Here is a 57671-nt window from a genome sequence, read left to right as displayed (position 1 = left end):
CGTCGGAGGCAGAGCCGCCAGCGTTCATTCAAGGCAGCTCTCCGCAGGACAAAACAACCATCGTTAGCCCGTTTGAAGGCATCGATTACCTGAAAGGCTGGGAGATGGTAGGCATCTACCCTAATGACGTCGTCAATCAAAGCCTATTTGATTCACGCAAGTTTATTATTTATTTGACCTGTGTGAATCTGCTATTTCCAAGCATTATTATTTTACTTATTGCCAGATCGCTTAATCTGAGGCTGGGCATGCTGCTGGGCGGTATTAAACGGGTGAAAAATCAGCGCTTTGAAGTGCTGCGGACTGAACCGGCATCCGATGAAATCGGGCAGCTGACTGAGGAATTTAACCGCATGACACAGCAGATCAACGGCCTCATTCAAGATGTGTACGTGGCAGAGCTGGATCGTCGGCAGGCGCAGTTTAATGCCCTGCTAAGCCAAATTAACCCTCATTATTTGTTTAACACGCTGGATGCCATTCGAATGAATTGCGTCATTAAAGGCGAAGAGGAAACGGCATCGGTCATTAAGCTTCTCGGCCGCGGCTTCCGCAGATCGCTAAGCTGGGGCGAGGATATGATTCCGCTTCAAGAGGAGTTGGCGTTCGTCACCGACTATCTGGACATTCAGCATTTCCGCTTCGGCCATCGCCTCTCCTACCAGCTGGAAATGGATGAAGAAGTGCTTGAGCTGCAATTGCCGAAAATGAGCATCCTGCCGCTTGTCGAAAATGCCTGCATTCATGGCATTGAGCATTCCGAGCAGCCGGGCAATATTATCGTATCAGCCAAGCTGCATAGCGCTCGCATTGTCATTCGCGTGTCAGACAATGGCATTGGAATGGAAGAAGAGAAGCTGCAGCAAAGGCTTGCAAGTCTGGAGCAAGCAGGAGCGCAGCATCAGCAGGGCAACCATGTCGGACTGAAAAATGTTTATGACCGGCTCAAGTGGCATTTTGGGAAGGAGTTCAGCTTTAGTCTGGATTCCCGTTATGGGGAAGGCACAACGATTGAGCTGCAAATTCCCGCCGCCTTCGCTAAGGATGAATCTGTATTTGAAAGGAGAATCATCGATGTTGAAAACATTGATCGTGGAAGATGAGCCGCGAATGCGTGAAGGACTGAAAAGAATCATTTATTGGGAGAAGTACGGCTTTAACCTATGCGGCGATGCGGAAAATGGACGGCAGGCGCTAGAATTGATTGAACGCGAGCAGCCCGCACTTGTCATTACCGACATCCGTCTTCCCGGCATTACGGGGCTTGAACTTATGAAGGACGTAACGGGACGTATGGATACCTGCTTTATCGTCATTTCTGGCTATGATGAATTTGAATATGTGAAGACGGCCCTCATCTGCGGTGCTGTTGATTATATTTTGAAGCCAGTGGAGGAGGAGCAGTTGATTGGCGCTCTGCTGCGGGTGAAACATCGGCTGCTCAAAGCTTCGGCCAGCACAAATGCCAGCTCGGAGGATGCTGTGCTACCGGATGCGGGAATGCCTTCGGATGATCCCATCGCTTTTGTCAAAGAGTATGTGGCCTCGCATTTTCAGGAGCAGGTGACGATGAAAGAAATTGCCGGCAAAACGTTTCTCCATCCCTTCTATCTCGGGCAATTGTTCCGCAAATCAACCGGTATCTACTTCAATGATTACGTCCATCAGATTCGGGTGGATAAAGCGCAGCTGCTGCTCGCCACTACAAGCAGCAAAATAGCCGACATCGCTGCTGGCGTCGGCTATCCGGACCCGGACTATTTTGTGCAGCAGTTCAAGAAATTTACCGGCTGCACCCCTTCCCATTTTCGTAAAAATCAGCTGTAACGATTCAGAGGATTTTATTTTTCATCCATACAAAAAAGCCAGCATCCCTCATTCGGTTTGCTGGTTTTCTCTGCAATAAGCGTTAATGTTGTTCTTTCTCATGTGCGGCCTGCTCAATCACCTTGCCTCTGCCGGTTATCAGCTTGAGCTGGTCGTTCTCATAGCCAACCTCGTAAATCACCTGATATTTGCTCAGCTTGTTTTTGCCGCTTACTCTCTCATCTACTGAAATAATCGCCGTCACAGTCGCTTGCTGATCGTTGTTGACCGTTACATGCATATCGTCGATGACGACATTGCGCGTTGGCATATAGCCTTCCCGAAATTCGTCATAGCTTTTGCCCTCTTTCCAGCTGCCGCCCAGCAAGGAATAGGCATATACATAATCGGCATTGTTCAGGCTGTCGTAAAAATGAGTAACCAAGTAGCTGGCATATTCACTCATCGTCGCCTCCTGCTTTTCCATGCCCGCGCTATTCGTGCCTGCCTGCTCAGGGAGCACCTCCATAGGCTTCGTCGACCATGCCTCCACCGTTGCCAGCACATTTACAATTGGAATGCTGAACCCAATAGATCCTTGCTCAATCCCTGCTGAATTAATGCCAAGCACTTCACCTGTCTCTCTTCTAACCAGAGGGCCGCCGCTGTTTCCTGGCGCAATGGGCGCAGAAATTTGATACAAATCCTTATACGAATACGGTTCGATTGTAAAATTACGGCCCAAGCCGCTAATGATGCCTGTCGTTACTGTATTCTGAAAACCAAGCGGACTGCCGATCGCCATCACTTCATCGCCAATTTCCGCTTTTTTATTGCGAACCATCTTAAGCGGCTTCTCGCCAACCAGTCCAGGGACGCGTACGACCGCGATATCTGTCTCCTTGCTGATGCCAATGACTTCGCCATCTAGCTCCCTTGCATCAGACGTATGAATTTTCACTTTATGAACGCCGGATACGACATGCGCATTGGTGATCAAGTCACCTTGATTATTGTATAAAAAGCCTGATCCCTGCTTGCCATTGCCGCTTTCAATCATCACGACCAGCTTCTGGGTTTCATATATGACGTCTTTAAGCGGCTTGCCGGTTTTCTCCGAGCGCGTTTCTGACACAGCGAGCAGCGGCTTGCCACTGAGCTGCTTGGGAATTTCGGAACGGATAAATACGACCGCTCCCGCTCCGAAAAGCAGAAAAGCAACGGACAATATAAGGCTAAGCCAAGTTCCTTTTCTCATGAATATCTTCTCCTAGTCCAAATACCATGTGACATGATCGATGACGACAGTAGCATCGGTCTCTTCAATGCCTTCCACAGCTGCGTCGAAAGTAAAGGATTCGTTAGGCTCTATATAGTTAGGCATGGCGATAGACGTACCCTTCTTCAAAATCTGTTTATCCTTGCCGCGCACCGAATATTGGATTTCAACGGAATAAATCGGCCGGGTGGCGGCATTTTTGAGCAAGGCATGGATTTTGAAGCTGCCCGTTTCATCAAAGCTCGTATCCACCTTAACCACCTGGGCGGCTGCCGTCTGGTTAAGCAAATCCTCTTCGGCCGCTTTCTGCATGGCACGCTCAATTCTTTCCTGCTCCGCCTTCTCAAAAGCCTGCTTCTCCGCATGAATGCTTTCAAGCAGCTTCGTCAAGTTCGTATCCTCCGGGGCGTAGGCCATTCCCTTCTGTACGGTGGCGATCGCCTCGGAGAAGCTTTTTTTCTGAATCAGCTCCTTCGTCTGCTGTTGGCATACAATCGCAATTTTGTCCACGATCTGCTTGCGTACAGCTACCGCTTCTTCGCCGCCTAAACCATTAACGGTATTAAGCTTTACCGCCAAAGCATCCAACGAGTTAATCTGGTCCAGCTCATTTTGCACCTGTACAACGACCACTCTAACATTTAAATCGGCAAACGCCTCGCGCAGCGGTGAAAAAATCTGCTCTTCCCGGCCTGCAAGCAGCGTATTCAGCTGCTTCACTAGCGGTCTTGCCTCCGTCAAAGCTCCATTGTCCAGCTCGCTGGCAAGGCTGTTAATTTTATTTTCAATTGCAACCGCCTCGTTGACAATATCCATATCCTCTTGAAGAGCACCATAGGCTGGACGCACCTTCGCTGCCTTCTCAAGCTGGATCATCGCTTCGTGATATTTGCCTCCCCAAGCTTTCTGCTTCGCTTGCTCATGCCATTCGGCGACATGATCATTCAAATCGCTTTCATATATGTAATAAGAAAAAACCCCGGCAGACGTTGTAATGAACACAACAACCGGCACGAGCGCAATAATAAACTTACGCCCAGCCCCGGCACGGTTTCTTCTGTTTCGTACTGGCGCTTGCTCTGGCACTAATGAGGCACTTGCCTCCCGAATGAATAATTCATGCTCTTGAATGACAATGGCCTGCGTCTGCTCATTTGCTTGCGCGTCCTGAAGCAGCGGTTTCCCGCATTTGCTGCAGTAAACGGCACTAGGCTCATATTTATTTCCGCAATGTTGGCAATGCACCTGTGCTCATCTCCTGACGCAATCAAACTTTAATCGTCCTTGCCTCTATTCTATATGAAATAGTAAATGATCTCCATTTTTAAATGATGGGAATTAAAAAATATATTAAGCTTATCATAACACTCCTTTTGAATTAGCGCGCTGCTTCCTTAATTTCCTTCAGTCTTTTCATGACATCGTTTCATTGAATATGCCTCCTGTTTGAATGGGATCAGTAGGGCAGGTCGCTGCTGCGCGGAAAGACTGGTCCTCCGATCGCCGTTGCTGCCGGATTTCTGGATTTGAACCGCTGATGCGGTAGAAATCCGGCAGCAAAAGCGAACGCTAACACTTCTCCAGACCAATCTTTCCTCTCCGCAGCTCCCCTCACTGATATTTTTCAAAAAATGAGAACCTGCCATACTGCCGCTCACGGCAGCTTAAAAGATGAAACCCAAAAGGATGAAACATTAAAAGACGAAATGATAATCTACTCTCCTAAAAACAACAACTTATACGGATATTTCATAATAATCCTCAACTCAAATATAAGTTGTACGAACAAGTGCATAGCTTAATTTTCAGACAAAAGGTTCCGCCGTCGACTCCCGAATAATCAGCTTCGGCTTATACACCGTATCAGCCATCCGAACATGGCCGGAAGGTGCTCCCTGCTGAATCATCTGCAGCAGCTTGTCCACTGAATCTTCGCCCAGCCGCGTCTTTGGATGCTCCATCGTCGTCAGCTTCACTTCGGTTGCCGTCGCCAAATTCGCATCATCAAAACCGATTAAAGACAAATGCTCAGGGACATTAAGCTCATGTCGCCGCACAACATCCAGCATGCGAACAGCCAGCTCATCGTTATAGCAAACGACCGCGGTAGGACGAAGCTCAGGCGCCCGGCCGAGCATTAGGTCAAGCGACTGCTGCGGCTTTGTTGCCTTTTCCTCTGTGCTATAGCGTACGAGATGCTCTGGCTGCACAGCAATGCCGCGCTCACGGCAAGCCCGCAGAAAACCGCGCATGCGGTGCACGCCCTGGAAATCATCCGTCTTGAAAAAGCCTGCTATACGGCGATGTCCAAGGTCGAGCAAATGCTCGGCAGCCAAGTAGCCGCCCAGCTCATCATCGAGCCTCAAGCATGGCGCATCTACATCCGAATAGCGTTCATTAAGCATAATATAAGGAATTTGCAGCGCATCCAGCGCCAAAAAACAATTAAAGTTCGGATTTCCCTCCGCGCTTCTCGTCGGCTCAATGATTAGTCCGCTGAGCGGCTCTCGCAGCATAGACTCCAGGCTTTCCCGCTCTTTCTCCTTCTCATTGTCCGTGCTGGCAAGCACCAGCCTTCCGCCGTTCGATCGCAAGCTGGATTCTACACCGCGAACGATCGTCGGAAATATGTAATCGGAAATATGTGTCGTAATCAATCCGACGGTCAATCCTGCAGAGACGCTTCTGCGCTCCTCCACGCTTTGATCCGAGACGAAGGTGCCTTTGCCCTGCTCGCGATAAAGCCACCCCTCTTTCTCTAAATCGCCAAGGGCTTGTCTAACCGTCTGCCGGCTCATGCCAAACTGCTTGCCGATTTCATTTTCCGATGGCAGCCGGTCATGCGGGAGAAATTGCGCCGCTGCAATCCAGCTCGTAATCTCTTGCTTCAACTGCATATATTTAGGAGAACGTTGCATATTTTGCACTGCACCTCAATTATAAAATCCTATTATTTGCATAAGTATAGCATATCGCCAACTTGTACGTACCTATTTCCATATCATTCCCAATAATGGACTTGACCATTTTCTGCGTTTTCCCTTTCTCCCATAAAAAAAGCAAGAACAAGGCCTAAGCCCTGCTCTTGCTTTAAAAAAACTGATTTGCGGCTCGCCAATCGCATATTAGGCGTTTTGCGATAGAGTAAGGCGCAGCTGCACGGTAACGTTATTTTCAGTATCCATCACGACATTATGCGGATTCTGCATGCCAAACTCCTCAAACGTGACGACCGTCTCGCTCTCCACATTCAGCTTGCCGCCGCTGTATGCCGCTTGTCCTGTAAAGGTAACTTCCTTCGTAATCCCTTTAATCGTCAAGTCGCCAGTCATGATAAGCGGGAACGTTTCTCCGTCCTTCACTTCCGCTGGCAGCGCCTCAAACTTTGTAGCTTTGAACGTGGAGCTTGGGAAGTTGGTCACATCGAGAAAATCCGCTCCTTTCACATGTCCGTCGCGCTGACCATTGCCAGAATCGAGAACGTTCATATCCAGGCTCGCATCCGCCGCATTAGCTGCCGCATTAGCCGTATCTACATTCCATGTTCCCGTTACGCCATTTACTTCAAAGTTCACCGTCTCACGGGAAGTCGTAACCGAGAAATACACATTGGAGGTGGAATCAATCGTCCACGCCCCGTTTACATCTGCTACAGCTCCAGCAGCAGCTGTCTCCGTACCACTTGTACTATTTGTAGAACCAGAACCTGAGCTATTCGTGCCTGCTGCACTATTCGTAGCTGTCGAATCCGTGCCAATGACACTTTGGATTTCCTTGTTGTTGCCCGTAAACGAATCATACATCGCATATGCACCCGCTCCACCTAGCAAAACCACCGCAACAACAGCACCTATAACCACATTTTTCTTCTTCATCTTAATATCCTCCTTTGTTTTCAAAACTACATCGCGTAGTGTTGTAAGTTATATAAAGGCGAAGCGCGCCTTCCCTTGAGGGATCTGTGCGCTTCGCATAAAACCGGTATTTCGAAATTGTAGAAGGGCATCAAGCTGCAAATTCTATAGCATAATAGAAAGATACATGACGGAGATCGATCCGAAGGTCAGTATCGATAATACAAGTGCCAGCACCGGACAACGCATGCTTAGCTCCTGCGACTCGGGATTGAGCAGCCTCATTAACCGATAATTAATCGAATGGTCGGCGAAAGAAGCATGGACAAAGGTCCGGACACTGCGCTCTCCACGGCTATATTTCACCAGCTTGAGCAGTGCGCTGCCGAGACTATGCTCGCTCACCCGCCGCTGCAAAGCGAAATGGTCCGCTAACAGCTCACGGGTTGTTTTATACTGCTCGACTCCCCAGCGAAGAATCGGCATATACCACAGCACCGTTGCCCCTACCTGCAATATCAAAATCATCAGCGGGTCGCGATTGCGATAATGAAAGTGCTCATGCTCGATGACCGCCTCAAGCTCTTCCTTATCAAGCAGATTGAGAAGCCCAGTGGATAAAATGATTTTGGGACGTAGAAAACCAAGCGTCAGCGCAATCGGTTCTGGATGTGATACGACCATGATCGCCTTGCTGCCTGCAAAATAACGCGCATTCAGCTCATCCGATATGGTGTCATGCTGTAAAACACTCATTTTACGGTTTGCGGCCCGTACACCAAGCCACTGCTTCACCGTTACGTACATCAGATGAACGAACGTTCCAAAGACAGCAAGCTTCATAATGTAGCTAAGGAGCAGCAAGCTGTACCGCTTGATCAGGCTCTCGCATAATTCAAATACATTAAACGCTGCCTTCTCCCAGCCGAACAGCGTATGCGCCGCATACATACCCATTTGCAGCAGCGTAAATCCAATCAGCATCAGGCAAAAGCCAAACATCCATTTCGACCTAAGACTCCAGCTCATGGCGTCTGCCCTCTTTAAGCGATTTGATTTTTTGCTCCAGCTTGTCCAGCAGCTCTTCATCAACCTCTTCCATCGCATCGAACATATAGTTGACGACGAGCGGACCAAGATCTTCAAGAAGCTCCCGAGACTGAATGCTCAGAAATTGCTCTTGCGTGTGCACAGGCGCATATTTCGATGGCTTGCCTGATGACTTCACCAGCAGCCCCTTGTCCACAAGACGATTCATGACGGTCATAACGGTGTTGAAATTTAATGGCTTGTCCTGATCGAGCTTATGCTGCACATCCTTGATGTAGCTATCAGGCTGCGACCACAGGATGGTCATAATCCTTGCCTCCAGCGGGCCAAAAAACCGCTCCAGCCCTTTTGTCTGAATGTCACTTGTTCCCATGACTGCCTCACACCTTGCTATAACTACTTAATGTAGTGTAATTATAAAACCGGTTTATGAAAATAACCTTAAAAAAAGATGAGCAGAAAATTAATTTACTGATCTGACACAAAAATACATAAACGCCTCATGCGGACTAGCTGTGTGTATAGGCAGCAAGGCGCTCCAGCACATAGCGCCGAACGTCCTCCCGCAAGTCTTCACGCTCCAGCGCAAAATCAATCGTTGCCTGAACAAAGCCCAGCTTATCCCCCACATCATGGCGCTTGCCTGTAAAACGATGCCCAATAATCGGCGACAGCTCGTTCAACCGCTGCAGGCTGTCCGTTAATTGAATCTCCCCCGCTTTGCCTGGCTCCGCCTTAGACAAAAGATCGAAGATAGCCGGCTCCAGCACATAGCGTCCCACAACAGCCCAATTCGAAGGCGCTTGTCCAGGCAGCGGCTTCTCGATCAGCTCACGGATATGTCCCGCTTCGTCGCGAATATCGGCAATGCCATACTTGTGCGTCTGATTCCATGGCACTTCCATAAGAGCAACGACTGAGGAGGCATGCTGCTCATAACGATCGATCATTTGCTTCAGGCATGGCGGCTCGGACGTCAGAATGTCGTCCCCTAGCAGCACCGCGAATGGCTCGTCGCCAATAAAACGCTGCGCGCACAGCACCGCATGACCGAGACCGAGCGGCTCCTTCTGCCGAACATAATAAATGTCGGCCAGCTGCGAAATTTCTTTTACAACCTTGAGCATTTCCTCATTGCCGCGCTCCTCTAGTTCTCCTTCAAGCTCAACCGACTTGTCAAAATGGTCCTCGATCGCCCGTTTATGACGGCCGCTCACAATAACGATGCTGTCGATGCCTGACTGCACCGCTTCTTCCACAATATATTGAATCGCCGGCTTATCTATAATCGGCAGCATTTCTTTAGGCTGCGCCTTCGTTGCGGGCAAAAATCTTGTGCCAAGTCCGCCTGCCGGGATAATTGCCTTGCGTACCTTTTGTCCCATACGTTTCCGCCTCCATCTTCTACATTTTGTTCGTGTAAAGCTCTCCCCATCATACCTTGTCTTGGCTTCTGTTTCCAGCTAGCCCATGTCTTTTTCACCGCTGCCAGCCGGAGCTGCCTGCAGCTGCGCCGATCGAAGCGGCAGCATGACCCGAATCGTCGTGCCGGATGGCGCCCCATTGCCTCTGCCTGCTAAGATGCTGGATTCGATTTCAATCAAACCTTCGTGAATATCGACGATTTTCTTCACAATAGACAGCCCTAGCCCGCTGCCGCCTTTCACCCGGTCACGCGCCGCATCCGCTTTATAAAAGCGCTCGAATACCCGCTCCTGATCAGCGGGGGAAATGCCGCTGCCGTTATCGGCAATACGCACGGTTGCGCAGCCACTTTCCTCAGACAGCGTAATGCGGATATGCCCATTATCCGGCGTAAACTTCATGCTGTTCGCCAGCAGATTGTTCCAAACCTGGCTCAGCTGATCCTCATCCGCGACGATGACCGTCTCCTCCATCAGCAGCTCAACCGTGAGCCGCTTCGCCATCCACTGCGGCTCACATGAAAGCACGACGTCGCGCAGCTGGCGGTCCAGCCTGATCGCGCGCGGCTCAAAGGGATGCTGCTTCGAGTCCAGCGAAGCGAGCTTAAGCAAATTCTCGCTCAGCCGGGACAACCGGCTGCTCTCCTGCTTAATAATGCCGACGTATCGATTGCGTTCCTCATCGGTCAGCTGCTCGCTGCGCAGCACCTCGGCGAAGCCGCCAATCGATGTCAGCGGCGATTGAATTTCGTGGGAGACATTCGATACAAAATCCTGCCGCATCGTCTCCAGCTGCGACAAGCCTAATGTCATGCGATTGATGCTGTCCGCCAAATTGCCGAGCTCATCCCGGCGATGCACCGGCAGCTGCACAGAGAAATCTCCGGTGGCGATGCGCTTCGTCGCTTCGGTCATCATTTTGAGCGGCTTGACCAAATAACGGGCGGCAATCGGAATTAGAATGCAGCCTACGACAAGCAGCGTGATCAATATGGTGTAGGTGTTGCGCTGGAAGCTGCGAATTTCCGGGACGCGATCAGGCCGAACGAAGATCGCCCAGTCCCTTTCGCCAAGCACAGCTTTGCGCCCTAATGCTGGAGGCGAGGACGGCCCGCTGGTCTCGCCCTCAGCTTGGCTTGGCAGCATTTGCAGCTGACCGGCGAAAACATTTTCAATCACCTCTGGAGTTAGAAGATGTGTGATTTCCGCGCTGGTCTTGCCCGCCTCAATGACTTCTCCACCACGGCCTATGGCTACAATCGCTATATTTTGCATTTCTGCAACCTGTTTAATGAAAATACTTAAGGACTTTGGCGAGGAAGCGGCATACAGCTGTTCCATTCGTACAATCGAGCGATCCAGCTGGTTAGGAAATTGTCCGCTTAAATCCCTTGTGAAAATTTGATCCGCCATCCAATAAGCGATGCCCATGCTGATGACCACAATGACCAGAAACGTCATGGTCACGCGAACATACAGGCTGCGAATCATTCAAGCTCCTCCATTCGATAGCCGAGCCCGCGAATCGTGACGATCCGGATGCCCGCTTCTTCCTCGGTAAAGCGCTCGCGCAGCCGTTTGATATGCACATCCACCGTCCGCTCATCCCCTTCATAGTTCATGCCCCATATTTGCTCGATCAACTGTTCCCTTGAAAACGTTTTATCCGGGTAGCTCGCCAGTTTGAACAACAGCTCAAACTCTTTAGGCGGCAGCAGTATCCGCTTGCCAGCCATCGTGACATGAAATTCACTCAAATTGAGCGTCAGCTGCCCCAGCTCCACGGTCTGTGAAGCCGCGATACGGTAGCGCTTGAGCAAAGCTTTAATGCGTACTGCAAGCTCCAGCGGCTCAAATGGCTTAACCATATAATCATCGGCCCCAAGGCCGAAGCCTTTTACTTTATTCGCCGTTTCGCCTTTAGCGGTCAGCAGCAGCAGCGGCATATCATACGAGGCGCGCAGCGTTTCGCATAAGGTCCAGCCGTCCATACGCGGCATCATGACATCAATAACGGCCAAATCCGGCAGTACCGTCTCCAGCAGCTCCAGCGCATCCTGTCCATCCTGTGCTTCTATAATTTGAAAACCTTCGCGGCGCAGCAAAATGCTGACAAGCTCACGAATGTTTGGATCGTCATCTACGACTAATATTTTTGGCAAGCGGATCACCCCTGTTGTTCGACTTTACCCTACCATAATACATATAGATGAATTTAAGATGAACATGTTTGACAGTACCCGTTAATTGTAATAATTTTAAACTAGAATTTATTATCAGAGGCTATCGAATGGAGGCAATCATTTATGCATAAAACAATCATTATCGGTACTGGACCTGCGGGACTAACCGCTGCTATTTATTTGGCTCGCGCCAACATGGAGCCGCTCGTTATTGAAGGCTGGCAGCCAGGCGGTCAACTGACGACGACGACCGAAATCGAAAATTTCCCCGGCTTCCCTGACGGCATTCTCGGCAGCGAGCTGATGTCCAATATGCGCAAGCAAGCACAGCGCTTCGGTGCTACGTTCCGCACTGGCTCTGTGAAAAGCGTAGATTTCAGCAAACGCCCTTATACGCTCGATGTGGAAGGAATCGGCGAGCTGCAGGCTGAATCGGTCATTATTTCAACCGGCGCTTCGGCGAAATATCTCGGTATTCCGGGCGAGCAGGAGAACATTGGACGCGGCGTCAGCACATGCGCAACCTGCGATGGTTTCTTTTTCCGGGGCAAAAAAATTCTCGTTGTCGGCGGAGGCGACTCCGCTATGGAGGAATCGGTGTTCCTGACTCGCTTCGCGTCGGAAGTAACGGTCGTTAACCGCCGTTCCGAGCTGCGCGCTTCGAAAATCATGCAGGACCGCGCTCGCGACAATGACAAAATCTCCTGGAGCCTCGACCGCACCCCGCTTGAGGTAGCAGCCGGAGATACAGGACTTCAAGGCCTTAAAGTGCGCAACAATGAAACCGGTGAGGAAGAGCTGATTGAGGCGGACGGCGTATTCATTACGATCGGGCATACGCCGAACACGGGCTTTCTTGGCGGTCAAATCGACACCGACGATCAAGGCTATATTATTGTGAAGCCCGGAACTGCCGAGACGAACATCCCAGGCGTCTTCGCCTGTGGCGACGTTCAGGATCGCCAGTATCGCCAAGCGATTACTGCTGCTGGCAGCGGCTGTATGGCAGCGCTCGACGCCGAGCGTTTCCTAGAAGCCCAGGCTCATGTGGCTTCGGTCCATGCTTAAGCTCATTTTCCCTAAATAAATGATGGCATGATTTTCCTTCACGGTGTATAATCAGAGCTGAAGATAAAGGCAATGCTACCGAACACATTACGATCAAAGGCTGATCGATTATGGAGAAGGTACAACCTCGCTGAAAAGGTGCGGGTTGTACCTTTTTTTGCGTTCTTCTTGCTCGTTTAAGCCATTAAACTTGAGGAGAGTGGAATGATGTTATTGGAAGCTATTTATCATCGGCCAAAGCAAAACTGGGCATATGCCTATGACGGGAAGACGCTGCATATCCGCCTGCGCACCAAAAAAGGCGATATGGACCACGTCCACGCCATCGTTGGCGACAAATATGCCTGGGAGGAAACTCAGGAACTGATTGAGATGTCGCTGCTATCGTCCGACGCCTTGTTTGATTATTGGGAGGCTGCGGTAATCCCGCCTTTTCGCAGGCTGCGATACGCCTTCCAGCTGACTAGCGGCCCGGAGCAGCTTATATTGACGGAGTCGGGCTTTCATGGGACGATGCCGGAAAACTCGAACAGCTTTTTTGACTATCCGTTTATTAATCCCGTTGACGTATTCGCTCCTCCTGCATGGGTGAAGGATGCCGTATTTTATCAAATTTTTCCCGAACGGTTCGCAAACGGCGATGCTGCTTTGAATCCCAAAGCGACTGAGGCTTGGGGCGGCGATCCGACGCCACGCAATTTTTTTGGAGGCGATCTTCAGGGAGTCATTGACCATCTGGACTACCTAGGTGAGCTTGGCATAAACGCTATTTATTTCAATCCTTTATTTGAAGCTACGACTAACCACAAATACGATACCGCAGATTATATGAAGGTAGATGCGCATTTCGGTACGAATGAGAAGCTCAAGGAGCTAGTGGATGCCTGCCATCAGCGGGGCATACGCGTGCTGCTTGATGCGGTATTCAATCATTCCGGACGAACGTTTCCGCCATTCGTTGATGCGCTTGAGCGCGGCGCCGAATCGCCTTACGCCGATTGGTTTCATGTGCGGGAATGGCCTTTACGTGTAGTAGACGGCATACCCACCTATGAAACGTTCGCCTTCGAGCCGCTGATGCCAAAGCTCAATACCGAGCATCCCGATGTTAAGGAATACCTGTTTAAGGCCGCCCGCTACTGGATTGAGGAAATCGGAATCGACGGATGGCGGCTCGATGTGGCCAATGAGGTGGATCATCAGTTTTGGCGCGAGTTCCGAGCCATCGTGAAAAAAGCGAATCCCGAAGCCTACATTCTCGGTGAAATTTGGCATGATTCAATGATGTGGCTGCAGGGCGATCAATTTGACGCCGTCATGAATTACCCGTTTACGAATGCTGTGCTCGATTTTTTCGCCTATCAGAAGATTGACGCTTCCGCTTTCACTAGCGCCCTCGGAGCGCAGATCGCTGCTTATCCGCAGCAGGTAACCGAAACAGCCTTCAATTTGCTAGGCAGCCACGATACGCCAAGACTATTGACGGTTTGCGGAGACGAGCTCGGCGCGATGAAGCTGGCTACCCTGTTCAAGCTGACCTATCCCGGCGTTCCCTGCATTTATTATGGCGATGAAATCGGTTTGAATGGCGGAGGTGATCCCGAATGCCGCAAATGCATGGTGTGGGAGCCAGAGGAACAGAACGCTTTGCTGCTGGATTTCTTTAAGCAAGCGATTGCCCTGCGCCGCAGCCATGCTGCTCTTCGCAGCGCAGCCATTCGCTTCATTCACGCCGATGAAACAAAGCGCATCATCGTTTATGAGCGCCGTTCAGGCGATGAGCGAATCGTTATTGCGATGAATGCCGAAGCCGAGCCGGCCGAGGTGAGCTTTCGCGTAGAAGATAAAGCGGTTGGCCAAGCGTCGCGGGAGGTTGCCGCAAGCAAGGACGAAAGCAGTGTAGAGCTGGTTAACTCAACAGAAGACGTCCAAGATGTAATCCGTCGTTATGAATGGCTGTCTTTGCTTCACGATTCTCCACAAGCACATAATGCAAAATCCGGCAGCATTACTTTGCAGCTGCCAGCTTATGGCTATGAGGTGCTGCTGCAACAAAAGCTGCAATAGCAGCAGGTATAAGCTCGGCGGCAGCCGTTTCGAGGGTGAATTATAAGAAGCTTCTAAATGTGAAGCTTATCCGTTATTATATTTTAAACAAGGAAAAGACAGGCAGCATGCTCGCCTGTCTTTTCCTTGTTCACCGTTTCGCTTCAAGCACTGTTACGTTTCAAGCGAGGCTACCTTTAACTCAGCCCGTTCAGTCGCCTCATTTTACAATAAACACACTATATGGCGGCAGACTTATGAGCCCATCTTGCATCTCCACACCCTTATGGCTGCCACGTATTACCTTGTTGAAAGAGCCGAAAGGCTCCTGCTCATGCAGTTTAACAAGCTGCTTTTCCTTCGACAAGTTAATTAGCACCAGCACCCGTTCCTTCGCAGTTGCCCTTACATACGAGCTAACCTGACTTATCGGCGAATCAAGACGATATTCCTCTATGCCGCCGTCACGCAGGGCGGGCAGCTCATTACGCCAGCCGATCAGCATTTGATAATGGGCCAGCAGCGATTGCTCATCATTGAGCTGTGATTCCACTGACACCAGGCTCGGGTCGGCATTGGAGCTGGAATTCTCCCAAGTCGTTTGTCCTTTACCGCCATCTAAGGAGGAGTGCCAAAGCATCGGCTCGCGAATACGCTCATCCGGCTTCATGCCCTTCATTCCGATCTCTTCCCCATAATAGATGAAGGGATTGCCCGGCAGTGTCAGCAGCAAGGAAGCCGCTGTCTTCGCATGCGCCACATTTCCATTCAACACCGACATCACACGATTTTGATCATGGTTGCTCAGAAACGAAGCATCGGTGAACGCACCTCCTGAAGCATCTCCGTACAGCTTATAGGCCCGTTGCAGCGAAAAAGCAGCATCAGGGTCGCTCTCGGAGCTTGCTGCACGGAGCAGCTTCCCGGCCAAGTCAAAGTTGAAAGCCGAATCAAATGCCACCTCCAGATAAGGCGCAACAACCGTCACTGAATCCCATACCTCGCCAATGAGAAAAGCGCCCGGATTCACCTCCGAAAGTCCGCTGCGAAATTGCTGCCACCAGCGCTGGTTGTTCTTTTTCACAGCATCACTGTTCACTGTAGAAGTAAAATCGCCATATATATGCTTAGCAGCATCGAGCCTAAAACCATCTAGGCCCTGCTTCAACCAAAACCGCCCAATCTGGATCATCTCTTCTCTAACGCCAGGCTCATCAAAATTCAAATCCGGCATCCCTTCCCAAAAAACACCCAAATAACGGCTGCTACCGGCAGCATGCCATGGCTTGCCCCCAACTGCCCCATCCTCCTGCACCTTCTCATCCTTGTCAGCAAAATGATACCAGCTTCGATAAGGGCTTGCAGCATCCTCCGTTGCCTGCTTAAACCACGGATGCTCCGTGCTTGTATGGTTTACGACCAAATCCATAATAACTTTGATATCCCGCTTATGCGCCTCTGCCAGAAGTCTCTGCAAGTCCTCCTGCGTCCCATAATCGGGATTTATCGCATAATAGTCCGTCACATCATAACCATGATAGCTTGGGGAGGACTGAATGGGCATAAGCCAAATGCCGCCTATACCAAGCTGCTGCAAATAATCCAGCTTTGCGGTTACGCCGTTCAAATCGCCGATGCCATCGCCATTGGTATCATAGAACGACCGCACAAATATTTCATAATAGACAGTGGAGGGCTGTTCATCCACTTCATAGCTATCAACTTCTGGACTGCCGCTAGGCATGGGGCTGAGACTGGGACCAGGACCGGAATCGGGACTGGTGCTCGCGCTAGAGCTAGAGCTGGAGCTTGAGCTTGAGTTGGTACTGCAAGCGGCAACGAGCAGCACCAGCAGAACAAAAACAACTAAACCAGCCTTGCGCACGCTGGCGCCCATTCCCCCATGAACGCTTCTCCACATCGCCTCACCCCTTCGATGCGCCAGAGGTGAGTCCCTGTACGAGAAAACGCTGGAGAAAGATGAATAGCAGCGTAATCGGTATCGCAATGAGTACAGAGCCAGCAGCGAACATCGTGAAATTGCTATTTTGCAGCGAATTGACCAAATCCCACATTCCCACCGCCACTGTCCAGTTTTCCTTCGTACGCAGCACCAGCCTTGCGAAAATAAAATCGCCCCATACGCCAGTAAACGAGGTCAGCGCCACGTAGGTGAGCATTGGCTTCGACAACGGCAGCATGATTTTCGCAAACACCTGCAAATGCGAGGCTCCGTCTATTCTGGCCGCCTCATCCAAGCTGCGGGGAATCGTGTCAAAGAAGCCCTTTACAATAAATCCGCCCAGCGCGGCCCCCGCCGAATAGACCAGAATAAGCGCCATATGCGTATCAAGCAAATTTAATTGCAGCAATATGATATAGATCGCAATCAGGCTCATAAAACTCGGAAACATCCCGAGCACGAGCATAACCGTCAAGGCTGTCTTGCGCCCGCGAAAGCGAAACCGCGATAGAGCGTACATGCTGAGCGTTACGAGTATCGTCGATAAAATCATCGTGACCACGGCAATTTTCAGCGTATTCAAATACCACGCGCCATATAGATAGGCCTTGCTGGTAAATAGCTCCGCATAATGAACGAGCGTAAATTGCCTAGGCCAAAAATGTTCACTGTACAGCGAGCCTCCCGGGCGCAGCGAAGACAGAACGACCCACAGTGCCGGATAGATTGCGACCACCGAAATCAACAGCAGCAGCGCATAGCTCAAGGTCAGACGGGCATTGCTTTTCCATTTTCTCATTGGATCATATCCTCCTCTTTAAACGATTTCGAGCGCCGGAAATTCCAGATCGAGAAAATAGCCACGATTAAAAAGATAATAATGCCAACGGCCGAAGCCACATTATATTTATTGTTATCGAGCGTCAGTTTATAAAGCCAAGTAATCAGCAGGTCGGTCGCACCAGCAAACTGGTAATCGCCCTTCGCTGGATTTCCGCCCGTCAGGAGGAAAATCACATTAAAGTTATTAATATTGCCTGCAAACTGCATAATCAAGATCGGCATCGTCGAAAACAAAATAAACGGCATCGTAATAATGCGGAATTTTTGCAGCGTCGACGCCCCATCCACATCAGCAGCCTCATACAAATCACGGGGAATCGAGGTCAAAATGCCAAGTATAAGCACCATGCTGACAGGTATGCCAATCCACATATTGACGGTAATGACCGTCACCTTGGCCCAGAAAGGATCGGTGAGCCACGGCAGTCCGCCGAGTCCAAAGTAGCCTAAATATTGATTAATCGGCCCGAATTGGCCATTAAATAAATTTTTCATGACCAGTAATGAAATGAGCTGCGGAATCGCATACGGAATGATAAAAATCGTGCGCCACAGCTTCTTGAAGCGAATACCCTTCTGCTCTATCAGCAGGGCAACGAGAATTCCGCCAAAATAAGTCGTCACCGTCGCCAGGACGGCCCAAATAATCGTCCAGATCAGCACGCCTACAAACGTGTGGCTCCATGACTTCATTTTCACAAGATCGGTAAACGTCTTGAACCCTACCCAATCGACAAGCTTCGCTGGCGGAATATGATCAGGAGCCGAATAGTTTGTAAAAGCGAGCATGACCGTAAACACGATAGGCATAATCGTGAAAAAAAGCACGCCCAGCGCCGGAAGCGCGAGCATAAAATAAGGAAAATAAAAGGTCGTTGCATGCTCATACGAATGCCTGAACGTTCTGACAGGCTTCAACTCATCCCGCAGCTTGCCGCTCCGATAAGCATCCGTAATATTCCACGCATACACGCCCAGCAGCACAAATACGAGAAATAATAGAATTAACCCGTCCAATATTAAAAAAATCGAATGGTCGCCCTTGACCATTTGCGCCATTTTGCCAACCTTCACAAATTTCTGCGTCTTCTCGCCTAAAGTAACAAGGCCCCAGATCGCCCCACCGAGACGTGGTGCAATATAGATGAACCCCGCCACCTCAAGCAGCATAAAAAGAATGCCCTTTAACCACTGCCGGTTATAAATTTGTCCCAAACCTTGCAGCACGATCGATAATAGTACAGCAATTGTGCGATGCTGCTTCATTGCGCTCCGGCTCCCTCCCGACTAAAATCCACCCGCCGCAGCTCCTCCGGCGGGTGAAAATAAGCTCTCGCTAACGTGTTATTGGCTGGCAATGGCATCTTTAATTTGTGCTACCGAGTTGTCGAGAGAAGCCTTCACATCTTTTCCCCCGTCCCAAATATCAGCAATGCCGGCCGTTATCGGCCCCCATACACTTGCCATTTGCGGAATAGCTGGCATTGGCGTAGAATGGGAAAACTGCTCATAAAAAGCTTTCGTAATTTCATCATTTTGAATTTTAGGGTCTTGGACCGCTTCTAAATTTGCCGGAATCGTACCGTTCATTTCAAAGTTGCGAAGCTGGGACTCTTTCGTAGACAGGAATCGTGCAAACAGCTTAGATGCATTCGGATATTTCGTAAATGCGTTTACATAATAGCCTTGGACGCCCGAGAACGAGGTCGTTGGGTTTCCATTGATCGATGGCAGCGGCGCTACGCCAAGCTCGATTCCGGCAGCCTTGTAATCAGCAAGCGCCCATGGCCCGTTAATATCCATCGCCAAGGAGCCTTCGATGAACAGACCCTTTTTAATATCAAATGTAATATCGCCTGTATTGAGCGGCAGCAGGCTTTCCTTCAGCGAAGCAAGGAACTTGGCTCCCTCTACTGCGCCTTCATTGTTTAGGCCAATGTCTTCTTTATCTGTATTATTGCTGCCGAACATATATCCGCCGGTTGTGGCAAGAAAGGCATAATCATAATAAAATTGCTGAAGCTCCCACATAATCGTATATTTATTTTTTTTCGGATCATTAAACGTTTTGCTAAATGTGATGACTTCGTCGAACGTTTTTGGAGCTGTTGGAACGAGTTTTTTGTTGTAAAGCAGCGCATACGTTTCGACGGAACGCGGATAGCCATAGAGGATCTCCTCAAAGGTTACCGCGCTTACTGCATTGGGATCATTTTCGCCTGCCGTTTCTTCCCCAAACCAATCATTCGGCAGCACGAGACCGGCAGAAGCGGCCCGCCCGATCTGATCATGCGGGAATACAACAATGTCCGCTCCCAGCCCCGCTGGCCCATCCGTCGTCAGCTTCGTCACCTGATCCGGATTTTCAACCTCCTCCAGCTTGACGGGAACGCCGTATTGCTCCGTAAACTCCTGCGCCAAAGCTTCTACAAACGCGCGCTGGGATTTGCCTTCCCAGATAACGAGACTTGCTCCATCCTCCGGCAGCAGCTCGCCCTCCTCCTCATTAACAGCGTTGCTCCCCCCTGGCTCTGCAGGTGTAGAGGAAGCTTCCGGCGCACTCACGTTATTGCTGCCATTCCCCGTATTGCCGCATGCTGCCAAAGCAAACACGAGTACACAGACGATAAATACTCCCAACCATTTCTTCATCATTAAAAATCCCCCTCCATAATGTGATGCCATTGCTGCACGCCTACCGATACAGATGCTCCAAACGCTTCCCTCTGTTTGTGCAAACGTTTGTACAAATGATCGTGCGAAAATCATTCAAGCCGCTTTCAATCGATATAATCAGCTTGAATCTATTCGTTAATTGCGATGTAAGCGTTTGATTAATGGATTTATCATACAACATGGACAAAGGTTTGTTAAAACGTTTGCACAGCTCAAAATGCTGAAATTATCCATTTCTTTCGCTTGATCACTGCATTTCCCTTCCATTTCCTTATGATTTCACCATTTTTCCATTTTTGAATCTCAAACGTATTTACTTTTCGGCAGCGCTTGCATTAACATGTAACTGTAATGTTCAAACGATTGCACAGTTAAAGTGACAGGAGCCCGATTAGACTATGGTAACGATAAAAGATATTGCAAAAGCGGCAGGGGTGTCTCCTTCGACCGTATCAAGGGTCGTCTCTAAGCACCCCCGCATTAGTAAAGAAACAGCAGATAAAGTAAAACGAATTATGACGGAAATGGGCTACCATCCCAATGCGATGGCTAAAAGCCTTGTCTCCAAAACAACGAATACACTGGCTATTATGCTGCCAAGGCCTGCGGAGGAGCTGTTCCAGGACTTTTTCTTCGGGGAGCTGCTGCGGGGCATACTGACTCATTCCACTAGAGCCGGTTATGACATGCTGCTGACAACCGCTACTGGCGAGCATGATGAAATCGAAACGATATCAAGGCTCGTCCTTGGGCGCCGGGTTGATGGCGTCATTCTTCTATCCGCACGCGTCAAAGATCCGCTCATTCATTATTTGAATGAGCAGCAATTTCCGAGCGTGCTGATTGGACGTACAGACGATTCGAATCCGCATATTTTAACGGTCAACAACAATAATGTGCAGGCGGCTTATGATGCGGCCCAGCATTTGATTTTGCAAGGCCATGAGCGAATTGGCTTTGTTAGCGGACCGCGCAATTTGACCGTTTCCTTCGACCGAATGGAGGGGTATCGCCAAGCCTTAGCTAACGCTGGGCTGAAGCTGAATATGGAATGGGTTGTTGAGGGCGAATTTTTGCAGGAAAGCGGGTTTCGGGCAATGTCTTTTCTCATGGAAATGCCAGACCGTCCTACCGCGCTCATCGTCATTGATGATGTGGTCGCCTTCGGCGTACTGCGCGGACTTACCGAGCTGGGCTATTCCGTTCCAGACGATATTTGCATTGTAAGCTTTAACAATATCGCTCTCTCAGAGCTTGCCACGCCTCCGATCAGCTCCACCGATATCGGTACTTATCAGCTTGGCTACACCGCCTCGCAGAAGCTTGTCCGTCTCATCCAAGACGAGCCGATTCACCAATCGAGCACCATTATTCCGCATCGGTTGATCGTCCGCGAATCCTCGATGCATGTTCCTGTTAAGAAGGGCTGAAGGAAGGATAATAAAGCGGAATGGCTAGAAGGTTAATTTCATTGAAGATTAAGCAGGTTTCATTTTGAATGAAGTGCTGATAGCTGGGCTTGGGGCGCACACTTTTATTTTTCAAGGACTGAGGTGCCGCTATTTTGGATTTTGATCCGATTTTAGGCCGTAAGCGGACAGGAGATCCGTTATCGCCCTAAAAAAACCCGTCAAATGGGGATGGACAGCGCATTAGCGGCTCCTGAGTCCGCAGCCAGTCCTAAAACCCGTGATTCGGTTGAAATAGCCGCTGCTGTGTCCGCCAAAGTCTATCTTCGTGCAGAGTTTAACTCCGACTTAAGCGGTGTATACCCTGTTTTCTCAATCAAATATTGACCCTGCGGCGATAAAATCCAGTCAACAAACGGCTGCACTTTGGGATTGTCGCTGCCTGCGGTAATGGCATAGAACGGTGCTGTTAGCGGATATGTACCGTTGCTAATGTTCTCGCGGTTCGCCTCCACGCCGTTTATTTTCAGCAGATGGATTTGCTGCTCGTGCACCATTTCGGTGGCGTAGAAAAGGAACGAAAAGCCGATTGCATTTTTATAATTACGGTAGTTTGCGGTTTGTTTAATGATATCGCCCATCCCGGAATTAACATCTTCTTTCGCAGGCTCCATCAGCTGCTTATCCTTCATCATTTTTTGCAGCATCGTCTGGCTGCCGCTGTTCTCTCGGCGCTGGAACGGCCGAATTTTCTCATTCGCTCCCCCAAACTGCTTCCAGTTCGTGAGCTCTCCTGCATAAATGCCCTGAATCTGCTCCAGCGTCAGGTTCTGCACCTCATTGCGGCTGTTCACGAAAAAGATAAAAGCCTCATAGCCAATCGGCGTCAGCGTAAGCTCCACACCTGCGGCTTTTGCCTGTGCTTCCTGATCCTTGGACGGTGCAGGTGCAAAAATAATATCAGCCTCGCCTTTAATTAAGCGATTATAGGCATCCTCTGTACCGTTCACCTGAACCTCGCTGTCCTGCCCATAGTAGGGATATTCCTTTTGCTTATATACCGCCTGAACGAATGCCGCATACATCGGATATAGGGCGGTTGAGCCATCCAGTTGTGGAAGCTTACTGCGGATCTTGAGCGGTGCCGGCTCTGGTAGGGAAACCGCCTTCGTCCCCTCTCGGAAAGGTTCATAATTACTCATATTTATCGCTTGATCATCGACGATTTTCAGCTTCTCTACGTATTGTTCATATCTCCATCCGAGCACAAAGGATATTGCAATGACTAAGATTGCTGAACCGCACAATGACCAGAAAACCTTTTCTTTTAAGACATCAATATAAGCTAGCAAATAAAAGATATTTATAAGCGCAGAAGCCGCAATGACTAATGCTCCATATAATTTCGAGCCTGTTGACAGCATCACAATAGCATAAATGATCCAAGTAAAGAACATAATCGGAAAGCTAATAAGTATCGCAGCTAAAATAATGGTACTCCACTCTCTCTCTTTCAACGACTGCCTCCCCTTTTTCGCCCCATAGGCTTTTTTTCCTATTCTAGCGTAAAGGCAGCATCCAGCTAGTACCAAGTTTACGTAGTACTGGCGTTTGCACACTATCCTTGGTTGCACCCACCAGCATGCAACAGCTAAGATTAAAGAAGTACCGTCAAGGACATGCTAAAGGAGATATTTATGCTGAAATGGGTTTCCGCCATCATTTATGCTTTATTGCTCGTCACCGTTTTTATATACAAAAACAATCTGCTCGAATGGCTGCAAAATGACACGCCATCTGTATTTATCGTCTTTCTCGTCGCTCTGTTCCTCGTGCTCGTCCCCGTCGTTCCATTCAAGATCATGATTGCCCTGCTCGGTTATATGTACGGTCCGCTGCTTGGGGCATTAATTAGCTGGCTGGCCGCTTCACTTGCTGCCATCATCGTATTTCTGCTGGCGCGCTATCTCTTCCTAGAGCAAGGAAAAGCCTTCCTCCGTAAGTTCAACCAACTGGATAAGCTTCAGGCAACGATGGAAAAACGGCCGTTTCTAACGATTTTGACAGCGCGTTTAATTCCGATCATTCCCCATATGGTCGTCAATATTTATCCTGCGGTCACTTCTGTACGGCTAATTCCGTATGCCATCGCATCGGCTCTTGGCAAAATCCCGTTTATGCTGCTATTCGCTTATATGGGACAAAATATGTTTAAAGACTGGGCGAGCTTCGCGTTATTCGCCAGCGTATACGCCGCCTTTTTCGCCATATCTTATGGCGGTTACCGCCTGTGGTTAAAAAGACAATGAAACGCATAAAATAGCACTGTCTGTTTAACAGCTTGTTTAAAATAAAGCTCGGACGTTTATAGTATGTTATCGGATGAATGCAGCGGGGCCAGCTTGACAAAACGTCTATTATTTGTAATAATTATAAATAAGTAATTATTACAAATTAAACAATTAGCTTTTTAGCCTTTGAGTTTACATCTAGCAAACTCCCCTTTAAGAAACATAAAATCAGGAAACGAAAGGATGAACGATAATGAAAAAAACACATGAGGTATTAAATAAACAAATCGCTAACTGGAGTGTCCTCTATATTAAATTGCATAACTTCCACTGGTACGTGAAGGGCTCGCAATTTTTCACCCTGCACGTGAAGTTTCAAGAATTTTATGAAGAGGCCGCTTTGAATGTCGATGAGCTGGCTGAGCGCCTGCTCGCGCTGGAAGGCAAGCCTGTCGCAACGTTGAAAGAATATATGGAGACAGCTTCCATCAAAGATGCTACAGGCAAAGAAACAGCTACTGCTATGGTTGAGTCTCTCATCACCGACTTCTCGACCATCATCGAAGAACTGAAAGCTGGCATGTCGATTGCCCAAGAAGCGAATGATGAGACGACAGCCGATATGCTGCTTGCGATCCACACCTCGCTTGAGAAGCATGTATGGATGCTGAAAGCTTTTAACGCTTAATTTCCAAAAAATCATGCCACACGGTCATATAGGTGCACCTCATATTCAGCTGTCACAGCCTCTCCCGAAAGGGAAGGCTGCGACGCAAAAAAAGCCTTCAAACTCTGCGAACTGCGCGGGTTTGAGGGCTTTTTGGTTGTTTGAATCCGATTATACGAGCTTAATCGAACAGCTAGCTGCTTCTTTGCCTTGCCACAATGCCGAGAGCTTGTCGCCATCCTGCAAAGCCGCAACACCTGCTGGCGTTCCAGTAAAAATGAGATCGCCCGGCCCAAGTCCGTAGTTGTCGTTAATGTGCCGAAGCAGCGTTCCAATATCAAACAGCATATCGGCAGAATTGCCATGCTGCACTTCTTCATTATTGCGAAGCAGCGCAAAATCATGGGCCTTGAGCTCTTCTGAACCAGGGTACGGCAGCCATGCGCCAAGGGGAGCGGAGCCTTTGAAGCCTTTGGCCGGAAGCCATGGCTGGCCTTTCGCTTTGATTTTGCTTTGCACATCGCGAAGCGTCATATCAAGTCCCAGCGCCAGGCCATCGATACATGCGTCAGGGTCCATTCCCGGCTCAAGCGCCCGGCCAACCTTCAGCACCAGCTCCAGCTCAAAATGAACCTCGCCATGATTACCCGGCAGCTCCACAACATTGCCATCCATCGGCACAAGCGCATGAGTTGGCTTCGTAAATACCATCGGCGATTCAGGCACCTCATTGCCCAGCTCCAATGCATGCAAACGATAATTCCGTCCAATGCAATAAATGTTGCGCACTTCTGAAAACATCTTCATCTCCCTCTCCTGTTTTCTAGACCCCATTATCATTAACCCTTCTTCTGAGCGGCAATTTGCTCAGCAAGCTCATTCAGCTCTGTCCAGCGCTCCATAAGCTGCTCCAGCTTTTCTTCTAGCTGCTGCTGCTCCTCCGATAGCTGCTGAATCAGCACCGAATCACTGCCGGATTCCTCCATGCGCTGCACAATGTGCGCAATATCATTTTCAGCCTGCTCAATCCAGCCGTCAATTTGCTCAAGATCCTTTTGATCCTTGTAGGACATTTTGAGCGCGCGTTCTTTGCTGCCGCCCGTTCCGGCTTTTGCATTCGATTCGCCCGCTGCACTCCCGCTTCCAGCAGCTGCCGCCGTGCCTGCCCCAGCATTCTTCGCATTTCCGCCCGCCGAAGCGCCTCCTGGCGTTGACGGTGAACCAGCCGCCGAGCCATGCTTTTCTACAAACTCCTGATATTCGCTATAGTTGCCTGTATGCTGCGTAATGACTCCATCCTCAAAGGACAAAATTTTATCGACGGTACGGTCAAGAAAGTAGCGGTCATGAGATACAACAAATACGACGCCCGGAAAATCATCCAAATAATCTTCCAATACAGCCAAGGTCGAGATGTCCAAATCATTCGTCGGCTCATCGAGCAGCAGCACGTTCGGCGCCTTCATCAGCACGCGAAGCAATTGGAGACGGCGTTTCTCGCCGCCTGACAGCTTGCCGATCGGGCTCCATTGCATCGCAGGAGGGAACAAAAACCGCTCCAGCATTTGTCCTGCTGATATGAGCGAGCCATCCGCCGTTTTCACCTGCTCCGCACCTTCGCGGATAAATTCAATGACGCGCAGCGACTCGTCCATCTCTTCATGCTCCTGCGAGAACCAGCCGAGATTAACGGTGAGGCCCAGCTCAACTGTACCTTCATCTGGCACCAGTCTACCCTCAATCAGCTTCAGCAGCGTAGACTTGCCGCTGCCATTGCGTCCGATAATGCCCACCCGATCCTCCGGTACGGCGATATAGCTGAAATCACGAATGAGCGTCCGCTCGCCAAAGCGCTTCGTCACCTTTTCCAGCTCGACGATTTTACGTCCAAGGCGAGTGGAAGCAACCGATACATCCATTTTCCCCGCGCTTTGCTTAGGCGCCTGCGCCTTCAAATCCTCGAAGCGATCAATTCTCGCCTTCTGCTTCGTCGTTCTCGCCTTGGCTCCGCGCCTGATCCAGGCCAGCTCGCTGCGCAGCAGGTTTTTGCGTTTGTTCTCTGTAGAAGCCTCACGCTCTTCCCGTTCCAGCTTAAGCTCTAGAAAACGGCTATAGTTCGCTTCATAGAAATAAGCACGTCCGCCGTCCAGCTCAATGACCCGATTGCTGACCCGATCGAGGAAATACCGGTCATGGGTAATCATAAGCAGCGCGCCTTTGCGCTTTTGCAGCATGCCTTCCAGCCAAGCGACCGAATCATTGTCAATATGGTTCGTCGGCTCGTCCAAAATCAAAATATCCGAAGGCTGGAGCAGTGCCGCCGCCATCGCTACCCGCTTGCGCTGCCCACCGGAAAACGTCTCGACCTTCTCGTCAAAATGAAGAATGCCAAGCTTTGCGAGCGCAATCTTCGCTTCACTCTCCAGCGTCCAAGCGCCCGATTCATCCATCCGCTGGTTCGCTTTGATCAACCTTTGCTGGAGCGCCTCGTCATTTGGATGAAGCTCAAGTGCCTCAAGAGCCTCCACATGCTCGCGCACAGCACGCTGCTGCGGCGAATCGCCACCCAGCACATGCTCAAGCGCCGTTTCTCCCGGCGTAAACACCGGGTCCTGCGACAGCATGCGAATACTCACACGGTTCCCAATGGAAATGCTGCCTGCATCCGCTGGCTCAAGCCCGGCAATCACTTTCAGGAACGTCGATTTGCCCGTCCCATTGACGCCGATAATACCAATTTTGTCGCCATCCTCGAGACCGAAGGTAACGTCCTCGAACAGCATTTTTTCCCCGTAGCTTTTCGTAATATGTTCGACTGATAATAAATGCATCGCAATAACCTACTTTACATCAGAGATAGTTGTGCCAAGCTAGCTTTTCCTGCAATAGATCGCTTGGAAAAGCCGCCCTTTCCAACTATCATATCATAATCCACGCCCCTCCACCCCGCTTAGCAGCCACCTCATTTGTATATTGACAAAAATAATTATTTGTGTTATAATATAATATTTTATTATTTACACTAATTTATTTATCCCTTATGATAGACATGCTTGGCCAAGCACAATTTGAGCTGATGTTCATCGGAGGGATCGTATGCTGCTTGCAAAAGGCATTGCCATGCTTGAGATTACAGCCATCATTATGGGAAAACCCACAACCATTCACCCCACCCTTATTTGGGATCTTGATCACCAAATCCTTATAGACACCGCCCATCCCGGTCAGCTTCCTTTGCTTCAGGAGGCCGCGGCACAAGAAGGCGTTCTTCTCGCACACATAACCGACATCGTACTTACCCATCAAGATATCGATCATATTGGCAGTCTGCCCGCCGTTATCGAACAAGCTAATCAAGCACCACGCGTGTGGAGCAGCGACATCGAGAAGCCCTACATTGAAGGACGCAAACACCTGATTAAAATAACCGATGAGGCGCTCGCAAGCCTAGACCTAATGTTTCCACCGGAAACGCCCGCTGCGTTCCGCGCCGCTTTTCGAAAAATGCTGGAGCATCCGCCCCACGCAAATGTAACAGCGCAGCTGCTGGGCGGCGATAAGCTTGATAGATGCGGCGGCATCAGCGTTATTAATACGCCGGGACATACACCCGGACATGTCAGCTTGTACCATCACACGAGCCAAACTTTAATAGCTGGAGATGCGCTTATCGCAGAAAATGGCAAGCTAGCACCTCCTATTCCTGCTGCCACGCTCGATTATGAAATGGCGCTGAAATCTCTCAAAGCACTTGCAGATTACCCCATCCAGCATGTGATTTGCTATCATGGCGGTTTATGCAGCGGCCGGTTAAATGAACAAATTGCTCTCATTTCTGCGGGAGCTGCTGTTTAAACAAAACAAAGGCCATCCCAAAGCAGTGTAAATACTGCCTTGGGACGGCCTCGCTTATTTTATTAACTGTCTTTTGCTTATTTGCTTGCTTCTGCGTATTTCGTTGCATTCAGCAGCAAGGTGACAACCTCAGCCCTCGTGGCCTTAGCATTTGGATTGAACTTATTGTTCGCCCCTTGTACAATGCCCGCTTTGGCTGCCGCAGCTACATAAGGAACTGCCCAAGCTGGAATTTCACTCGCATCGACAAAATCCACCGTTGCCGCTGGATCAACCGGAATATCTAGTGCACGCACCATAATCGCTGTCATTTCAATACGGGTCAATGGATTGCTTGGACGGAACGTATTGTCCGCATAACCGCTAATGAGTCCCGCTTCCGACAGCTGTGCTACGAAGGAGCGTGCCCATACCGGAATCGCATCCACATCGCGGAAATTCGGTACTGACGTTGCATCTCCAAGCTTAAATGCACGGCTAACCATCGTTACAAACTCTGCACGAGTCGCATTCGCTTCAGGGCGGAATGTACCGTCTGTGAAGCCTTTTACAACCCCTTGCTCTACCGCTTGCTTAATCGACTGCTCTGCCCAGTGTCCCGTTACATCCTTCAGCTGAGCTGGAGTTGGCGTCGGGCTTGGATCTGGACTTGGAGATACAGAAGGTGTTGGTGTCGGGCTAGGGCTAGGAGTACTCGTTCCTGGATTACTCGTCCCAGGAGTGCCCGTGCCCGGGTTTCCGGAACCTAGCAAATCGGTAATTCTACCTTGAATGCTGATATCTACCGTACCGATTTTCGCCAAATATTCATTAAACACCTCATAGTCTACAAAATTCAGTTCATAGAAGCGGCCAGCGTCTTTCGCTGCTTTCATCGACAGATAGAAGTCGCCGCCATTTGCCATGAAGGAATTCGTCGCTACAATGTAATACGCATTTGGATCAAGCGCAACATATTCGCCTTGCTCATTCAACACTTCTACTTTTACGATACGCTCGCCCTGCTGCGTCACAACACCGGTAACCGAGTTGTAAATTTCAGGCTTCTTCGTGGAATCGAAAGTATAGCGCATGCCCGCAACTTGCGGGAATCTGCCTTCTTCTGTCGTCGGCGTAGAGCCGCTGACGCCATTTTCAAGAGCAGCAGTGATTTCTGCACCTCTCATTTTCAGTGCCGTCAGATTGTTGCCAAATGGCATAACCGTCAGCAAATGGCCTAGTGTAATGTCGCCAGCTGGGATGGAATCACGGATTCCGCCTGCATTTTGAATCGTCACATAGCCGGCGATGCCCGCTTTGTCGATTAATGGGCTATTTTTCACCTTGTCCAGCATGCCATCCGCGATCAGGTTTCCAAGATTCGTTTCCTGTCTGCGCACGTTTTTACGAAGACCATCGAGTGCAACATCCGTTTTGCCAACAACCGTCTTCTGAAGCTCTGCGATTGGCGCTTTGAATTCTTCCAATTTCGCAGTATGTCCAGGATAAGCGTTGAACTTATAATTCGAGCCAATCTTCTCGTCTACATTAACCAGCTCGCCATTCCACACTACAAGCTCGCCTTGAGCGTCAAAAATCGCATCCAGCTTGCCTAGATATACGCCATATTCTCCCGTTTGTACAATCAGGGTAGAAGCTGCGTCAGCCGTCTTCTGATAAACAGTCGGCTCATTCAGCTGCGTATGCGAGTGGCCGCCGACGATAATGTCTATGCCCTCAACTGCTGCTGCCAGCTTAAGATCCTCGCCGTAGCCCAAGTGGGAAAGTACGATAATTTTGTTGACACCCTTCTGTTCCAGAGCTGCAACTGTTTCTCTTGTACTTTCCACATAGTCCTCAAATCTCACTTGTCCTGGAGAAGCAAGCAGCGCCGTATCCGGCGTTGTCAGCCCAATGATGCCAACTCCAACATCCCCGCTGCCAAACTGCTTAATAATTGCCTTATGAATTTCCGCCTTGCGTTCATCGGATGACAAGGAATAAATAATATCATCATTAAACAAAGCATCAAGCTCTGCTTCGCCGCTGAAATCAACGTTCGAGCTGACAAATGGGAAGTTTGCCCCTCTGATAAATGCCGCCAGCGTCGCAGCATCCTTATCAAACTCATGGTTTCCGAACGTCATGGCATCGTATCTCATTTCATTCATGAACCAAAGATCAGCAAGTCCTTTGAATTGATTGAAATACAACGTACCCGAGAATACATCGCCCGCATCCAGCAGCAAGGCATTTTCCTTCTCATTCTTCAGGCCCATCGCTGCGTTTATACGACGCGGGGCATTATCCAGATGTGCATGGGTATCATTCGTATGAAGGACACGCAGATCGAATGCGTTCTGCACATTGGTAATACGACCCTCTACCCCAATGTTCACCGTACCCACCTTGTTCAAATATTCATTAAACACTTCGTAGTCTACAAAATTCAGTTCATAGAAGCGGCCAGCATCCTTCGCTGCCTTCATGGACAGATAGAAGTCGCCGCCATTTGCCATGAAAGAGTTTGTCGCTACGATATAATAAGCGTCTTTATCAATGTCAACATATTTGCCCTTGTCGTTCAGCACCTGAACCTTCAGGATACGCTGACCTTGCGAAATGATTTCACCAATCGCAGAGCTGTAAAACTCCGCTGGCTTCGTCATATCATAGTAGAATTTCATGCCTGCCACTTGCGGGAATCTGCCTTCCTCGCTAACTGGCGTGGAGCCGCTGACGCCATTTTCGAGTGCAGCTATGATTTCACGTCCTGTCATTTTCAGCGCTGTCAAATTGTTGCCGAAAGGCATAACGGTCAGCAAATGACCAAGCGTAATGTCGCCTGCCGGAATCGAATCGCGAATTCCGCCTGCATTTTGAATCGTCACATAACCGGCAATGCCTGTTTTGTCGATCAATGGGCTATTTTTCACCTTGTCCAGCATGCCGTCTGCAATCAGGTTACCGAGATTCGTTTCCTGTCTGCGCACGTTTTTGCGGAGTCCGTCTAACGCCACGTCAGTTTTGCCTACTACCGTTTTCTTCAGCTCAGCCAAAGGAGCATTGTACTCTGCCACTTTCGCTGCAGCAGTCGGATCAGCTGCAAATACATATTGCGAGTTAACCTGTTGATCTACATTTACAAGCTTGCCATCCCATGAGGTCAGCTTGCCTGCCGTATTGAATTTAACATCCAGTTGACCCAAATTCACACCGTACTCGCCTGTTTGAACGATAAGCGTTGGATCTGCACTTAGATTTTTACGGTATACAAAAGGTTCATTTAATTGCGTATGTGAGTGGCCCCCGACAATAATGTCAATGCCGTCCACTTCAGCCGCAAGCTTCTGATCCTCGGTATAACCGATATGGGACAATGCGATAATTTTATTAATTCCGAGCGACTCCAGCTGTGCAACTGTCGCTTCTGCGCTTGCTTTCACTTCGTTAAATACAACGTTGCCTGGGGATGCAAGCAATGCTGTATCCGGTGTCGTCAAGCCGAAAATACCAACCCGCTCGCTATCAACCTCTTTGATAATAGCCGGGTAGATTTTAGCATCATTCGCTGCGCCGTCCACTTGAGGAATGCTGTTAACGAATTTGCTGCCAAGCTCTGCTTCCCCGCTAAAATTCACATTCGCTGCAACGAATGGGAATTTCGCCCCACTAATGAACGCTGCCAGCGTCGCTGCATCCTTATCAAACTCGTGATTGCCGAATGTCATCGCATCATAGTTCAGATAGTTCATGAACCACAGATCAGCAAGACCCTTGAACTGGTTGAAATAGAGCGTACCCGAGAACACATCGCCTGCATCAAGCAGCAGCGTGTTGTTGTCGCGCAGGCTATTAATGGCCGTTACACGGCGCGCCATGTTATCCAGATGCGCATGTGTATCATTCGTGTGCAATACACGCAGTGAGAAATTGTCATTGCCGACAACCGGCTTGCTTGCAAGATCAAGCTGGGCAAGCAATGGATCATGGTCGCTGACGCGTCCCATTGAATCCGTAAAGTCCGCATTGACGTGTACCACTTCAATCGCCGAATAGTCTGTCAGAGCATCATTGACCAAAATATGGTCAAGCGTCTGGGAGTTGCCATCATAAATATAAGAGTAACGATCCTTTTCTGGCATTTCGTCTACCAGATTAGTCAAAACATCCTTCTTCAAAATATCAAGCGTCTTCGAAAACTGGAAGTCATTCAGATCGCCTAACACTGTTACATTAACATTCGGATCACTAGCTACAAGCTGCGATACGAAGGAATTTACGATTCCAGCTTGCAGAGCACGCTGTGTTTCACTGCTGCGGATAACCGGCTGAATCGTTCCCCAAGGAAGACCGTCTCCACCTTTGGAATTAAAGTGGTTCGCAATAACTACAACACGTTTGCCTTGGAAATTAAATTCTGCGGCAAGCGGCTTACGCGAAGCATTAAAGGCAACGTCCGTCGGGCTGATTCGGCCCGGATTCGCAGACAGGCTGCCATCACCTTTCACCTGTACAGCAGTTGTCGAGTCGCCTTTCGTTCCAGTCGCAAGTGTTACCCGCGCTGTGTTATACAAGTACCCTACGCGGATGTTTCCGCCCGGAGCTCCGCCATCCAGCCCGTCTAATGGAGCAATGTCCGTGTAGGCATAGGTTGGCCCGCCTTTAGTAACAACAGCGTCGATTAATGCTTGGAAGCTTTGGCTCGCATCCGTTACACCGTTGTTTGTTTCGCCATTATTATCTTGAACCTCCATAAGACCAATAATGTCAGGAGTCTTGAGGTTGTTTACGATAATGCCGCCGATTTTTGCAGCTTTAGCCGTCTGGCTGCTGCTGAAATTTTCTACGTTGAACGTAGCAATCGTCAGCTTGTCAGCTGCTGCAACCGTAGTCGCAACACCTTGTGCACGCGATGAATACGTAATAGCTGGCAACGTGCCATCAGGAATGAGCTTGAACAAATTGCTCGTATAATTCAAAACACCTGTAATCGGAGCATTAAATTGGTCGCCTGTTTTAATATCCTGACCGGCCGGCTTTGCCGCGATATACAATTTTTGTGGATTCAGACTGCTTTCGAATGGCTGCGTGCCATCACCTGTAAGTACAATGCCGCCTGCATCGGTTTTAATCGGATTGTTAGTGCCATTATCGAAAGTCACTGGCGTAACCGAGTTAGCATAAGGGCCAGTAATGCGGGCATCATTCAACTGGATGCGCATGCCTTCCAGGCTTTCGAAGAAATCAATCGCATCGCCATCGGGATTAAATGCTCCGAAGCTATCGGTATCAATGACATTCGGGACGATATGTCCATTTGTACCGAGTACAATCGGCGAAGGTAATGGCTGCGAAGGCAAGCCCTTCGTAATGGTTGTGGCTGTAATTTGCGTAACTGTCAGAGCAGGGCTAGTCCCAAACTCTACAACCGTACCATCAACCGTTACCGCATCTCCCACTTGAGCGCCGTGCGCCGCTTTATACACTTGAATCGCCTCTGAGGTTGCAGGATCGTTATCGATGCTGCTGTCTGGCTCCTGCATGTAAAAGCTGTTCGTGCTTACCGATGTGACGATACCGGAAACATGGGTCACCGCTACATTTTCATAAATGGAACGATGGGTTTTGCCTTGAATCGTATGAATTTTGATGCCATCTGTATTTTGCTGCACCGTATACTCGAATGTGTATACAGAGCTCGTCTCAGCACCCGCTACTACGATTGCTTTGATCGTTGTATCAGCACTAATTGTTATTGGAGCGCTGTATACTGGGCTTGCAGATGTCGGTGTTGATCCATCCGTCGTAAAATGAATAACTCCGCCATTCATTAGCGTACTAAGCTCTACCGTTCCACCAGCCGCAACGCCGCCAGAAGGTAGGCTTGATGTAACGGAAAGCTTGCGCTCCACAATGTCGGATGAGCCTCTTGGAACAAGCTCAAGGCCCACGCCTGTGTAATAAGTCATAACGCCTGTCACTTGCTCAAACGTTTTGTTCAGCGCGAATGCCGTATCGGAGGAATAAATCGCGATCTCTTGGCTGCTGGCCGCATCCGTCGCAAAGAATACACCGCTTGCCGCGCGCTTAATGGTTACATTATTGATTTGCACCAAACGGCCTTCGGATTGATTCCGCACTGCGTCACTCGTACCGAAAGACGTCGAAGTAATGACGGTCGGCCCAGGAACCCCGCTTTGGCCATTAATCGTGACATAGCCGCCTGTTACTAGATCAGTGTCCAGCTGCAGCAAGCCATTGTACAGCGAAGTTTGACCATAAACTTCAACGTCATCCCCTGGCTGTGCACCTGAATCCGTTCCTCTAACAACGACTGCAGAATTGGCATCCTGAACAAACAAATTCACTTTGCCGCCAGATTCTGTGCGATGGGAAACTGTCCCTTGCGTTACAACCTTCGAGCCTACCGCTGCGCTGCGCACATCCGAAATCGCAACGGGCGTAAGGTTTGCTATTGTATAAGAGAATTCAGTCAGGCCAGCCATTGTGCCTTCTGTATTTTTCACATACGCATGAAGCGTCATTGGAGCTGTAACTTCGATAGGCGAAGCATACGCTGCAAAATTTTCCGGAGCAATCGGTGCATCCGGGCTGTAGACGCTGTAATAAACGCTGTAGCCAACCGTTGCTGTAGACAAGGTTACATACGTTCCTGCTGGAACCTCGCCTCCCGCCGGACTAGCCGAAACACTTGCAACCGCGCCGTAAGAAGCGTTTCTAGGGCTTGGTGCAGCTACCGTAAAGTCAGCGCTATTGTTATCCGTATCCAGCGCCCGATCACCTGGATTCAGCGCCTTGCGGATAGCCGCTAATGCAGCACCCAGGTCGCCAGTTGGCGTACCCTCTCCACCAGTCGCCGTCGAACCATAGGCAACTAGATCTACTACTGCGCTGCTTGCATCAAGAAGTCTAACTTTACCAGCGGTACCGCCCATATTCAGCGAACCAATGGCATCTGGCGATTCCAGATTAGCAGCCGTCGCGCTCGTTCCCGCCGCCTCTTGAATAAGGAAATAGCCTTTAGCGGCAATCGTACCGCTAAAATTGTGTACATTTGTATTCGGTGTAAAGGCCCCTGTAGCCGAAGCATACTGCACACTCCAGCCCGCAAGGGAAATTGGTGAATCGGTTAGATTATATAATTCAATAAAGTCCTGTTTGATTGGCGCGCCACCATTGCCGCCGCCCCCATACACTTGTGAAATGACAATGTTGTCATTGCTTACGGCCGCTTGCACAGGCGCACCAAAACCACCCAATATCGTTCCTACAAGCAAAATAGCAGCCAAAAATAGGCTGACTGGCCGCTTGAACGACTGAAACTTTCGTCTCATAGACAATCTCTCCTTTTTTCCTAGGATAATCCCATAAATAGTTCTTTTATCTCACATATATATGACATTAATATCATTTTGTCGAATCTTGTTGTCGTTTCGTGCAATAAACCGGGTAGAAATGCGAAAAATCCACAACAAATTTACTTTTTGTGCATTTTTCATCAATCAACTCCTTATCAAAATTTCATATAAACATAAATCAATGAAAAAAAGGAACTTTTTTATCTCTATATAATATTTAATATAAAGTAGAGTAGACCTATTGTAAACATTTTGACAAAAAAATATTGTTAAGCTATCTTTAATTGTTATCTAATTTTACATTGCCTTAACATTCGGCCGTGAAAATGAATATAATATCTTAATATTTCGTTAATGATTCATTCGTTTGATCGTATGCTCGGCACAAAAGTAAACATATGTTCAATCCAATTTTCGTTTTTTACTAGAGAGAGAAATAAAAATAGAAAAGAACCTCTGATATCCCGAATTTCTTAGGACACCAAAGGCTCTTTTCTATACTTATTCGATTTTCCTTGTATAACAAACGAAGTTAGTGGAGTTAGTGGAGCTAGTGCCGCTGATACTCCGCTTAGCGTTTGCCGATCATCGCTTCCGGCTTCACAAACTCGTCGAACTGCTCGGACGTCAGGAGGCCGCTGGCAATCGCCGATTCTTTCAGCGTCAGCCCTTTTTTATGCGCGTTTTTCGCAATGGCTGCTGCATTCTCATAGCCAATATGCGGATTAAGCGCGGTTACGAGCATGAGCGATTGATCGAGATTGCGCTTGATTACAGCTTCGTTCGGCTCAATGCCAACCGCACAGTTGTCATTGAAGGAAATCATGCCGTCCGCCATCAAAGCAACGGATTGCAGGAAGTTGTAGATAATAACCGGCTTGAACACGTTCAGCTCAAAATTGCCTTGGCTCGCCGCAAATGCAATCGTCGCATCGTTGCCGATTACTTGGCAAACCGCCATCGTAATGGCTTCGCTTTGCGTCGGATTTACTTTACCTGGCATAATGGAGCTGCCCGGTTCATTTTCAGGAATCGAGATTTCACCAATACCGCAGCGCGGGCCGCTGGCCAGCCATCTAACATCATTGGCGATCTTCATCAAATCAGCCGCCAGCGCTTTAACCGCACCGTGTGTGTAGACGATTTGGTCGTGGCTCGTCAGCGAGTGGAATTTATTTTCCGCTGTAATAAACGTTTTGCCTGTAAGTGTCGTCACTTCCGCCGCTACCTGCACCGCGAAATCCGGATGCGCGTTAAGGCCCGTACCTACCGCTGTGCCGCCAAGCGCCAGCTCGCGCATTTCGTCAACGCTTTGCACGATCATTTTGCGCGTTTTAGTCAGCATTGCGTACCAGCCGCTAATCTCTTGGCCAAGTGTAATCGGAGTTGCGTCCTGCAAATGCGTACGGCCGATTTTCACAATATCGTTGAAACGCTCCGCCTTGTCCTGCAGCGTTCTTGCCAGCACATCAATAGCCGGAATCAGGCGCTGCTCCACCGCTACTACGCCAGCAATATGCAGCGCTGCCGGGAATGTATCGTTCGAGCTTTGGGAGCGGTTGACATCATCATTCGGATGAATGCGAACGGCGCTGCCGCGCTCCTCAAGCAGTTGATTGGCGCGGAACGCTACAACCTCATTGACGTTCATATTCGTTTGTGTACCACTGCCCGTCTGCCAAACGACAAGCGGGAAATGCTCATCCCAGCGGCCTGTCAAAATTTCATCTACCGCTTCACCGATAGCAGCAGATTTCTCCGCATCCAGCACACCGAGCTTTTCATTGGCGATTGCTGCAGCTTTTTTGATAATAGCCATCGCATGAACGACCTCAATCGGCATCCGCTCTCCGCTGATTTTGAAGTTTTGCAAGCTGCGCTGCGTTTGAGCGCCCCACAGCTTGTCCGCAGGAACCTGAATTTCACCCATTGTGTCCTTCTCAATCCGATATTCCATCTTTTAAGTAGCCTCCTTCAAAATCTTGAACAACCTACTCCTACTTTATCAAACGCAAACAGCTTTCGCCATCCATATGCGTCAAAAGCACCTCAAATGCTTGCGATACGGCTGCCCGTTCGCCTTGCAGAGGCTGCTTTCCGCCGCTTTTCGCTAATGCGCTTTCAAAAAAAAGCAGTGGCGAGAGGTGAAATTTAGCGCTTCGCGCTGCGGTAAGCTTCGATATATGCGCGTGCCTTCGCTTCAATTAAGGAATAATCGCCTGTTTTCACAGCTTCCTTCGTCAAATCGGAGCCAATGCCAACAGCAACCGCGCCCGCTTTTACCCATTCGCCGAGGTTATCCAGCGATACGCCGCCGGTCGGCATCACATTTGCCTGCGGCAAAGGTCCTTTAATCGAAGGAATAACGCTTGGCGAGTACAGATTGCCAGGGAACAGCTTCACGACATCAACACCCAGCTCCAGCGCATGCTGAATTTCATTGACGGTCATCGTGCCTGGCATAACCGGAATTGCATAACGATGGCATAGCTTTATAGTATCAGGGTTAAGTGCCGGGGAAACGACAAATTCCGCGCCGCTCAAAATCGCCGCGCGCGCCGATTCCGGATCAAGCACCGTTCCCACGCCGATAATAGCAAATTGATCCGATTGCGGGTCCGCATCCACCGAATATTCCTTACTGAGCTGCTCGATTGCCCGAAGCGCAAACGGTACGGTCAGCGTAATTTCAATCGCTTTAATACCGCCTTTTATCGCATGGCGGGACATTTCTACAACTTCCTCCGCCGAATCAGCGCGAAGCACAGCGACAACGCCAGCATCTACAATTTGTTGAAGCACCTTGATTTTCTTCACAGGTACAGCCTCCCCTAATGTTCATATTTGTACGAAAAAGTACGATGTTTGCCGTTTTAATTATATGCCTTTCTCGCCCGCTCGGCAATCCATGACAGGCAATTGTCAAATTGCGCGCAAAAATAGGGAGCTACCTAGTCCCATCTGCTTGGTTACCGGATACATATATAGTAAGGTGAAACGACTGTCGCAGTCCTTTGGCGGTGCGGCGCGTTTCATTCCGAGAAATGTAGAAAAAGAATAACATTATGCTTTCCTATATTTTAAATAAAAAATAGGAGGATACAGCATGTTTGCCTTTCTTAAGCCTCCTCCGCGCAGGAGCAAGCTGACGTCGCCTACACTTAAACGCCGCAAGCGTCGTAAAATCAGAAAAAGACTGCGTCCAAAACCGTCCCCATGCATGCGCAAACGTAAAAAGCCTCGCAAGCTGGCTTGCCCTTCTTTCGGCTGCTCAGCCCGCCGACGTTTTCATAAGCATTGCAAGGTTTATCGCTTTACGCCAGCACAGTCTCAAAGAGCCCCTAAGCCGCGTATTTCATACGGCTGCATCGGCTCGCGCGGCTTTCGCGGGCCTGCCGGGCCTCCGGGGGAACCCGGGGCCCAAGGCATCGCCGGCGCGTCCGGGCCCGCCGGACCGCAAGGCGCAGCTGGCTCGCCGGGCGCACGCGGCGAGCCTGGAGTGCCCGGCGAGCAAGGCGCGCCGGGCGCAATCGGCCTTGCAGGCCCCGCCGGCATCGCGGGGCCTGCGGGCCCTGCCGGAGCCGCCGGGCCCGCTGGCGCTCCCGGCGCGCAGAGCCTGCCCGGCGAGCCAGGGCCGCCGGGCGTGCAGGGCGAAGCCGGGCCAGCCGGCATCCCCGGCCCGGCAGGCACGCCGGGAGCCGCCGGCGCGCAAGGCCCGGCTGGCGCGCCAGGGCCAGCCGGCCCCCAGGGCCCTCCCGGCACCTCGGGAAATGTCGATTTCACCGAGCTGCTTGCTGTACTTACCGGCTTCCTCGATGCCGGGACACTCATTACCGTCATGACTGCCGGACAGCCGACAGGCTTTGCTGGAACCGTGCTTAGTCTGGAGCAGACGCTTGCAAGCTTCACCACTTCTGCCCAGTCGGTTATGATCATCCCGCTGGCCCACATTACGAATATAGAAGCCCTGAGCTGAGGCCATGGCTTCAGAAGCGGCTTTGGCTCCGTCCCGCCAAAGCCGAAAAGGAGGAAAGGAGCTCATGGCTACTACGCTTTCGGGTGATTTAATTCCCTTGATTGGCAAAGAGGTTTCCGTGATGACCAATGGCTATTTTCAGCTTGCTGTCGTCGGAACGCTGAATCGGGTTGGAAATGATTATATTCTCGTCTCGTTTGAGCAGGATAATTTTTTGTATGAACTGCGCATCTTCTTCGTCAACATTATTTACGTGCATGAAAATCCAGTTTAACAAGCACAGACGACTTTGCTATCCTTTTTGAGGCACGGCGCATTTCACGGAGGAATAAAGACCTAGGGCGTGACTGAAAACCCGTTCAGTGGCACCTTTAACCGCCTTTTCGCCCCCTGCTTCGTTCCGTTCGCTTGACGTACCCCCGGTACGCCTTCACAAGCGCGCCTTGCATGGAACGAAAATTCGGCAAAATTTGCTGTCCTCAGCGTTCTCAGACACGCCCTAGTTATAAACCGCACATTTTTTAATTTCTATATTCTTTTATATCCTTAAAAAGGAGGGGCCCTTGATGGCTATCGAATCCACGGCCAAACATATTATTCCCGGAAGCCCTCTCTCCACCGTACTCAGCGAGAACAAAGGCAATCCCATAACGGTTAATACGACGGCTGGCAGCAGCGTAAGTGGGCAGTTTACCGATTACACTGCCTCCTATCTCGTTATTACGACTGCTCCGTCAACCACCTTATACGTGATGGTGGAGGAAATCGTTAGCTTTTCCTTCTCCTAATGCCCTATCTATGTCAGTAAAAAGGAGCCATCCACGCAGCGCTAAGCTGTGTAGATGGCTCCCTTTGTTCTTTTATTTGGTCATTCTATTTGCTTAACCCGTATGTTTATCCAGGTTTGGGGCTTTGCCCGCACCATCTCCATGCTCGCCTTCCACTTTGCTGCGGCCCGACAAGAACCAGCCAACTACAGCGATCAGGACGAGTACGATGTAGAAGGTCGCTTTCCATAAAGAGCCTTCTACAAAATCATGCGACAGCCAGTGAATCGATGGATGCGCCATCGTGTGAACAGCCAGCTTGACGCCGACCCAGCCCACGATAACGAATGCAGTCAGCTCAAGCGCTGGACGGGAATGCAGCAGCTTCACGAAATAGTTCGCCGCGAAACGCATAATGACAAGCCCGATAAAGCCGCCGAGGAAAATAACGATAAACTGTCCGCCGTCCATGCCGCCGATTGGCTTCAGTCCACTTGGAGGCAGGGCGACAGCCAAAGCTACCGCTGCTAGAATGGAATCGATCGCAAAGGCGATGTCGGCGATTTCGACCTTCAGAACAGTCCACCAGAAGCCAGCCTTGGAGTTCTTCTTCTCCTTCTGCTCCTCAGTCTCCTCTTCCTCTTCGCTCTCTTTAGACCTTCGTAAAAACTTAATTATATTGCTTATTGAAATAAATAAGAGATACAGCGCTCCGAGTGCCTGAATTTGCCATACATTCACAAGCAGCGAGATAACGAACAAGGAGGCTAGACGGAAAATAAATGCGCCGAACAACCCGTAAAACAGCGCCTTCTTCCGGCTTTTCTCATCAAGATGTTTAACCATTACAGCTAGCACAAGCGCATTATCTGCTGCCAGCAAACCCTCCAGAACAACCAAGACCACTAATACCCAGCCATATTCCAACAGCAATTCCAACGTTGTCTCCTCCTTCTAAACGACCGTAACGTGTTTCTGATAATCAATTTCCAAGAATTTCTCTACTTCCGTAACCCAGCGCTCCTCGACAAACTTCACATGCAGCGGATGCGCATTATAGGCTTCGTAATCTTCGTTGCTTTCGAATACCATGGAGAAGCCAAAACGATAATCGTTTTTAGGGCTTACCTGCAAATACACCTGAAAATCGCGAACGGCCGGGATAGCACTCAAAATCGTACGTCCATCCTCTAGAAATCGCTGCTCTTCATCCGAGCCCTCCGCATGCTTCAAGCTAAAAATAACCGAATGCTGAATCCAAACACCTGACATTTGTCTCCTCCTTATCATGTTCCGTTTCTATTCCTATTAACCACATTTCTCCTTCCTTGTACGTGGCATGTACGCAACGCGTTTCAAAAACAAATCCATTTCTAGAGACTTATTTTTAGAGGAAAATAGTCCCAATAAGCTTGTCCCTCTGTTGCAGCGCACCTATAATAGGGTAAGCATTTTCAAGCTTCAGTTATGTGAACTATCATTTTCCAAACCAGAACAGGAGAGTGGCCTATTTTGAAAAAGCTTACGATAGCTGTAATTCTTGGCACAACGATTGTTGCAAGCATGGCAACAGGTGCTTACGGAGCTACAAAACTTCAAGAAATTAAAGCTTATTTGAATAAAGACATTTCTTTCAAGGTAGATGGCAAGCCGGTGCAGCTCCGGGACGGCAGCAATAATACAGTTGTTCCAATTAGCTATAAAGGCACAACCTACCTTCCGGTAAGATCGATTTCCGACGCGCTTGGCGTTGCCGTCGACTATGACAGCAAGACGCAAATGATTCAGCTAGGCGAAAAGGTAGAGGGCGTTGCGATCTCAAGCTCCATGACGACCAATATGTACCGCACGAAGGATGCTGCGCAAACGACCTATAACGGCAAAGATTACAAGGAAGCCATATTCGATAACGCAGAAGGTGCCCGTTCAAGCTCATTCATTTTGGAGCCTAAGAAAAAATACCAAAAGCTTTACCTTCAAATCGCAGCCGTTGGTCAGGACCTCGGCAAGCTGACGGTGAAGGACACGGATACCGATACGATTTTGAAAACGACGGAAATTAACGTTGCCGATGGGCTCGTCACGGTTGAAGTAGAAATCGGCGGTGCAAACCAGCTGTATGTTTATGCCGATGCCAAAGAGGGTGGAGCCGTATTCGTTCCGCTCACAACGTCCTATTACAATTGAACGCTCCCCCACTTAGCTAACGCTTGAAGTGGGAGATTCTTGGGTAGTTGCCTCTAACGAAGCAAAATAGACCAAGCGATCCCTGCGGTTCCCGCAGTTCATGGCGTTGTCATCTATACGGCCACATCTTTAATATTGTGTGCGGCATTTTCATCCCGATCATGAACCGTACCACATGACGGGCATTTCCACTGTCGCACACAAAGGTTTTTCACTTCTTTATGGATGAATCCACACCCATGACACCTTTGGCTCGTCGGGGCAAATGGGGCTGCGAACTTCACGATCCGTCCGTACCACTGCGATTTATACGATAACTGTCGTTCGAATTCGCCCCAGGACGCATCACTAATGGCTTTGGCTAACCTATGGTTTTTAAGCATGCTTGTCACATTTAAGTCTTCGATGCTGATGGTTTGGTTTTCACGAATCAGCTTCGTTGTGAGTTGATGCAAAAAATCATGACGAACATTTGCAATCTTTTCATGAATGTAGGCGGCTTTGTTTTTAGCTTTTTGCCAATTTGAGCCGCCTTTTGTGCGGCGAGCCATGCGGCGCTGCCACATCGCCAACCGATTTTCGTGCTTTCGAAACGCTTTAGGATGGGCAACCCGCATGCCATCGGAGCCTACAGCAAAGTCTTTGAGTCCTAAGTCAATTCCGATATGTTTGTCGGTTTGCGGCAACGATTGAACGTCGACTTCACAGACGATGGATACGAAATATTTACCCGCCGCGTTTCGCCTAACCGTTGCAGATAGGATGCGCCCGTCTGTCGCCCTGGAGTTTGCAAAGCGAATCCAGCCCAATTTCGGAAGCTTGAGCTGATCCCCTTTAATCGCTAGATTGCCATTCGTATATTTGGTGGTGTAGCTTTGAACGGGATACTTACGGCTCTTAAAACGTGGAGCCTGATTTTGTTTCTTAAAAAATCGATCAAAGCTATCCGCCACGTTTCGAACGGCTGATTGCAGCGCGATACTATCGGCATCTTTCAACCACTCATAGTCTTTTTTGAGGGAAGGAAGCTCAGTGGCACAGGTGTTATAGGATAATCCTTTGCCTGTTGCCGTATAGGTACCTTTCCATAAGCCCAAGAAATAATTGAATACAAAACGGCAACAGCCAAACATCTGATGAATCAGCCTTTGTTGTTCTTCATTCGGATAGATCCGATATTTATAAGCTTTATGTACCAACACGAGACCCTCCTCCTTCCCTATATGTTCTTATCATTATAGCACATACGTTCGTAAAACGTCCAAAAATGGCCGATTCATCCCCTCTCTGTAGAGAAAGGAGTCTTCTCGGCTTTTGTTGATAAAACCTCTCAAGGTGAAACGCACTGTCCTCTGGCGACACAGTGCGTTTCAGTCCGAGAAAAACAAGTCTCTGTTCTCGCTGCTACGGCGTATTCAGAGGCTTGTTTTTCGTTGCTGTGCTTTCTTGTCTCTTTTTGACGAAAACACAGCGGGCTCAAGCTGTAGCAACCTTTGTTCCACCTCACGAATATGATATGATACATTCATCATATAAGCTGGGAGCCGTTCATCGTGAGAACAAAAATGTTGCGGAAATTCAAATATTATTGCTTGCGCCTGCTCCGTATAAAAAAAAGCGACCATGTCGTTGCTCTTGGCAGCGTACTGGGCTTTCTGCACTGCTGGTTTCCGACTTTTATCGTCGGACTGCCGATTTCCCTACTGCTGACTCGGCTGCTTCGCGGCAATCTGGCCGCCTGCGTTATTTTTTCGACGATTGGCTCCATTACTTGGCCAGGACTATTTTATTTGAATTACAAAGTCGGATTTTGGCTGAACCGCCTCGTCGGGGCTCCAGCCGCCGATCATCCCGCCCATGCGGCCAATGCCGTTGCGCCACCGCTTACACATAAGGCGGGACATTTTGCTTCCTTCGGCCATCTGGGCATGAATTTTCTGATTGGCTCCATCGTGAACAGCATTGTGTTTTCTTTACTTGGCTATTTTGTCATCCGCTTTATCTTGGGCCGCTACAGACCAACTCTCGTCAGCAAGCTCAAGAGCCAAGGCAAGGGCGTTCGCGGCAGTCTATCTGCCGGTTAAGAGCGCCCTCTGCCGCTCCTCTCACACTATTGCCAAACAAGCCTTATTTCGGCATATCAGCCAGCCAGACCGCTCCCAGCTTGCTCACCGAATCGCTGGGCCAAGCGCTGTCGTTCCAATAGATTGGCTCGCTTGCGCCGGACGCTCCATCTATGATTTTGACTTCAAACCCAATTTCCCGTCCATTTGCCCCCTTGATTGCTTTCCAAGGAATGACCGTTTCTACTATATAGCCGGTGGAGAGCGCTCTGGTTACATAAGAATAACTGCCCTTCTGATGATTCAGACGAGGAAAGCTCAGCCGTCTTACTTCTAGTCCATTATCGCGGCCCTTCTGCCCATTCTCCTGTACATACAGCTCCACCTGATCAGCGTCATCGCGTGTTTTATCGGCTACAATGACCTGTACATACAAATTTGTCCCGTCCCATAGCGTTTTGAAGCTCGACATCTCGCTTCCCGTCTGCGTAAGCTGGGAGGACACCGCTTGATCCCATATTTGATCGACTGACTGCTGCACTTTTGGCGAAGCTCTTAAAGCAACCGTGCGGCTTTGCGGGTCTGACGGCAGCTGCGACGAATCGGCGACTCCCCAATAAGCTGGCTTAGCCTGCAGCTCCGTATCGAATAGCAGCGCCTGATTGTTGTATGTCTTCTCATCCTGAACACCCCAGAAGGTGACAGATGAGATCGATTTGCTGTATTTTTTATAAAGCCCCAGCAGCTCCTTGTAACGGTAAGCCTGCTGTACGGCAATCGCCTCCGGCATTGCGGTGCCGAAGCTGATTCGGGTATCGATATCCAGCTCCGTAATTTGAATGTCCAAGCCAAGTCCGGCATACAGCTTGATCGTTTTCTCGATTTCCGGCGTCGATGGCGACTCCAGCTTATAGTGCGATTGCAGCCCTACACCATCAATAAGTCCCTTGCTCTTAAGACGCTTGAGCAGCTGATAAATTTGCTGCCGCTTTTGCGGTGTTTCCGTCCCATAGTCATTGTAATAAAGCTTGGCCGTTGGATCGGCAGCACGCGCAAATTCAAACGCTTTGTCAATGTAATCCGGTCCGATCGTTTTATACCACGACGTTTGGCGAAGCCCGTTTTTATCGCCGCCTGTATCCGCAATCGCCTCATTGACGACATCCCACGCATATACCTTGCCCTTGTAGCGCTTCATGACCTTCTCGATATACTGCTTCATCCGCTGCAGTGCTAGCGTTCGGCTGGCTGGCTTGCCATTATTGTCCCAATACATCCATTCCGCCGCATCGGTATGCCAGATGAGCGCATGGCCGCGCACCACCATATCATTTGCCTCGGCAAAGCGGACGTAACGATCCGCTGCCGCAAACGCATATTGCCCCTGCTTGGGCGCCAGAAACTTGGGCTTCATCTCGTAGGTTGCCGTTAAGCTATTGAAATGCTTTTCGAGCAAATCTCCATAAATGCCTTCCATTTGCCACGGATATACCGCCGCTCCAATTGCAAAATCGTCTTTATAAACCTCCTTTATTGCCGGAATATTGTCCTCTATCGCCATGTCGGAAATAACTGCTATCGACACATCATCCACATAAAAGGCTGTCGTATCGACCGTATCATCCGTTATGTAAGGCGTTTCCAGGTACAGCTTCAGCTCGGACGGGGTGTCTCCATGAAGAAACGTTCCCTTGAGCTCATGCCACTGCTGCCACTCCTCCTTCTTGATTGTCATTTGCTTCAGCGGGCTCCAGCTTGACGCTCCCGAATTTTTATAAACGGTCAACTGCATCGTTATATCCTTGGCCGGCTTTTCCTTCAGCTTAATATAAGCCGATATTTCATATTCTTTATTAGGGAGCAACTGCTTCCTAATATCGAGCATGGGACCATTATAGGTACGCTTTCGCCCCTCTACCAGCATGCTCCCGCTGCCGATGTTCGCCTCCTGCTTGCTGAGGCTAAGCTTCTCGTGTCCGATTCTGGCTTTCCAGCCCTGCAGGCTGCCATCTTCAAAATCGCTGCCGAGTACAATCTGTGGAATCTTGTCCGCTATAACAGCATTGGAGAAGGGAATGGACGCGCCAATAAAAAGCGACATCATCATCCATGAAGCCAATATTCGTTTTTTGAACTGCATTTTTGTCCTCCTTCTAGTCGTTAGAGACTGCGACGAAAAAAGTACCGCTAATTTATTGACAAAACTCCCAAAACCGTGGAGATTTTGTCAATAAAAGCGGGTACTAATTTCCTCGCAGCTCCTTATCATCGGGTTATTCCCCTTGGAACTTGGGGTAAGTTACTATTATAAGATAAATGATGCAACCAGATGGTCAAGATGAAAGATTATTAACCTGGGGAGGATGAATTAACCTGAGTAGGATGAATTTGCTAAAAGAACGGGTTGAGTTTCTATGTAAAAAACGCGGTTTAGCGCGCAAGGATCTAGTCGAGGGGCTGGTGACGCAAGCGCATTTTGCAAATATTTTAGCGGAACGGTATCCGTTTGCCGATGATTTGGCTGAGCTGATTGCCAGCCGCCTTGCCGTCTCTCCTGAGTATTTAATTCATGCCGCCTTGCAGGATGAAGCCACGCTTGAACGGGCTGAGGAAATTTTCGCCCGGCTGTCGCAGCCTGTTTCAACACTGACTGAGACGGATGTCAATGAACTCGATGACAAAAATGACGCATTAACGATTGAGCTGACTACCGCACTAATGAAAGCCATCTATTATCAGCAGATGAATGATGGCGATGCTTATGACTATATTCATCGCACTTATCTTCGTTATTATTTAGAGAAGTTTGGACGCGCCGACGACCCGAACTTACCTATTCCGCTCAAGAAGGCGCTATTTTTGTATAAAATCCAGCATTACCGCTCCAAAAATCAATATTTCGAAGCGTTAAGCAATAGCAAGCGGTTGAACGCACTTGTAGAAAAAGGCTCGGAACTGTGGTTAACGGTTCAAAACTTCCTAATGGAAGCCTCTGTTTACAGTAAGCAATATGAATCGGCTAAAGCGATTTATGAGCAAACGATGCAGCATGTGTACAGCGAACGGCTGTATCATCGATTGTCCAGCCAGCATCTTGCCTACAGCGGCTATTGCTTTGCGATGGGTCTTTATCAGGAGGCTCTGCTCGCTTTGTCAATGGCTGAAGCCCATCTCGTCTATACGCCTAGCCCTGGCGACCTGTTTCCGTCCATTATGAATAATCGCATCATTATGCTGACGCTGCTCGGCGAGCTGGATAAAGCATCCGCTGAAATATCCCGCTTTGAGGAGCTCGCGCAGCAGGAAACGGACGAAACAAAGCAGCTGCTTCTGCCGCTTCTACTGATCTATCGCTGCGAGGTGGCCTTCACCTCCAAAAACTGGGGCCTGCTTTCGCAAGGACTTAGCTTGCTTGCCAGCTACTCGCTGACGGAGGATCAGCAAATGACTACCGTATTTTATGAAAGCCAGCTTGCCTTGTCGAGCGATAAAAAGGAAGCTTTTATGGAAGCCGCTTTATCCTGTCTGCCTTATTTCGAGCAGACCCAGCAGACGATACGTTTGGAGCCGCTTTATGAGACGCTCGCTGTGGCCTCCGAAGATGGTCGCCGTTACAAGGAATCAGCGCTGTATTACCGCAAATTGGTCTATTTATTGCGAAATAAATAGGTGAAAAGGGCGTCAGCCACAGCGAATGCCGCAAAACAATCGGTACTGCGGCTCATTGAATCGCCGAAATCGGCTGTTTTTTTGCATAAAGCCCCTTCCTGCACAAAATAACGACCTATTTTCGCTGCTCAAGCTTCATTTTTTAAGATTTGTTTACATATGCCAGATTGTATTGAAAGGATTTCCAGCCTGCCTCATACTTAAATTAAGCTACAAAATACGATGAGAACGAGGTGTTGTTATGTTTAACTTATTCAGAAAGAAGAAAAGCAAAGAAGAGGCTTTGGAGTATGCGGATAAGAAGCTTAACAAGGGGCTCAGTGGCATGATGATGAAAGGCTTTGTCCCTAAGGAGCATCGCGATATGATGAATCAAAGCTTGAATCAAGCAAAGCAGGCGCATATGGCATCTACTGGCGCTATTCCTATTGCCGCAACTGCGACCGTGCTTTCGATAACAGATACGGGCAAGCTCGTTAACTTCGATCCTATTGTCATTCTTGCGCTTACTGTCACCGAATCAGACGGACGCAGCTATCAGAAAACGATGGAAACCCTTGTCTCCAAGCTGCAAATCCCGCGCCCCGGTGATCAAATTGGGCTTGGTCAAAACCCCGCCAATCCATCCGAGCTGATTTATATGGGGCTCCTGACACCATAAGCCACCAGGCACCGGATTGCAGTCCATGTCAAGGTCAATTGGAACAACCAAGTAGGGGGAATGATTGCTATGCATAAATGGATTAAATGGGTTGGCATCGATAACGAAGGCGGATGGGGATACATTTCAAGTAACAACGACGAAGGAGATAAGGGATTCTATGCTAGCCCGTCTGCAGCCAGGCACAGTCATTAAAGTCACCTACGCTCCGTCCGATCCGTCTAAAATTGTCCTACTCCTGCCAGCAGAGGCCGCTGATTTAAAGCAAACGTTCGGCTGCTAAGCCAAAACCTATTTAAGCACCTTAATCCATTCGCCAGCAAGCGCCAGCAGCTCAGCTTTCGTTAAAGTCTTATTCCCGCGATCTGTAAGCATATACATGGAGTCCTCGCGCTCATCATACCACTGGGCATAATGAAAGCTGAATTTTTCACTGATGCTTGCTTTGCTGTAAATCACTTCTGTTCCTTCTACTTTGATTTTCTCTGCATTGTGATAGGAAGGGAGAGTTATGCTTAATTGTCCGCCCGCCAGTGAATATTTAGATAGCTCTGATTTATATTTCCCCTTCGTATATAGACCACTGACTGAACCCGGCTTGCTCCAAGGCACAGCCTTCATGAACAGCTTCTGGCCGTTTGTTCCGGCAGCGGCCTGCTCCATCAGCTCAGACAACACTTGCTTATATGCCGCCGTCTGCTTGTCCGCATCGGTAGAAGGCAGATAAGGAGCTACTTTGCCGGAAACAAAGCTGTAGCCACTCAGCTTCTGGGGCAGCAGCTGCGCGCCAGTCCGATTTGCCTCCTGTTTAAAGGCGGCATAGGTGCCCAACGGCTTTTCTTTGTAGGTGTACAGTGCCTGATCTTCTTTCCCTTTTACATAAAAAGCAACCACCTCGCCCGGCTTGGCGAAGTTTTGGGCCTTGTACAAATAGTTATTATACGCCTCGTTCTCTGCCCTTTCTGCGCTGCCCGGTTGCGGCGTTATGGCATCGATTGTCTGCACCTTAATTTCGCCAGCCGCATTGCGAATTTCAATATACTGGCTTGCCGCATAGGCACTTACCGATAGCAAGAGCAGCAGCATGAGCGCTCCGCTGAAAGCAGTCGTGCGCTTCATTACAGGACGCATGAAGGCTCCTCGTCCCTTCCTGCCCACTGCAGCTCCCCGTGAAATTCGCTCCATCACAGCTTCAGTCACATTGATAGCTGGGAGCCTTCCATTTGCTGCGGCTCTGTTCGTTATATCGTCGTATTCATGATCGAAGCGGATTCGCTCCATGCCTCTTCCCCCTTCTCTAGCAGCTGCTGTTTGATCCTTTGCTTAATGCGGCTCATTCTTTTTTTCAGCGCATCCGGATTTTTCCCCATAATGACCCCAAGCTCCGCATACGATTTCTCCTCAAACACTCGCAAAACAAGCAAATGACGCTCCTCCAGTGACAATTTAGCAAGAGCCGCCGCAAGCGCTGGCGTATACAGCCGATTGTCCATTTCCTCTTCCGCGCTTGCGGCTGTCATTTCGCTTGGTCGAAACAAACGCAGCCACTGCTTTTGCAGACGCTGCCTTCGCAGCAAATTAAGACAGTGATGATAGGCAATGCGGTACAGCCAGGCCGAAAAATGCACCTTGGGCGTATAACCCGCTATCGCCTCATACGCTTTTACAAAAATATCCTGTACCGCATCCTCTGCGTCCTGCCGACTCGCCAGCATCCGCCAGCAATAATGGTAAAGCGGCTGCTGAAAAGCTTGTACGACTGCAGCGTAATGCTCCGTCTCTCCTGCCTGAACAGCGGTAATCAGCCGTTCCAGCTCTGATGCCTCCAATTGATTATGATGCGATGTGAGCACCTCCTTCTTGGTTTGTATACTCTCTATAACACCTGACGCCCAAGAAAGGTGACCACAGGCCGCATTAATATTGGCGTTTGTTTCCTTTTTTCACAAATTCCCAATCCACTTCAATATTTTTTCTCACCCGCTGCAGAAGCTGCAGCATATTATCCGCTTCCTCCGACGAAAATCCGGACATTGCAACCGCATTGGAATGCTCGCCTTCTCGCTTTAGAAATGGATAAACGGCTTCCCCTTTTTCCGTCGGGAACAGTTTTTTAATTTTTTTATTGCTGTCATCGTCTTTTTTTGCGATCAAGCCTTGCTCCTCCAGCTTCTGGATAGCCCGGGCAGCAGTCGTTCGATCTACCTTGATCATTTCTGCCAGCTTTTCCTGAATGATGCCCGGATTTTCACAAATGCGCACCACATATAAATACTGCCCTTTTGTCAGATCAAATTGTTTAAATTCAATATTGCTAATCGAATCCAAAGCCCGAGCAATCATGCCGATTTCACGAAGAATGTCTTTCATTGTTATCACTGCCCCTCATTATTGTTTTGTTGCATGTACAACAAAATTGAATTCATTTATACTATTAAAAAGCTTTAAAGCTAGCACTTATACCTATATAGAAAAGGACTGAGGCAGTTGTATTCAAGCATGATACAAACACAAGCTGATTTAACCATTGCTTTGCATATCCGGCAGCTCATCTTCGTCGAAGAGCAAGGCACACCCTTGCAGGATGAATTTGATGAATTCGACGATTATGAAGCGCTGAAGGATCGCGTGCAGCATATTTTAGTTTATTATAACGAAAAACCGGTCGGAACTGGGCGTTTAAGAACAGTAGATGGTTTCGCTAAGCTTGAGCGCATCTGTCTTTTGCCAGCTTATCGGAAATTTGGGCTGGGAAAAGTAATCGTTCATACGTTAGAGGAAATAGCGAAGGGGCTCGGTTATACACGGTTTAAATTGCATGGGCAGCAGCAAGCAGAGGGCTTTTATCATAAGCTGGGCTATCAAACCGTCTCGGACCTATTCATGGAGGACGGGATTCCACATATTTTAATGGTAAAAGCATTAGCTTCCGAGGGCTCAGGAAAAGACGGGGTACTGTGAAATATTTCTTTTATGCGACTGGCATTTTAATGATGTCTCTCGGCATCGATCTGTGGCTTTATGTGCTGCAGACGTTCGCCCAACCGGAAATGTGGCTCAGCAGTCTATTGTTTCTGGTACTGGGCTTACTTATCATTGGAGCAGGCATCGCCTTTTATTTGCATACGAAGGTTGCACCGATTCCTATGGATCGCTTAATGCTCATCATTCGGGATAGGAGCGGCATGAGCATTCTGCTTTCCCGAACGTTGATCCAGCTCTTTTTCTTACTGATGGCCTTTCTATTTCATGGCCCCATAGGGATTGGAACATTATTAACCGTCTGTCTGGGCGGTGTAATCCTGCAGTTTTTTATGCCTTATGCGGCAAAGCTAATTCCAGCCGGCGAGAGCAGCAGCTCTGGCCAATGAGCCTTTTCGACCATCCATAAAAAAAGCCTTGAAGCGCAAACACTGCGCCTCAAAGCTTTGGTTATTTCTGTTAGCTTATGAATTCCCTCCAGTACTCGCTTTAGTCAACCCACCGTATGCTATGAATCTGTTCCGCTGAAAAGCTGTAGCTGTCTTTTATTTGACGGGAAAATAACGCATGCTGCAGGTTTGCTCCTTCAAAGCTGGTCCGACCAAAGGTCGCCCCGATGAAGCTCGCCCCTTCCAAATCGGCATGATCGAAGCGCACACCCATCAGTCCCGTTCTAAGGCGGTCTCTCGGCTCATGGCCGCTCACATAATCAAACACAGCTCCACGCAAATCGGCATGGCGAAAATCCGCTTCCGGCAGCGACGAATAGCGAAAATCCGACTCGGGTGCCAGGCAGCCGTTCCATCTTGTACCCATCAGATCACAGCGCTGAAAACGGCTGCCCTGCAAATGGCTTCCACTGAAATCCGCATATCGCAAATCATTTGATTCCGCTCGCACCTGGGGCAGCATCAGATTACGGTAGCACCCATAAGCAATGCTGCTCGCCTTGCTCTCCTCCAGCCGCCTGCGAATTTCCTTTACATCCTGCAAGCCTTGATAATCGACCAGCACATCCTCGCTCAGATCTGTATATTCGCCAATGCTGATACGTAAAGCGAGCTCTCGCTTAATGGACTTATATTCCTCCAGCATAATAGCTTCCGGCATAGCTGCCCGCAGCAAGGCAACCGCAAATAAATGATAACAGCCCACTGCTTTCTGCATCATCGCTTCAAATTCCGTAGACTTGGCGGATTCCCCAAATCCTTCGTAAGATTCGGTCATTTGCTGGATAAATGCCGGCAGCGAATGATATAGCCAAGCAGCATCATATTCCTCAAATAGCGGTGCCGAATTTTCATACCATCTTTCCGAATACGCTTCAATGAAATAACAGGAATGATCCATCATCGACCTGCGCAGCAAGCAAAAATGGATGAGCGAAATCGGGCCTTTTTGATCGGAGTCCTGCATTTCCCTAATTCGTAAGCATATACGCTTGAAGGTTTCCAGAAACTGATCGATCCACTGCTCCTGATGACGCTGAAGCTCCCCTTCTATCACAGTCATTTTCTGGTCCAGCGCCGGGAGAAATTGATGCTCATAAAAATATTGCACAATGTTCTTGTTATTCATCTTCACACGCATCCTTCCAATAACAAGGAATTCCACCCTATAATTAACTTCGGATTTCGTGCGGGAAAACTTTAGTTTTTAGGGCAAAATGCCCAGGAAACTTCAAATTTTCTTTTTTCAAGGATACCTCATATTAACAGTTACCCTAAAAATAGTATGATTAAATCACTAATTATCAGGGTGTTCCTCATATCCATATATTGCTAAAATAATAAATGAAAGCGCTTTATAAAATTGATAATGGAGGGATTTAGTTGAAGAACAAGCTTCGCAACAGATCGTTCATTTTGATGATGATAGCCGCTATGCTCACCATTATACCTGCATCCGCTTATGCCGCATCCGACTCCACTCCTTATGCCAAGCTAAATTTTAACAGCAATAAATATTATTTATTTAACAACTCTTGGGGCAGCTCGGGGATTTCCGGCTGGTGGCAGACCGTTTATCATAACAGCAATACAAATTTTGGATATGTGTGGAACTGGCCGACATCGACGGGCGGCGTGAAAGCATACCCTTCGATTGTGAGCGGCTGGCACTGGACAGAGGGCTACACACCAGGCAGCGGACTGCCGACGCGGCTCTCTGACAACAAAGCGATTAACAGCAGCGTCACTTATTCCATTGCGCCTGCAACGAATGGAAAATATAACAATGCTTATGATATTTGGCTGCACAGCACAGGAACGGCGACATGGAGCAGCACGCCAACGGAGGAAATTATGATTTGGAACCGCTGGACAAGCGGAGTTGGCCCTATTGGCGGGCTTGTTGCCTCCAACGTTTCCATAGGCGGACAGGGCTATGATGTTTACCGCGGGGAAATTACCGACAATGGGGTGCATCAATGGTGGGTCTATTCCTTCCTCAAACGAACGCAGACAGATCATTTCACAATCAATGTGAAAAACTTTACCGATTATCTCGTTGGCAAAAGCTATTTCCCAAAAACCCGCTACGTCAGCAGCATAGAATACGGCACCGAAATTACAAATGGCAGCGGCCAGCTTAATTATTCGAACTACTACGCAAACGTTCAATAACCTTTATTATAGAACGAGCAAGCGGCTCTCTCGCCCCCCCTAATACGGCGCAGAGGGCCGTTTTGCTGTGCTTGGCTGTTCTAGTGTCCATCATGGGGTTTTAAAACCATGATAGAATGTATCCACGACCAATGCCGCTGCGGATTTTCTGGCAATATCCCCGCTAACGACTTGCTGCCACGTCAGAAATAGGAGTGAATACAGGACATTCACAATCCAATTTTTGTCTACATCATGGCGAAAATAACCTTTTTGCTGCAACAAACCGATGGCATGCAGCACGGGTTCCCTCAGCTTCTGATCTGCTCCAATAATTTCCTCGTTATAATTAATGGTTGTATCGTGGGCAATGAAGTGCAGCTTGTCCCCTAACGGAATGAGCGCTTCAATGAGCATCGGGATGTAGTTTTCACAATTATCCTCATCCAGTGGAATAACGCGCATGGTTTCACTAACAACCTCGATTGCACGCAGGCCCAAATAAATCATCAATTGCTCTCTGCTTTCCACATATCGATGCAGCGTAGCGATTCCGATTCCTGCCGAATCTGCAATTTCATTCATCGACGCATTTGGCTTCTCAATAAGCAGCTTGGTCGCTTCATCCAGAATGGAGTTAAGCCTCGTTTGCTTGATTGATGACATTTCTGTTCTCATCTTATTACACTCCTTGGAGAGTATTATTCTATAATTGATTCCCATTCCAATCAAATAGTAGGGTATTACCATGAAATTATAGCATAACCGCGAATACAATTGACTGTTTCACAATTGAATTTGCTTCCTTCCACAAGATAGCTTCGACACGGCTGAAATGTCACCCCGGAGATATAACTTGCTGTATCGTTATCTCCAGAGATGACGTTTCGGCAATAGCTTTCAATTGTCTTTACATCATGCTGCCGTGTGTTATGACACTGTTGGTTTGGAATTGCCGGCCCATACATCCTTTACATACCGACTGTCCTGCTCTAGCTGTTCGAGCCAGCGGTCACCTGCTTCTGCTTTTGCTCCATGCCTTTCCTGATAAGCAGCCTTTAATGTTTCTTCCACAGCAGGAGCCATCTGGCTGGCGTCACCACACACATATATTTTGCCGCGTTGATCCATGAGATCCACCAGTGATGAAGACACCTGTTTCATTAAATCCTGTACGTAGGTTTTTGGTTCGCTAACCACGCGCGAGAAAGCGGTATGAAGCTTAACAATCCCCTCCTGCTCGAACTGGATCAGCTCATCTCGATACAGGAAATCCATCTCGTTCCTGCACCCATAGAACAGATGGGCTTCTCCGAGCGCCACCCCTTGCTTTTTCAAGACAGATCTAGCCTGCAAAAATCCTCTGAACGGAGCAACTCCCGTCCCTGGCCCGATCATGATGATTGGAGCAGCTGCCTCTTCTGGCAGTCTAAATCCAGATTCCGGCGTCTGTACAAATATCAGAACACGGTCGCCTGGTGCACGTTCCGCCAAATAAGTAGAGGCGACCCCCGCATACTCTCCTTTGCCGCTCCATGCCTGATCCTTAACGACGCCTACCGTAATACTAACCTCTCTCGGATGGAGCAGCGGAGAACTGGATATAGAGTAATACCTCGGCTTCAGCGGAGGCAGCAATTCCAGCAGCCTGACAAAAGGAAGCTCGCAGGCTTCATATTGTTCAAGCAGCTCCAGCATCGTTACTCGATTGCCTAAGATATACGGGGTGTAGCGCTCATCTTCCATCATCGCCTCCAGCTCACGACGATGTGGCGGACAGACAGTATGGACAGCCAACTCCTGCAGCTGAGCACGAGTAACTGGCACCTGAATTTCCACACAGGATTGAATCAACTCACGTACATTGACGGATCGATCAAGAGGCAGATGGGCCAGATGTGAACCTTCGGTGCTTAAGCAAATCATTTCGCTGCCGTCCATGCCAAACCGCTTCAGAATGCGGTCTACATTTTCGCCCCGGTTAAGAGGCAGCACGCCGATGTGATCACCCTCGTGATAGCTGATGCCTTCGGGAAGGAGAATCTCGATATGGCGAGTGCTGCGTCCACTTTCAGAGGCTTGCAGCTCCCGGTTATTTTGGACAGTCGCATAGACGGCTTGATAGGTTTTCTCGTAAGGCACTTGAGACGGCCCCTCAACAAATTGCAGCTGAAGCGTACTTGGATTTGCCGTTTCAATATGATTCATCTGTATTCCCAGCGCGTCCGTAACCGCTGGCCACATCACATCCAGCCACTCCTTGACCTGCTGTTCCATATCGCCCCCTGCATCAACTTCACCTCGGGCTACAAGTCTTTCGGCACCGATGGCATCCAGCTTTTCATCTATAAAGCGTGGAATGCTCTGGTACGTTCCCGACCAGGACCGGTCTCCGCAGCCTAATACCGCATACTGAACAGCTTGCCCCTCATCTGTTCTGGCCCCCTTCAGCCATTCTACAAATGCAGACGCATTGTAAGGAGCCTTGCCATTGTATGAAGCCGTAACGATAATGACGATGCCTTGCCCCTGCAGTCGTCCACTCCATTCATTAAGTGGAGCCGCTTCACTTTGGATGCCGTAACCAAGAGCCGTACTCGTGATCTGATGGGCAATGCTTTCCGCTGCACCCAGATTTGAGCCATATAATACAAGCAGCGATCCATTGCCACTCGGCGTTCCAACTATGGCTGGTACAACCATATCCGCAGCACTGGATGGAGAATCCGCAGGTTTTGTTCCCAGCACGCCTGTTAACCCTGCGGTCCCCCTGGTGGATACGTGCTGACGGTGCCCCACTCGAATCCGGAAATCACCGGGCTTCAGCGTCAGAGTCTGCTTAACGTCCAATGTGTAGTTGTCGTAATCGATCAAGTCGAAGTGCTTCAGTACCATACCCAGTACTAATGTGGCTTCATAGAGGGCAAACTGCATACCGATGCAGGCGCGTTCACCATTCCCAAAAGGCTTGTAAGCATGATGGGGAAC

At 49.1% G+C, this 57671-nt stretch carries 48 protein-coding genes (2 of these 48 cut by a window edge); 19 read left to right on the top strand and 29 right to left on the bottom strand.

Annotation, left to right across the window (positions count from 1 at the left end):
- A protein-coding gene (locus MHB80_RS04115; RefSeq protein ID WP_341280983.1) for a sensor histidine kinase crosses the window boundary here: on the top strand, window positions 1–1103 show its 3' portion. Its footprint begins 778 nt before the window's first position; only the last 1103 of its 1881 coding nucleotides appear in the window; the start codon falls outside the window, past its left edge; the stop codon is at window positions 1101–1103.
- Window positions 1075–1827: a response regulator gene (locus MHB80_RS04110; RefSeq protein ID WP_341280982.1), complete on the top strand. Its 753-nt coding sequence runs from the start codon at window positions 1075–1077 to the stop codon at window positions 1825–1827. Before MHB80_RS04115 ends, MHB80_RS04110 begins: the two co-directional genes overlap by 29 nt.
- An 82-nt stretch (window positions 1828–1909) precedes the next feature.
- Here MHB80_RS04110 and MHB80_RS04105 read toward each other — a convergent pair whose 3' ends face one another.
- From MHB80_RS04105 to MHB80_RS04065, 9 genes are all read right to left on the bottom strand, one after another.
- Window positions 1910–3064 (bottom strand): trypsin-like peptidase domain-containing protein, encoded by a 1155-nt coding sequence (locus tag MHB80_RS04105; protein WP_341280981.1) that lies wholly within the window; start codon window positions 3062–3064, stop codon window positions 1910–1912.
- 12 nt (window positions 3065–3076) lie between these two features.
- Complete coding sequence (locus MHB80_RS04100; RefSeq protein ID WP_341280980.1) at window positions 3077–4330, bottom strand: zinc ribbon domain-containing protein; 1254 nt, start codon at window positions 4328–4330, stop codon at window positions 3077–3079.
- A 560-nt stretch (window positions 4331–4890) separates the two neighbouring features.
- Window positions 4891–6003 carry a GntR family transcriptional regulator gene (locus MHB80_RS04095; protein ID WP_341280979.1) on the bottom strand — a complete coding sequence of 371 codons (1113 nt, stop codon included), beginning with the start codon at window positions 6001–6003 and terminating at the stop codon, window positions 4891–4893.
- Window positions 6004–6210: 207 nt separating this feature from the next.
- A complete protein-coding gene (locus MHB80_RS04090) occupies window positions 6211–6960 on the bottom strand; it encodes a YceI family protein (RefSeq protein WP_341280978.1) in 750 nt (249 codons plus the stop codon).
- Between the two features lie 144 nt (window positions 6961–7104).
- Window positions 7105–7968, bottom strand: coding sequence for a M56 family metallopeptidase (locus tag MHB80_RS04085; protein ID WP_341280977.1), 864 nt, complete (start codon window positions 7966–7968; stop codon window positions 7105–7107).
- On the bottom strand, window positions 7952–8362 hold the full coding sequence (locus tag MHB80_RS04080) for a BlaI/MecI/CopY family transcriptional regulator (RefSeq protein WP_341280976.1): 411 nt from the start codon (window positions 8360–8362) through the stop codon (window positions 7952–7954). The genes MHB80_RS04085 and MHB80_RS04080 overlap by 17 nt, the downstream gene beginning before the upstream one ends.
- A gap of 136 nt (window positions 8363–8498) precedes the next feature.
- Window positions 8499–9374: a UTP--glucose-1-phosphate uridylyltransferase GalU gene (gene galU, locus MHB80_RS04075; RefSeq protein ID WP_341280975.1), complete on the bottom strand. Its 876-nt coding sequence runs from the start codon at window positions 9372–9374 to the stop codon at window positions 8499–8501.
- Between the two features lie 78 nt (window positions 9375–9452).
- A complete protein-coding gene (locus MHB80_RS04070; RefSeq protein ID WP_341280974.1) occupies window positions 9453–10904 on the bottom strand; it encodes a HAMP domain-containing sensor histidine kinase in 1452 nt (483 codons plus the stop codon).
- The gene (locus MHB80_RS04065) at window positions 10901–11575 is read right to left on the bottom strand and encodes a response regulator transcription factor (protein ID WP_341280973.1); all 675 of its coding nucleotides are present in this window, start codon (window positions 11573–11575) and stop codon (window positions 10901–10903) included. Before MHB80_RS04065 ends, MHB80_RS04070 begins: the two co-directional genes overlap by 4 nt.
- A gap of 144 nt (window positions 11576–11719) precedes the next feature.
- On the opposite strand from MHB80_RS04065, the gene trxB reads away from it, so the two are divergent.
- Together trxB and MHB80_RS04055 are read left to right on the top strand one after the other, a co-directional pair.
- Window positions 11720–12664, top strand: a complete 945-nt coding sequence (gene trxB, locus MHB80_RS04060) for a thioredoxin-disulfide reductase (protein ID WP_341280972.1) — start codon at window positions 11720–11722, stop codon at window positions 12662–12664.
- A gap of 207 nt (window positions 12665–12871) precedes the next feature.
- Window positions 12872–14731: an alpha-glycosidase gene (locus MHB80_RS04055; protein ID WP_341282856.1), complete on the top strand. Its 1860-nt coding sequence runs from the start codon at window positions 12872–12874 to the stop codon at window positions 14729–14731.
- 199 nt (window positions 14732–14930) lie between these two features.
- Here the strand turns inward: MHB80_RS04055 and MHB80_RS04050 are convergent, their stop codons facing one another.
- The 4 genes from MHB80_RS04050 to MHB80_RS04035 all read right to left on the bottom strand — a co-directional run bounded on the left by MHB80_RS04050 (window position 14931) and on the right by MHB80_RS04035 (window position 20171).
- A complete protein-coding gene (locus tag MHB80_RS04050) occupies window positions 14931–16631 on the bottom strand; it encodes an alpha-amylase family glycosyl hydrolase (protein WP_341280971.1) in 1701 nt (566 codons plus the stop codon).
- 4 nt (window positions 16632–16635) lie between these two features.
- The gene (locus MHB80_RS04045; RefSeq protein WP_341280970.1) at window positions 16636–17472 is read right to left on the bottom strand and encodes a sugar ABC transporter permease; all 837 of its coding nucleotides are present in this window, start codon (window positions 17470–17472) and stop codon (window positions 16636–16638) included.
- Window positions 17469–18782 (bottom strand): ABC transporter permease subunit, encoded by a 1314-nt coding sequence (locus MHB80_RS04040; protein WP_341280969.1) that lies wholly within the window; start codon window positions 18780–18782, stop codon window positions 17469–17471. The genes MHB80_RS04045 and MHB80_RS04040 overlap by 4 nt, the downstream gene beginning before the upstream one ends.
- Window positions 18783–18860: 78 nt before the next feature.
- On the bottom strand, window positions 18861–20171 hold the full coding sequence (locus MHB80_RS04035; protein ID WP_341280968.1) for a maltose ABC transporter substrate-binding protein: 1311 nt from the start codon (window positions 20169–20171) through the stop codon (window positions 18861–18863).
- Window positions 20172–20590: 419 nt separating this feature from the next.
- On the opposite strand from MHB80_RS04035, the gene MHB80_RS04030 reads away from it, so the two are divergent.
- Window positions 20591–21622 (top strand): LacI family DNA-binding transcriptional regulator, encoded by a 1032-nt coding sequence (locus MHB80_RS04030; protein WP_341280967.1) that lies wholly within the window; start codon window positions 20591–20593, stop codon window positions 21620–21622.
- 299 nt (window positions 21623–21921) lie between these two features.
- Here MHB80_RS04030 and MHB80_RS04025 read toward each other — a convergent pair whose 3' ends face one another.
- Window positions 21922–23118, bottom strand: a complete 1197-nt coding sequence (locus tag MHB80_RS04025) for a substrate-binding domain-containing protein (RefSeq protein WP_341280966.1) — start codon at window positions 23116–23118, stop codon at window positions 21922–21924.
- A 180-nt stretch (window positions 23119–23298) separates the two neighbouring features.
- On the opposite strand from MHB80_RS04025, the gene MHB80_RS04020 reads away from it, so the two are divergent.
- Together MHB80_RS04020 and MHB80_RS04015 are read left to right on the top strand one after the other, a co-directional pair.
- On the top strand, window positions 23299–23910 hold the full coding sequence (locus MHB80_RS04020; protein ID WP_341280965.1) for a VTT domain-containing protein: 612 nt from the start codon (window positions 23299–23301) through the stop codon (window positions 23908–23910).
- A gap of 232 nt (window positions 23911–24142) precedes the next feature.
- Window positions 24143–24580 (top strand): Dps family protein, encoded by a 438-nt coding sequence (locus MHB80_RS04015; protein ID WP_341282855.1) that lies wholly within the window; start codon window positions 24143–24145, stop codon window positions 24578–24580.
- A gap of 150 nt (window positions 24581–24730) precedes the next feature.
- Here MHB80_RS04015 and MHB80_RS04010 read toward each other — a convergent pair whose 3' ends face one another.
- Window positions 24731–25366 (bottom strand): fumarylacetoacetate hydrolase family protein, encoded by a 636-nt coding sequence (locus MHB80_RS04010; protein WP_341280964.1) that lies wholly within the window; start codon window positions 25364–25366, stop codon window positions 24731–24733.
- A 32-nt stretch (window positions 25367–25398) separates the two neighbouring features.
- Window positions 25399–27390 (bottom strand): ABC-F family ATP-binding cassette domain-containing protein, encoded by a 1992-nt coding sequence (locus MHB80_RS04005; RefSeq protein ID WP_341280963.1) that lies wholly within the window; start codon window positions 27388–27390, stop codon window positions 25399–25401.
- Window positions 27391–27655: 265 nt separating this feature from the next.
- Between MHB80_RS04005 and MHB80_RS04000 the strand changes: the two genes are divergently transcribed.
- Window positions 27656–28414 carry an MBL fold metallo-hydrolase gene (locus MHB80_RS04000; RefSeq protein ID WP_341280962.1) on the top strand — a complete coding sequence of 253 codons (759 nt, stop codon included), beginning with the start codon at window positions 27656–27658 and terminating at the stop codon, window positions 28412–28414.
- A gap of 77 nt (window positions 28415–28491) precedes the next feature.
- Here the strand turns inward: MHB80_RS04000 and MHB80_RS03995 are convergent, their stop codons facing one another.
- From MHB80_RS03995 to MHB80_RS03985, 3 genes are all read right to left on the bottom strand, one after another.
- A complete protein-coding gene (locus MHB80_RS03995) occupies window positions 28492–35751 on the bottom strand; it encodes a 5'-nucleotidase C-terminal domain-containing protein (RefSeq protein WP_341280961.1) in 7260 nt (2419 codons plus the stop codon).
- A gap of 595 nt (window positions 35752–36346) precedes the next feature.
- Complete coding sequence (gene fumC, locus MHB80_RS03990; protein WP_341280960.1) at window positions 36347–37732, bottom strand: class II fumarate hydratase; 1386 nt, start codon at window positions 37730–37732, stop codon at window positions 36347–36349.
- Between the two features lie 194 nt (window positions 37733–37926).
- Complete coding sequence (locus MHB80_RS03985) at window positions 37927–38592, bottom strand: bifunctional 2-keto-4-hydroxyglutarate aldolase/2-keto-3-deoxy-6-phosphogluconate aldolase (protein ID WP_341280959.1); 666 nt, start codon at window positions 38590–38592, stop codon at window positions 37927–37929.
- A gap of 826 nt (window positions 38593–39418) precedes the next feature.
- Here MHB80_RS03985 and MHB80_RS03980 point away from each other — a divergent pair.
- The 3 genes from MHB80_RS03980 (at window position 39419) to MHB80_RS03970 (ending at window position 40539) form a co-directional block, all read left to right on the top strand.
- Complete coding sequence (locus MHB80_RS03980) at window positions 39419–39751, top strand: hypothetical protein (protein WP_341280958.1); 333 nt, start codon at window positions 39419–39421, stop codon at window positions 39749–39751.
- A 64-nt stretch (window positions 39752–39815) separates the two neighbouring features.
- Window positions 39816–40025, top strand: a complete 210-nt coding sequence (locus tag MHB80_RS03975; protein WP_341280957.1) for a hypothetical protein — start codon at window positions 39816–39818, stop codon at window positions 40023–40025.
- A gap of 292 nt (window positions 40026–40317) precedes the next feature.
- Window positions 40318–40539 carry a DUF2642 domain-containing protein gene (locus MHB80_RS03970; protein WP_341280956.1) on the top strand — a complete coding sequence of 74 codons (222 nt, stop codon included), beginning with the start codon at window positions 40318–40320 and terminating at the stop codon, window positions 40537–40539.
- A 93-nt stretch (window positions 40540–40632) separates the two neighbouring features.
- Here MHB80_RS03970 and MHB80_RS03965 read toward each other — a convergent pair whose 3' ends face one another.
- Both MHB80_RS03965 and MHB80_RS03960 read right to left on the bottom strand, forming a co-directional pair.
- Window positions 40633–41457: a TerC family protein gene (locus MHB80_RS03965; protein ID WP_341280955.1), complete on the bottom strand. Its 825-nt coding sequence runs from the start codon at window positions 41455–41457 to the stop codon at window positions 40633–40635.
- A gap of 15 nt (window positions 41458–41472) precedes the next feature.
- Window positions 41473–41790 carry a Dabb family protein gene (locus MHB80_RS03960; protein ID WP_341280954.1) on the bottom strand — a complete coding sequence of 106 codons (318 nt, stop codon included), beginning with the start codon at window positions 41788–41790 and terminating at the stop codon, window positions 41473–41475.
- A 240-nt stretch (window positions 41791–42030) separates the two neighbouring features.
- Here MHB80_RS03960 and MHB80_RS03955 point away from each other — a divergent pair, with 240 nt between their 5' ends.
- Complete coding sequence (locus tag MHB80_RS03955; RefSeq protein WP_341280953.1) at window positions 42031–42705, top strand: stalk domain-containing protein; 675 nt, start codon at window positions 42031–42033, stop codon at window positions 42703–42705.
- A gap of 113 nt (window positions 42706–42818) precedes the next feature.
- On the opposite strand, the gene tnpB is transcribed toward MHB80_RS03955, so the two are convergent.
- Window positions 42819–43907 (bottom strand): IS200/IS605 family element RNA-guided endonuclease TnpB, encoded by a 1089-nt coding sequence (gene tnpB, locus MHB80_RS03950; protein ID WP_341280952.1) that lies wholly within the window; start codon window positions 43905–43907, stop codon window positions 42819–42821.
- 351 nt (window positions 43908–44258) lie between these two features.
- Between tnpB and MHB80_RS03945 the strand changes: the two genes are divergently transcribed.
- Window positions 44259–44789, top strand: coding sequence for a DUF2062 domain-containing protein (locus tag MHB80_RS03945; RefSeq protein WP_341280951.1), 531 nt, complete (start codon window positions 44259–44261; stop codon window positions 44787–44789).
- 43 nt (window positions 44790–44832) lie between these two features.
- On the opposite strand, the gene MHB80_RS03940 is transcribed toward MHB80_RS03945, so the two are convergent.
- Window positions 44833–46908, bottom strand: a complete 2076-nt coding sequence (locus tag MHB80_RS03940) for an endo-1,4-beta-xylanase (protein ID WP_341280950.1) — start codon at window positions 46906–46908, stop codon at window positions 44833–44835.
- A 242-nt stretch (window positions 46909–47150) separates the two neighbouring features.
- On the opposite strand from MHB80_RS03940, the gene MHB80_RS03935 reads away from it, so the two are divergent.
- The 3 genes from MHB80_RS03935 to MHB80_RS03925 all read left to right on the top strand — a co-directional run bounded on the left by MHB80_RS03935 (window position 47151) and on the right by MHB80_RS03925 (window position 49381).
- Complete coding sequence (locus tag MHB80_RS03935; protein ID WP_341280949.1) at window positions 47151–48437, top strand: XRE family transcriptional regulator; 1287 nt, start codon at window positions 47151–47153, stop codon at window positions 48435–48437.
- A 241-nt stretch (window positions 48438–48678) separates the two neighbouring features.
- The gene (locus MHB80_RS03930) at window positions 48679–49098 is read left to right on the top strand and encodes a hypothetical protein (RefSeq protein ID WP_341280948.1); all 420 of its coding nucleotides are present in this window, start codon (window positions 48679–48681) and stop codon (window positions 49096–49098) included.
- Window positions 49099–49162: 64 nt separating this feature from the next.
- Entirely contained in the window at window positions 49163–49381 is a 219-nt protein-coding gene (locus MHB80_RS03925; RefSeq protein ID WP_341280947.1) for a hypothetical protein, read from the top strand.
- Window positions 49382–49389: 8 nt separating this feature from the next.
- Here MHB80_RS03925 and MHB80_RS03920 read toward each other — a convergent pair whose 3' ends face one another.
- From MHB80_RS03920 to MHB80_RS03910, 3 genes are all read right to left on the bottom strand, one after another.
- A complete protein-coding gene (locus MHB80_RS03920) occupies window positions 49390–50379 on the bottom strand; it encodes a hypothetical protein (RefSeq protein WP_341280946.1) in 990 nt (329 codons plus the stop codon).
- Entirely contained in the window at window positions 50340–50951 is a 612-nt protein-coding gene (locus tag MHB80_RS03915; RefSeq protein ID WP_341280945.1) for an RNA polymerase sigma factor, read from the bottom strand. Before MHB80_RS03915 ends, MHB80_RS03920 begins: the two co-directional genes overlap by 40 nt.
- Window positions 50952–51015: 64 nt before the next feature.
- Window positions 51016–51468, bottom strand: coding sequence for a MarR family transcriptional regulator (locus MHB80_RS03910; RefSeq protein WP_341280944.1), 453 nt, complete (start codon window positions 51466–51468; stop codon window positions 51016–51018).
- A 129-nt stretch (window positions 51469–51597) separates the two neighbouring features.
- Between MHB80_RS03910 and MHB80_RS03905 the strand changes: the two genes are divergently transcribed.
- Both MHB80_RS03905 and MHB80_RS03900 read left to right on the top strand, forming a co-directional pair.
- Complete coding sequence (locus tag MHB80_RS03905; RefSeq protein WP_341280943.1) at window positions 51598–52059, top strand: GNAT family N-acetyltransferase; 462 nt, start codon at window positions 51598–51600, stop codon at window positions 52057–52059.
- Window positions 52056–52469 (top strand): hypothetical protein, encoded by a 414-nt coding sequence (locus MHB80_RS03900; protein ID WP_341280942.1) that lies wholly within the window; start codon window positions 52056–52058, stop codon window positions 52467–52469. The genes MHB80_RS03905 and MHB80_RS03900 overlap by 4 nt, the downstream gene beginning before the upstream one ends.
- Before the next feature lie 100 nt (window positions 52470–52569).
- Here MHB80_RS03900 and MHB80_RS03895 read toward each other — a convergent pair whose 3' ends face one another.
- Window positions 52570–53658: a pentapeptide repeat-containing protein gene (locus tag MHB80_RS03895; protein WP_341280941.1), complete on the bottom strand. Its 1089-nt coding sequence runs from the start codon at window positions 53656–53658 to the stop codon at window positions 52570–52572.
- A gap of 254 nt (window positions 53659–53912) precedes the next feature.
- On the opposite strand from MHB80_RS03895, the gene MHB80_RS03890 reads away from it, so the two are divergent.
- Window positions 53913–54704, top strand: coding sequence for a glycoside hydrolase (locus MHB80_RS03890; protein ID WP_341280940.1), 792 nt, complete (start codon window positions 53913–53915; stop codon window positions 54702–54704).
- Between the two features lie 90 nt (window positions 54705–54794).
- Here MHB80_RS03890 and MHB80_RS03885 read toward each other — a convergent pair whose 3' ends face one another.
- Together MHB80_RS03885 and MHB80_RS03880 are read right to left on the bottom strand one after the other, a co-directional pair.
- Entirely contained in the window at window positions 54795–55361 is a 567-nt protein-coding gene (locus MHB80_RS03885) for a TetR/AcrR family transcriptional regulator (RefSeq protein ID WP_341280939.1), read from the bottom strand.
- 252 nt (window positions 55362–55613) lie between these two features.
- Window positions 55614–57671 carry the 3' portion of a cytochrome P450 gene (locus MHB80_RS03880; RefSeq protein ID WP_341280938.1) on the bottom strand. The gene runs 1161 nt beyond the window's last position, so the window shows 2058 of its 3219 coding nt (coding positions 1162–3219); its start codon lies beyond the right edge, outside the window; its stop codon occupies window positions 55614–55616.

The organism is Paenibacillus sp. FSL H8-0537, assembly GCF_038051995.1.
Classification (GTDB): Bacteria; Bacillota; Bacilli; order Paenibacillales; family Paenibacillaceae; genus Pristimantibacillus.
Note: the sequence above shows the minus strand (reverse complement) of the source record. Positions and strands in the feature narration are given on the sequence as shown.

What these genes read in the sequence shown, in the direction of transcription:
- MHB80_RS04110 (WP_341280982.1), top strand. Translation starts at nt 1,075, where the DNA reads ATGTTGAAAACATTGATCGTGGAAGATGAGCCGCGAATGCGTGAAGGA.
- MHB80_RS04105 (WP_341280981.1), bottom strand. Translation starts at nt 3,064, where the DNA reads ATGAGAAAAGGAACTTGGCTTAGCCTTATATTGTCCGTTGCTTTTCTG.
- MHB80_RS04095 (WP_341280979.1), bottom strand. Translation starts at nt 6,003, where the DNA reads ATGCAACGTTCTCCTAAATATATGCAGTTGAAGCAAGAGATTACGAGC.
- MHB80_RS04090 (WP_341280978.1), bottom strand. Translation starts at nt 6,960, where the DNA reads ATGAAGAAGAAAAATGTGGTTATAGGTGCTGTTGTTGCGGTGGTTTTG.
- MHB80_RS04085 (WP_341280977.1), bottom strand. Translation starts at nt 7,968, where the DNA reads ATGAGCTGGAGTCTTAGGTCGAAATGGATGTTTGGCTTTTGCCTGATG.
- MHB80_RS04080 (WP_341280976.1), bottom strand. Translation starts at nt 8,362, where the DNA reads ATGGGAACAAGTGACATTCAGACAAAAGGGCTGGAGCGGTTTTTTGGC.
- galU (WP_341280975.1), bottom strand. Translation starts at nt 9,374, where the DNA reads ATGGGACAAAAGGTACGCAAGGCAATTATCCCGGCAGGCGGACTTGGC.
- MHB80_RS04070 (WP_341280974.1), bottom strand. Translation starts at nt 10,904, where the DNA reads ATGATTCGCAGCCTGTATGTTCGCGTGACCATGACGTTTCTGGTCATT.
- trxB (WP_341280972.1), top strand. Translation starts at nt 11,720, where the DNA reads ATGCATAAAACAATCATTATCGGTACTGGACCTGCGGGACTAACCGCT.
- MHB80_RS04055 (WP_341282856.1), top strand. Translation starts at nt 12,872, where the DNA reads ATGTTATTGGAAGCTATTTATCATCGGCCAAAGCAAAACTGGGCATAT.
- MHB80_RS04050 (WP_341280971.1), bottom strand. Translation starts at nt 16,631, where the DNA reads ATGTGGAGAAGCGTTCATGGGGGAATGGGCGCCAGCGTGCGCAAGGCT.
- MHB80_RS04045 (WP_341280970.1), bottom strand. Translation starts at nt 17,472, where the DNA reads ATGAGAAAATGGAAAAGCAATGCCCGTCTGACCTTGAGCTATGCGCTG.
- MHB80_RS04040 (WP_341280969.1), bottom strand. Translation starts at nt 18,782, where the DNA reads ATGAAGCAGCATCGCACAATTGCTGTACTATTATCGATCGTGCTGCAA.
- MHB80_RS04035 (WP_341280968.1), bottom strand. Translation starts at nt 20,171, where the DNA reads ATGATGAAGAAATGGTTGGGAGTATTTATCGTCTGTGTACTCGTGTTT.
- MHB80_RS04030 (WP_341280967.1), top strand. Translation starts at nt 20,591, where the DNA reads ATGGTAACGATAAAAGATATTGCAAAAGCGGCAGGGGTGTCTCCTTCG.
- MHB80_RS04020 (WP_341280965.1), top strand. Translation starts at nt 23,299, where the DNA reads ATGCTGAAATGGGTTTCCGCCATCATTTATGCTTTATTGCTCGTCACC.
- MHB80_RS04010 (WP_341280964.1), bottom strand. Translation starts at nt 25,366, where the DNA reads ATGAAGATGTTTTCAGAAGTGCGCAACATTTATTGCATTGGACGGAAT.
- MHB80_RS04005 (WP_341280963.1), bottom strand. Translation starts at nt 27,390, where the DNA reads ATGCATTTATTATCAGTCGAACATATTACGAAAAGCTACGGGGAAAAA.
- MHB80_RS04000 (WP_341280962.1), top strand. Translation starts at nt 27,656, where the DNA reads ATGCTGCTTGCAAAAGGCATTGCCATGCTTGAGATTACAGCCATCATT.
- MHB80_RS03995 (WP_341280961.1), bottom strand. Translation starts at nt 35,751, where the DNA reads ATGAGACGAAAGTTTCAGTCGTTCAAGCGGCCAGTCAGCCTATTTTTG.
- fumC (WP_341280960.1), bottom strand. Translation starts at nt 37,732, where the DNA reads ATGGAATATCGGATTGAGAAGGACACAATGGGTGAAATTCAGGTTCCT.
- MHB80_RS03975 (WP_341280957.1), top strand. Translation starts at nt 39,816, where the DNA reads ATGGCTACTACGCTTTCGGGTGATTTAATTCCCTTGATTGGCAAAGAG.
- MHB80_RS03970 (WP_341280956.1), top strand. Translation starts at nt 40,318, where the DNA reads ATGGCTATCGAATCCACGGCCAAACATATTATTCCCGGAAGCCCTCTC.
- MHB80_RS03960 (WP_341280954.1), bottom strand. Translation starts at nt 41,790, where the DNA reads ATGTCAGGTGTTTGGATTCAGCATTCGGTTATTTTTAGCTTGAAGCAT.
- MHB80_RS03940 (WP_341280950.1), bottom strand. Translation starts at nt 46,908, where the DNA reads ATGCAGTTCAAAAAACGAATATTGGCTTCATGGATGATGATGTCGCTT.
- MHB80_RS03935 (WP_341280949.1), top strand. Translation starts at nt 47,151, where the DNA reads ATGAATTTGCTAAAAGAACGGGTTGAGTTTCTATGTAAAAAACGCGGT.
- MHB80_RS03930 (WP_341280948.1), top strand. Translation starts at nt 48,679, where the DNA reads ATGTTTAACTTATTCAGAAAGAAGAAAAGCAAAGAAGAGGCTTTGGAG.
- MHB80_RS03920 (WP_341280946.1), bottom strand. Translation starts at nt 50,379, where the DNA reads ATGGAGCGAATCCGCTTCGATCATGAATACGACGATATAACGAACAGA.
- MHB80_RS03910 (WP_341280944.1), bottom strand. Translation starts at nt 51,468, where the DNA reads ATGAAAGACATTCTTCGTGAAATCGGCATGATTGCTCGGGCTTTGGAT.
- MHB80_RS03905 (WP_341280943.1), top strand. Translation starts at nt 51,598, where the DNA reads ATGATACAAACACAAGCTGATTTAACCATTGCTTTGCATATCCGGCAG.
- MHB80_RS03895 (WP_341280941.1), bottom strand. Translation starts at nt 53,658, where the DNA reads ATGAATAACAAGAACATTGTGCAATATTTTTATGAGCATCAATTTCTC.
- MHB80_RS03885 (WP_341280939.1), bottom strand. Translation starts at nt 55,361, where the DNA reads ATGAGAACAGAAATGTCATCAATCAAGCAAACGAGGCTTAACTCCATT.